The sequence below is a fragment of the Methylocaldum sp. GT1TLB genome (assembly GCF_051027445.1).
In the GTDB taxonomy this organism is placed as follows: Bacteria; Pseudomonadota; Gammaproteobacteria; order Methylococcales; family Methylococcaceae; genus Methylocaldum.
The window spans coordinates 4,896,070-4,953,418 of sequence record NZ_CP194898.1 but is presented as its reverse complement, the minus strand read 5'-3'; the positions used below and the strand labels follow the sequence as shown (position 1 = coordinate 4,953,418).

56 protein-coding genes (2 of these 56 running past the window's edge) are annotated in these 57,349 nt (G+C 57.6%); 25 read left to right on the top strand and 31 right to left on the bottom strand.

From position 1 onward, the window contains the following. Window positions 1–168 carry the 3' portion of a hypothetical protein gene (locus ACR2R1_RS21930; protein WP_077731198.1) on the top strand. It extends 195 nt beyond the left edge of the window, so only the last 168 of its 363 coding nucleotides appear in the window; its start codon lies beyond the left edge, outside the window; its stop codon occupies window positions 166–168. An 85-nt stretch (window positions 169–253) separates the two neighbouring features. Here ACR2R1_RS21930 and icd read toward each other — a convergent pair whose 3' ends face one another. The 3 genes from icd to ACR2R1_RS21915 form a co-directional block, all read right to left on the bottom strand. Next, window positions 254–1,498 (bottom strand): isocitrate dehydrogenase (NADP(+)), encoded by a 1,245-nt coding sequence (icd, locus tag ACR2R1_RS21925; protein WP_086135295.1) that lies wholly within the window; start codon window positions 1,496–1,498, stop codon window positions 254–256. Between the two features lie 399 nt (window positions 1,499–1,897). Then, window positions 1,898–3,475 carry a glutamate--cysteine ligase gene (gene gshA / locus ACR2R1_RS21920; RefSeq protein WP_156879573.1) on the bottom strand — a complete coding sequence of 526 codons (1,578 nt, stop codon included), beginning with the start codon at window positions 3,473–3,475 and terminating at the stop codon, window positions 1,898–1,900. Between the two features lie 164 nt (window positions 3,476–3,639). Beyond that, window positions 3,640–3,969, bottom strand: coding sequence for a DUF2782 domain-containing protein (locus tag ACR2R1_RS21915; RefSeq protein ID WP_077731195.1), 330 nt, complete (start codon window positions 3,967–3,969; stop codon window positions 3,640–3,642). Between the two features lie 295 nt (window positions 3,970–4,264). On the opposite strand from ACR2R1_RS21915, the gene ACR2R1_RS21910 reads away from it, so the two are divergent. The 7 genes from ACR2R1_RS21910 to pqqE all read left to right on the top strand — a co-directional run bounded on the left by ACR2R1_RS21910 (window position 4,265) and on the right by pqqE (window position 9,112). Continuing rightward, window positions 4,265–4,870 carry a TetR/AcrR family transcriptional regulator gene (locus ACR2R1_RS21910; protein WP_086135292.1) on the top strand — a complete coding sequence of 202 codons (606 nt, stop codon included), beginning with the start codon at window positions 4,265–4,267 and terminating at the stop codon, window positions 4,868–4,870. Between the two features lie 135 nt (window positions 4,871–5,005). Further along, window positions 5,006–5,755, top strand: coding sequence for a HesA/MoeB/ThiF family protein (locus ACR2R1_RS21905; RefSeq protein ID WP_077731193.1), 750 nt, complete (start codon window positions 5,006–5,008; stop codon window positions 5,753–5,755). A gap of 148 nt (window positions 5,756–5,903) precedes the next feature. Beyond that, window positions 5,904–5,978, top strand: a complete 75-nt coding sequence (gene pqqA / locus ACR2R1_RS21900; protein WP_077731218.1) for a pyrroloquinoline quinone precursor peptide PqqA — start codon at window positions 5,904–5,906, stop codon at window positions 5,976–5,978. Window positions 5,979–6,078: 100 nt separating this feature from the next. Continuing rightward, the gene (pqqB, locus tag ACR2R1_RS21895; protein ID WP_133716623.1) at window positions 6,079–6,993 is read left to right on the top strand and encodes a pyrroloquinoline quinone biosynthesis protein PqqB; all 915 of its coding nucleotides are present in this window, start codon (window positions 6,079–6,081) and stop codon (window positions 6,991–6,993) included. A gap of 8 nt (window positions 6,994–7,001) precedes the next feature. Continuing rightward, window positions 7,002–7,727 carry a pyrroloquinoline-quinone synthase PqqC gene (pqqC, locus tag ACR2R1_RS21890; RefSeq protein ID WP_077731191.1) on the top strand — a complete coding sequence of 242 codons (726 nt, stop codon included), beginning with the start codon at window positions 7,002–7,004 and terminating at the stop codon, window positions 7,725–7,727. Window positions 7,728–7,731: 4 nt separating this feature from the next. Next, entirely contained in the window at window positions 7,732–8,013 is a 282-nt protein-coding gene (pqqD, locus tag ACR2R1_RS21885) for a pyrroloquinoline quinone biosynthesis peptide chaperone PqqD (protein ID WP_133716621.1), read from the top strand. Further along, window positions 7,982–9,112: a pyrroloquinoline quinone biosynthesis protein PqqE gene (pqqE, locus tag ACR2R1_RS21880; RefSeq protein ID WP_156879572.1), complete on the top strand. Its 1,131-nt coding sequence runs from the start codon at window positions 7,982–7,984 to the stop codon at window positions 9,110–9,112. The genes pqqD and pqqE overlap by 32 nt, the downstream gene beginning before the upstream one ends. Before the next feature lie 70 nt (window positions 9,113–9,182). On the opposite strand, the gene ACR2R1_RS21875 is transcribed toward pqqE, so the two are convergent. The 5 genes from ACR2R1_RS21875 to ACR2R1_RS21855 form a co-directional block, all read right to left on the bottom strand. Next, window positions 9,183–9,542, bottom strand: a complete 360-nt coding sequence (locus tag ACR2R1_RS21875) for a hypothetical protein (RefSeq protein ID WP_077731188.1) — start codon at window positions 9,540–9,542, stop codon at window positions 9,183–9,185. Between the two features lie 141 nt (window positions 9,543–9,683). Further along, entirely contained in the window at window positions 9,684–10,382 is a 699-nt protein-coding gene (locus ACR2R1_RS21870) for a hypothetical protein (RefSeq protein ID WP_156879571.1), read from the bottom strand. A 129-nt stretch (window positions 10,383–10,511) separates the two neighbouring features. Continuing rightward, a complete protein-coding gene (locus ACR2R1_RS21865) occupies window positions 10,512–11,096 on the bottom strand; it encodes a UbiX family flavin prenyltransferase (protein WP_133716617.1) in 585 nt (194 codons plus the stop codon). Further along, a complete protein-coding gene (pip, locus tag ACR2R1_RS21860; protein WP_434111929.1) occupies window positions 11,093–12,043 on the bottom strand; it encodes a prolyl aminopeptidase in 951 nt (316 codons plus the stop codon). Before pip ends, ACR2R1_RS21865 begins: the two co-directional genes overlap by 4 nt. 254 nt (window positions 12,044–12,297) lie before the next feature. Further along, window positions 12,298–13,164 carry a hypothetical protein gene (locus ACR2R1_RS21855; RefSeq protein ID WP_434111927.1) on the bottom strand — a complete coding sequence of 289 codons (867 nt, stop codon included), beginning with the start codon at window positions 13,162–13,164 and terminating at the stop codon, window positions 12,298–12,300. A gap of 451 nt (window positions 13,165–13,615) precedes the next feature. On the opposite strand from ACR2R1_RS21855, the gene ACR2R1_RS21850 reads away from it, so the two are divergent. The 5 genes from ACR2R1_RS21850 to dtd all read left to right on the top strand — a co-directional run bounded on the left by ACR2R1_RS21850 (window position 13,616) and on the right by dtd (window position 17,670). Continuing rightward, on the top strand, window positions 13,616–14,581 hold the full coding sequence (locus ACR2R1_RS21850; protein WP_077731183.1) for an HpcH/HpaI aldolase/citrate lyase family protein: 966 nt from the start codon (window positions 13,616–13,618) through the stop codon (window positions 14,579–14,581). Window positions 14,582–14,686: 105 nt separating this feature from the next. Further along, the gene (sucC, locus tag ACR2R1_RS21845; protein WP_434111924.1) at window positions 14,687–15,856 is read left to right on the top strand and encodes an ADP-forming succinate--CoA ligase subunit beta; all 1,170 of its coding nucleotides are present in this window, start codon (window positions 14,687–14,689) and stop codon (window positions 15,854–15,856) included. Between the two features lie 6 nt (window positions 15,857–15,862). Then, window positions 15,863–16,753, top strand: a complete 891-nt coding sequence (sucD, locus tag ACR2R1_RS21840; protein ID WP_434111922.1) for a succinate--CoA ligase subunit alpha — start codon at window positions 15,863–15,865, stop codon at window positions 16,751–16,753. Window positions 16,754–16,888: 135 nt separating this feature from the next. After that, window positions 16,889–17,212: a rhodanese-like domain-containing protein gene (locus ACR2R1_RS21835; RefSeq protein ID WP_434111920.1), complete on the top strand. Its 324-nt coding sequence runs from the start codon at window positions 16,889–16,891 to the stop codon at window positions 17,210–17,212. A gap of 2 nt (window positions 17,213–17,214) precedes the next feature. Then, on the top strand, window positions 17,215–17,670 hold the full coding sequence (gene dtd / locus ACR2R1_RS21830; protein ID WP_434111918.1) for a D-aminoacyl-tRNA deacylase: 456 nt from the start codon (window positions 17,215–17,217) through the stop codon (window positions 17,668–17,670). 191 nt (window positions 17,671–17,861) lie between these two features. On the opposite strand, the gene ACR2R1_RS21825 is transcribed toward dtd, so the two are convergent. Genes ACR2R1_RS21825 through cysM form a run of 3 tightly spaced genes read right to left on the bottom strand, consistent with a single transcriptional unit; the run spans window position 17,862 to window position 20,600 of the window. Then, window positions 17,862–18,365, bottom strand: a complete 504-nt coding sequence (locus ACR2R1_RS21825) for a L,D-transpeptidase family protein (protein ID WP_434111915.1) — start codon at window positions 18,363–18,365, stop codon at window positions 17,862–17,864. A 7-nt stretch (window positions 18,366–18,372) separates the two neighbouring features. Further along, complete coding sequence (gene rlmD / locus ACR2R1_RS21820) at window positions 18,373–19,707, bottom strand: 23S rRNA (uracil(1939)-C(5))-methyltransferase RlmD (RefSeq protein ID WP_434111912.1); 1,335 nt, start codon at window positions 19,705–19,707, stop codon at window positions 18,373–18,375. Window positions 19,708–19,709: 2 nt separating this feature from the next. Continuing rightward, window positions 19,710–20,600 carry a cysteine synthase CysM gene (cysM, locus tag ACR2R1_RS21815; RefSeq protein WP_434111909.1) on the bottom strand — a complete coding sequence of 297 codons (891 nt, stop codon included), beginning with the start codon at window positions 20,598–20,600 and terminating at the stop codon, window positions 19,710–19,712. 92 nt (window positions 20,601–20,692) lie between these two features. On the opposite strand from cysM, the gene yegQ reads away from it, so the two are divergent. The 5 genes from yegQ (at window position 20,693) to ACR2R1_RS21790 (ending at window position 26,434) form a co-directional block, all read left to right on the top strand. Continuing rightward, window positions 20,693–22,039: a tRNA 5-hydroxyuridine modification protein YegQ gene (gene yegQ / locus ACR2R1_RS21810; protein WP_077731178.1), complete on the top strand. Its 1,347-nt coding sequence runs from the start codon at window positions 20,693–20,695 to the stop codon at window positions 22,037–22,039. A 103-nt stretch (window positions 22,040–22,142) separates the two neighbouring features. Next, entirely contained in the window at window positions 22,143–22,628 is a 486-nt protein-coding gene (gene rraA, locus ACR2R1_RS21805; protein WP_077731177.1) for a ribonuclease E activity regulator RraA, read from the top strand. A gap of 2 nt (window positions 22,629–22,630) precedes the next feature. Then, window positions 22,631–23,197 (top strand): cob(I)yrinic acid a,c-diamide adenosyltransferase, encoded by a 567-nt coding sequence (locus ACR2R1_RS21800; protein WP_434111907.1) that lies wholly within the window; start codon window positions 22,631–22,633, stop codon window positions 23,195–23,197. A 61-nt stretch (window positions 23,198–23,258) separates the two neighbouring features. After that, entirely contained in the window at window positions 23,259–24,197 is a 939-nt protein-coding gene (ispH, locus tag ACR2R1_RS21795) for a 4-hydroxy-3-methylbut-2-enyl diphosphate reductase (protein WP_077731175.1), read from the top strand. 335 nt (window positions 24,198–24,532) lie between these two features. Then, window positions 24,533–26,434, top strand: coding sequence for a GGDEF domain-containing response regulator (locus ACR2R1_RS21790; protein WP_434111904.1), 1,902 nt, complete (start codon window positions 24,533–24,535; stop codon window positions 26,432–26,434). A gap of 225 nt (window positions 26,435–26,659) precedes the next feature. On the opposite strand, the gene ACR2R1_RS21785 is transcribed toward ACR2R1_RS21790, so the two are convergent. From ACR2R1_RS21785 to ACR2R1_RS21760, 6 genes are all read right to left on the bottom strand, one after another. After that, window positions 26,660–27,934, bottom strand: a complete 1,275-nt coding sequence (locus ACR2R1_RS21785) for a sensor histidine kinase (protein WP_434111902.1) — start codon at window positions 27,932–27,934, stop codon at window positions 26,660–26,662. A gap of 8 nt (window positions 27,935–27,942) precedes the next feature. Beyond that, window positions 27,943–28,371: a response regulator gene (locus ACR2R1_RS21780; protein WP_434111900.1), complete on the bottom strand. Its 429-nt coding sequence runs from the start codon at window positions 28,369–28,371 to the stop codon at window positions 27,943–27,945. Continuing rightward, window positions 28,368–29,882, bottom strand: a complete 1,515-nt coding sequence (locus tag ACR2R1_RS21775) for a PAS domain S-box protein (RefSeq protein ID WP_434111898.1) — start codon at window positions 29,880–29,882, stop codon at window positions 28,368–28,370. The genes ACR2R1_RS21780 and ACR2R1_RS21775 overlap by 4 nt, the downstream gene beginning before the upstream one ends. A 619-nt stretch (window positions 29,883–30,501) precedes the next feature. Next, on the bottom strand, window positions 30,502–32,199 hold the full coding sequence (gene cysI / locus ACR2R1_RS21770; protein WP_434114298.1) for an assimilatory sulfite reductase (NADPH) hemoprotein subunit: 1,698 nt from the start codon (window positions 32,197–32,199) through the stop codon (window positions 30,502–30,504). Window positions 32,200–32,209: 10 nt separating this feature from the next. Further along, on the bottom strand, window positions 32,210–33,997 hold the full coding sequence (locus ACR2R1_RS21765) for an assimilatory sulfite reductase (NADPH) flavoprotein subunit (RefSeq protein WP_434111896.1): 1,788 nt from the start codon (window positions 33,995–33,997) through the stop codon (window positions 32,210–32,212). 372 nt (window positions 33,998–34,369) lie between these two features. After that, the gene (locus tag ACR2R1_RS21760) at window positions 34,370–36,451 is read right to left on the bottom strand and encodes a carbon starvation CstA family protein (protein WP_434111894.1); all 2,082 of its coding nucleotides are present in this window, start codon (window positions 36,449–36,451) and stop codon (window positions 34,370–34,372) included. Window positions 36,452–36,751: 300 nt separating this feature from the next. Here ACR2R1_RS21760 and ACR2R1_RS21755 point away from each other — a divergent pair, with 300 nt between their 5' ends. Continuing rightward, on the top strand, window positions 36,752–38,368 hold the full coding sequence (locus tag ACR2R1_RS21755) for a methyl-accepting chemotaxis protein (protein ID WP_166642488.1): 1,617 nt from the start codon (window positions 36,752–36,754) through the stop codon (window positions 38,366–38,368). Window positions 38,369–38,484: 116 nt separating this feature from the next. After that, window positions 38,485–40,305 (top strand): EAL domain-containing protein, encoded by a 1,821-nt coding sequence (locus ACR2R1_RS21750; RefSeq protein ID WP_434111892.1) that lies wholly within the window; start codon window positions 38,485–38,487, stop codon window positions 40,303–40,305. Between the two features lie 22 nt (window positions 40,306–40,327). On the opposite strand, the gene ACR2R1_RS21745 is transcribed toward ACR2R1_RS21750, so the two are convergent. Then, window positions 40,328–41,506, bottom strand: coding sequence for a pyridoxal phosphate-dependent aminotransferase (locus ACR2R1_RS21745; RefSeq protein WP_205781135.1), 1,179 nt, complete (start codon window positions 41,504–41,506; stop codon window positions 40,328–40,330). A 125-nt stretch (window positions 41,507–41,631) separates the two neighbouring features. On the opposite strand from ACR2R1_RS21745, the gene ACR2R1_RS21740 reads away from it, so the two are divergent. The 5 genes from ACR2R1_RS21740 to sufT are packed head-to-tail and all read left to right on the top strand — an operon-like array spanning window position 41,632 to window position 45,625. After that, window positions 41,632–42,957 (top strand): TRZ/ATZ family hydrolase, encoded by a 1,326-nt coding sequence (locus tag ACR2R1_RS21740; RefSeq protein WP_086135277.1) that lies wholly within the window; start codon window positions 41,632–41,634, stop codon window positions 42,955–42,957. Continuing rightward, the gene (ubiG, locus tag ACR2R1_RS21735) at window positions 42,954–43,664 is read left to right on the top strand and encodes a bifunctional 2-polyprenyl-6-hydroxyphenol methylase/3-demethylubiquinol 3-O-methyltransferase UbiG (protein ID WP_434111889.1); all 711 of its coding nucleotides are present in this window, start codon (window positions 42,954–42,956) and stop codon (window positions 43,662–43,664) included. Before ACR2R1_RS21740 ends, ubiG begins: the two co-directional genes overlap by 4 nt. Window positions 43,665–43,668: 4 nt before the next feature. Next, window positions 43,669–44,346 (top strand): HAD family hydrolase, encoded by a 678-nt coding sequence (locus tag ACR2R1_RS21730; protein ID WP_077731163.1) that lies wholly within the window; start codon window positions 43,669–43,671, stop codon window positions 44,344–44,346. Further along, a complete protein-coding gene (locus ACR2R1_RS21725; RefSeq protein WP_434111887.1) occupies window positions 44,343–45,065 on the top strand; it encodes an SDR family NAD(P)-dependent oxidoreductase in 723 nt (240 codons plus the stop codon). The genes ACR2R1_RS21730 and ACR2R1_RS21725 overlap by 4 nt, the downstream gene beginning before the upstream one ends. A 5-nt stretch (window positions 45,066–45,070) precedes the next feature. Next, entirely contained in the window at window positions 45,071–45,625 is a 555-nt protein-coding gene (gene sufT / locus ACR2R1_RS21720) for a putative Fe-S cluster assembly protein SufT (RefSeq protein ID WP_077731161.1), read from the top strand. Window positions 45,626–45,883: 258 nt separating this feature from the next. On the opposite strand, the gene ACR2R1_RS21715 is transcribed toward sufT, so the two are convergent. The 13 genes from ACR2R1_RS21715 to thrS all read right to left on the bottom strand — a co-directional run. Then, complete coding sequence (locus ACR2R1_RS21715; RefSeq protein WP_434111885.1) at window positions 45,884–46,423, bottom strand: DUF2058 domain-containing protein; 540 nt, start codon at window positions 46,421–46,423, stop codon at window positions 45,884–45,886. A 69-nt stretch (window positions 46,424–46,492) separates the two neighbouring features. Then, window positions 46,493–47,653 carry an MFS transporter gene (locus ACR2R1_RS21710; protein WP_434111883.1) on the bottom strand — a complete coding sequence of 387 codons (1,161 nt, stop codon included), beginning with the start codon at window positions 47,651–47,653 and terminating at the stop codon, window positions 46,493–46,495. Window positions 47,654–47,676: 23 nt separating this feature from the next. After that, window positions 47,677–48,777 carry a chorismate synthase gene (gene aroC, locus ACR2R1_RS21705; protein WP_077731159.1) on the bottom strand — a complete coding sequence of 367 codons (1,101 nt, stop codon included), beginning with the start codon at window positions 48,775–48,777 and terminating at the stop codon, window positions 47,677–47,679. 43 nt (window positions 48,778–48,820) lie between these two features. Then, window positions 48,821–49,432, bottom strand: a complete 612-nt coding sequence (locus tag ACR2R1_RS21700) for a GDSL-type esterase/lipase family protein (protein WP_086135274.1) — start codon at window positions 49,430–49,432, stop codon at window positions 48,821–48,823. Between the two features lie 225 nt (window positions 49,433–49,657). After that, window positions 49,658–50,581, bottom strand: coding sequence for a 50S ribosomal protein L3 N(5)-glutamine methyltransferase (gene prmB / locus ACR2R1_RS21695; RefSeq protein WP_434111881.1), 924 nt, complete (start codon window positions 50,579–50,581; stop codon window positions 49,658–49,660). A gap of 171 nt (window positions 50,582–50,752) precedes the next feature. Then, complete coding sequence (gene argC / locus ACR2R1_RS21690; RefSeq protein ID WP_086135272.1) at window positions 50,753–51,784, bottom strand: N-acetyl-gamma-glutamyl-phosphate reductase; 1,032 nt, start codon at window positions 51,782–51,784, stop codon at window positions 50,753–50,755. A gap of 64 nt (window positions 51,785–51,848) precedes the next feature. After that, window positions 51,849–52,202: an integration host factor subunit alpha gene (locus tag ACR2R1_RS21685; protein WP_077731155.1), complete on the bottom strand. Its 354-nt coding sequence runs from the start codon at window positions 52,200–52,202 to the stop codon at window positions 51,849–51,851. A 4-nt stretch (window positions 52,203–52,206) separates the two neighbouring features. Next, complete coding sequence (gene pheT, locus ACR2R1_RS21680) at window positions 52,207–54,585, bottom strand: phenylalanine--tRNA ligase subunit beta (RefSeq protein WP_434111878.1); 2,379 nt, start codon at window positions 54,583–54,585, stop codon at window positions 52,207–52,209. Window positions 54,586–54,606: 21 nt separating this feature from the next. Continuing rightward, a complete protein-coding gene (gene pheS / locus ACR2R1_RS21675) occupies window positions 54,607–55,632 on the bottom strand; it encodes a phenylalanine--tRNA ligase subunit alpha (protein ID WP_086135270.1) in 1,026 nt (341 codons plus the stop codon). A gap of 84 nt (window positions 55,633–55,716) precedes the next feature. Further along, window positions 55,717–56,064 (bottom strand): 50S ribosomal protein L20, encoded by a 348-nt coding sequence (gene rplT / locus ACR2R1_RS21670; protein WP_077731152.1) that lies wholly within the window; start codon window positions 56,062–56,064, stop codon window positions 55,717–55,719. Window positions 56,065–56,093: 29 nt separating this feature from the next. After that, window positions 56,094–56,282, bottom strand: coding sequence for a 50S ribosomal protein L35 (rpmI, locus tag ACR2R1_RS21665; protein ID WP_434114295.1), 189 nt, complete (start codon window positions 56,280–56,282; stop codon window positions 56,094–56,096). Between the two features lie 31 nt (window positions 56,283–56,313). Then, window positions 56,314–56,838, bottom strand: a complete 525-nt coding sequence (infC, locus tag ACR2R1_RS21660) for a translation initiation factor IF-3 (RefSeq protein WP_077731150.1) — start codon at window positions 56,836–56,838, stop codon at window positions 56,314–56,316. A 21-nt stretch (window positions 56,839–56,859) separates the two neighbouring features. Beyond that, window positions 56,860–57,349 carry the 3' portion of a threonine--tRNA ligase gene (gene thrS / locus ACR2R1_RS21655; RefSeq protein WP_434111876.1) on the bottom strand. The gene runs 1,427 nt beyond the window's last position, so the window shows 490 of its 1,917 coding nt (coding positions 1,428–1,917); its start codon lies off the right edge, out of view — the gene reads right to left on this strand; the stop codon is at window positions 56,860–56,862.

The following is a 57,349-nucleotide window of genomic DNA, read 5'->3' as shown; positions in this document are numbered from 1 at the left end:
AACTATAAGGAAATCACCGGCGACGCGGCTGGCAAGCCCTTGCAGGACGCCATGAAGAAGGTTCGGCAAGCCCAAGACCTTTGCGCAGCCGGAAACACGTCCGAAGCCGCACCGCTCTTGAGCGAAGCCGCCGCCGCCATGGAAAAGGTCAACGCCGGCATCAAATAAGATGCCTGCAACCTGTCTGTCTTGAGACAGGCTGGAAGTATAAAAGCAGGGCGGCAACCGCCCTGCTTTTTTTTGTGCCCGGCACTCAACCCATCGCCCCTACTAAGGCTTCGGCGAACTCGCTGGTTTTCACCTCGCGTGCGCCTTCCATCTGCCGTGCAAAGTCGTAAGTGACGATCTTCTGGCCGACAACGGCACTATAAGCGTTTTCTACCGTTTTCGCGGCTTCGTGCCATCCCAGGTATTCAAGCAACATTACCCCGCTGAAGAGCAGTGAGCCGGGATTAGCTTTGTCCTGGCCGGCGTATTTGGGCGCGGAACCATGGGTTGCTTCGAATACGGCGATGAAATCGCCGATGTTGCCTCCCGGCGCAATACCAACACCTCCTACTTCCGCCGCGACCGCATCCGAAAGATAATCGCCGTTCAAGTTGAGCGTAGCGATGACGTCAAACTCTTCGGGACGAAGCAGCATCTGCTGGAACATGATATCGGCGATGCGGTCCTTGATGACGATCTTGCCATCCGGCTGTTTGCCGCCATGGAATCTGTTCAATTCCTCTTCGGTGATGGTCTGACCGGCGAACTCCGTACGAGCGAGTTCGTAACCCCAGTTCCGGAACGCGCCCTCGGTGAATTTCATGATATTGCCTTTGTGCATCAAGGCAACGCTCTTCCGCCCGTGATCGAGCGCATAGCGGATGGCTTTGCGGATCAGCCGCTTGCTTCCGAATTCGCTCACCGGTTTCACCCCGAGAGCACTGCCCTCATGGAAATCTGCCTTGAGCTCTTGTTTCAGAAAACGCTCGAGTTTAAAGGCTTCGGGCGATCCCGCCGGATATTCGACGCCTGCGTAAACATCCTCGGTGTTTTCCCGAAAGATGACCACATCCACCGCTTCGGGATGACGCAGGGGCGACGGCACTCCCGGAAAATGGCGTACCGGGCGAACGCATGCGTAAAGATCAAGGGTTTGTCGAAGGGACACGTTGATGGACCGCATTCCCCCACCCACAGGGGTCGTCAAAGGACCTTTGATGGATACGACCAAGTCCTTTAGCGCGTGCACCGCTTCGTCGGGAAAAGCGTTGCCGTAGAGTGCAGCGGCTTTTTCTCCGAGAAAGAGCTCGCACCAATGGATTTTGCGCGCCCCGCCGTATGCTTTGGCGACCGCTGCGTTCCAAACGCGGAGGGATGCGCGCGTAATATCCGGGCCGATGCCGTCGCCTTCGACGTAGCCGACGACGGGCTCGTCAGGAACACGAAGCTTGCCGTCCCGAACGCTGATTTTTTCGCCGCCGGCAGGAAGCCGAATGTGCTGGTAATCCATGGCGACCTCCATGAAATAGCGTAGAGAACTGAGATACTGACCGACGCAGAAATCCGCGACGATCTAGCCCTTAGAAGCAGTCTTCAAACGTCACGAGCGACGTCAAGGAAAGGCGCGAAAGGGCGACCCGAAGCCGCCAGCAGGCCCGTGGAGGGAACAGCCGTTAGCCTGGCCCGCAGGGCGAACCGCAAGGATCGGGCGAGTCAAAACCGGAGTGTACCGAGGAGTACATGACCATTTCTCCGGGAGAGAAATGGGACGCACGATAGCGCGCCCGGTAGGGTGAAAAACAGAGATGTTTTTCATCAGCATCTTGAACCCTTGAACAACGCCGGCATGACGGCGCGCAGCAGTTTGAAGACAGCTTCTCAGGCGGAATAGGCTCCGATCTCGGGCCTATTATGCTTGGGCAAAATAGTGGTGTAAAAATTCGTCGAAAGAGAGTTTGTCGCCAGCTTCCATTTGCTGCTGTTCCTCGAGCGATTCGTCGGTCAGCCGGCGAAAGAATTCGGCTCGCTCGGCGGATAGGAAGCGATCACGGAACACCCTCGCATGCTCCTTCGATATCCGCAGCGCATATTCCTCGAACGATTCTCCACTCGCCCTCATTTCGGCCAGCATGCGGGCGGAAGGCGTCAGTTCGGGATCGAAAAACTTGGCGGCCTGTTCCTCCAGGCTTCGCGTGTAGGGTTTAGACACGTCTTCCGCATCGAGAATTTCTGCGATGCCGCGCATGGCCTCAAGTATTTCCGCCGCCCAGTCCTTCAACAAAACCTCTCGGCCTTTGCGCCGAAGCTTGAACCCGGGCGTACGGCCGCAACACGCGACCGCCATGCCGTTCTGGCTGACTTCTCTCTTCTCCGCGGAATCGAGTGGGGGACTTTGTTCCAAAAGGCAAAAAAGCAGAAAGATTTCCAGAAAGCGCAGCTGATCCAGGTTTGCCCCGGCAGGACTGAAGCACTCCAAGTCCAGCGATCTAAGCTCCAAATAACGCACTCCGCGCCGCTTTAGGGCAAGCGTAGGCTTTTCACCGGACTCGGCGATTTGTTTGGGACGGATGACGCTGTAATACTCGTTTTCGATCTGGAGAATGTTGCCGTTCAGCTGACGGTAATCTCCATTCACCTTCACGCCGATCTTCTCGTAAAGCGGATAAGGCGTCGCTATGGCCTTGCCGAGAGTCGCCACGTAGTCGTCGAGATTATTAAAAGAGATATCGAGCCCGGCCTGGCTGTCGTTCTTGTACCCGATATCGCTCATGCGCAGCGAAGTCGCATAGGGGCGAAAAAGCGTTCGGGCGTCGAACTCCGAAAATCTGGACGCAAGATGCTCTCGTCCGTTGAAAAACGACTTGGCGAATGCCGGAGAGGCGCCGAACAAATAGATTGTTAACCACCCGTAGCGATGAACGTTGCGCACCATGCCGAAATAGTTGCCTGCGATAAAGCTGGACAAGGAGTCCGCCCCGCCTTCCAACTCGCACAGGACCGGCCATAACGCTTCGTTGACCGAATAATTGAAATGAACGCCGGCAATGGCCTGCATCATCCGCCCGTAGCGATAGGCGAGTCCGCGCCGGTAAATGTGTTTCATCCGACCGATATTGGAGGTTCCGTATTCGGCAATGGGGATGCTTTCGTCACCGGTCACGCCGCAGGGCATGGAAGTCGCGAGTAAGATCTCGTCTCCCAGATTGCGGTATATGAAGGTATGCAGGTCTTTAAGAAACCGCAGCGCTTCCGCCGGGTCGGCATAGGGTGGCGTAATCAGCTCGATCAGCGCCTCGGAATAATCCGTGGTGACATAAGGATGAGTCAGCGCCGATCCTACTCCCATCGGATGCGGCGTATGCGCGATGACGCCGTCGGCCGCAAGCCGGAGGCTTTCCTTCTCCAGCCCTTTGAGGCCGTTCCTCAGCAGATGTTGTTGGCCGGTATGAATAAGCTGGTTAAGCCGGGAGTCTATGCTTTGGCTCAAGCGCGAATAATCCTTGGTGTTGTTCTTAAAGGCGGGATGACTCGTGAAATCGCGGAATGGAAATCCGGATTCGACGGACTACAAAACACCCGAATCCATTTTCATTCTATCAGAGAAGCGCGATCGGCCTGTACAGTAAACCGCTATCTCGGTTTAAAGGAGCCTCACCAACTGAACAGCACCCATTGCGGAATCCGCATGTCATCCTCCAAATCGCTGCGCCGTACGTCCATATTACCGTCGCCATCGGTGTCGAGCAGATAATAGGCCGGACCGATCGCTGGCTTGATCTTTACCATGTAAAGCCGATTATTGATCCGGTATTCTTCGATAGTGTCCTTGCCCCGCCGGATAATCGTGACATCCGGCTCCAAGGGCTCACCGCTCTCGACCTGCGGCGGAATATCCGGCGGCTCGGGCACCGGAGCGAGTTCACCCTGCGCTTGGGCGGAGGCTGCGACAACCAAAAGACAAAGCGAAATAATCCGTAGCATGATGAATCCTGCTGAAAGGACTGGGTTTTGAGATTTGCCAATGATAGTACATATCGGATCGAGAAATCCGATTACATGGCCAGACGTCCTGCCGATAATCGAACGATCGAGAGCTCGGTTAATCCCATGGCTCAAGAAACTACCTGGCACATCACATGTTCGCGATGATAATCGTCAACTCTGCATACCGTTCCATCCGCACCGAGTTAGGCTGGGATGGAGTCAATCAGCTGTCCTCATCTAAGGGACCGACGCGGTTTGGCTAAATTCCCGGAATCGAGCAAGGATATTCGCCATGGCCAGACGAAGCGATCATAGCCGCGACGAAATTCGCGAAATGGCTTTAAAAGCAGCGGAAGCCATCGTCGAGCGGGAAGGCGCGGCAGGTCTCAGCACACGCAAGATCGCGAACGAAATCGGCTATACCGCAGGCAGCCTCTATTTGATTTTCGAGAACCTGGACGACTTGATTTTCCGGGTGAACGCCCGGACCTTGGCCGAATTAGCCCTCGAACTCGACCAAGCTACGGCTGAGAAAAACGATACCGAAGCTGTACTGGTGGAACTGGGCCGCATTTATCTCCGCTTCGCCGCGTCACACAGGGGACGCTGGGACCTGATTTTCGGACGCGGATCGCCCACGGCAACCGCTTCGCCCGGCTGGTACCGCAACCATGTTCTCGCCCTGTTCGATCGGGTCGAAAAATGTCTCGCCCGACTCGGTCCGGCCCGAAATCCGACGGAAGTCGCACTGGCCGCTCGAGCGCTTTGGGGAGGCGTGCACGGCGTCTGCACCTTGGCGCTTACCGATAAGCTGGACATCGCCGGTCTTCCCGATGCCGAGAAACTGACGACTTCGCTGATCCGAAACTTTTTATCCGGCTGGATGCGGCAAAATTAGTTCACGGACTCTAGAACGCTGATCGGCAAGCCCCCCCCGATCGCAAGACTAATTCGTTTTATCCTCGCCCCATGCGGCGAAGGATTTTTGCCGGTAAACTGGTTTACTTTTCCGAATAGTCTCTACCGCCGAACGATGAACGACAATCAACTTTTGCGTTATAGCCGACAGATACTGCTGCCTCAGATCGACGTCGAGGGCCAGGAAAAGCTGCTGGATTCCAGGGCATTGATTATCGGTCTCGGCGGTCTCGGCTCGCCCGCCGCCATGTATTTGGCCGCCGCCGGGGTCGGCAGCCTGGCGCTGAACGACTACGATGTCGTGGAAATATCCAACCTTCAGCGCCAGATCGCGCACGGCACGGAGAACATCGGAGAACCTAAGGCGGTTTCGGCGCGTAAAGCCCTCGAACGGCTAAACCCCGATGTGAGAGTCACCGAACTCACATCCCGCTTGGAGGGGGCACAATTGGAGCAGGAAATCGCTCGGGCCGACGTGGTGCTGGATTGCTCGGATAACTTCACCACCCGTTTCGCCGTCAACGCCGCTTGCGTAAGAACGCGAACGCCGCTGGTTTCCGGAGCGGTGATCCGCTTCGAGGGACAACTGGCCGTATTCACTCCGGGCGTCGGAAACAACCCCTGTTACAACTGCTTGTACGCCGATCACGGCGAACTTGCGGAAAGCTGCGTGCAAACCGGCGTGCTTGCCCCTCTGCCCGGAATCATCGGCAGCCTCCAGGCCCTGGAGGCCATCAAGCTCCTCACGGGCGTCGGCGAACCCTTGGTGGGACGACTTTTATTGCTCGATGCGCTGAGCATGGAGTGGAATCAAATGATCTTGAAAAGAAATCCCAGATGCCCGACTTGCGCTGGATCGGCTTGAGCAATCCAGCGGGCTTCTACTGATTTCCCTTCGAGAAATAGGAATAACTCCCGTTGCTTTCCAAAAATCGGATACGTATACTTTGCCGCGAGCTTTACAAGCCATTCCAAACTAAAGCAATAAATCACTTTTTTGGAGGTAATCCGAAATGAGATGGGAAAAACCGAGCTACAAAGACCTGCGCTTTGGCTTCGAAGTCACGATGTACATCTACAACCGCTAATTCGCCGGTTGAATCCCTGAACGGGGCTCCGCAGCAATGTAGAGCCCCGTTTTTCATTTAAAGGGCTCATCGGAAGCTCTTTTGCTTAGCAAAGATCGAAATGAAAGTCCGAGTGTTGGGCGCCGGCGCGGGCGGCGGTTTCCCGCAGTGGAACTGTAACTGTCACAACTGCTCCAGGCTTCGCCAAGGCCAAGTCAAGGCCAAATCGCGCACTCAGTCGTCGATTGCCGTCAGCAGCGACAACGAGAATTGGGTGCTTTTCAATGCGTCGCCCGACATCCGCACTCAACTGGAAGCCTTTCAGGCCGTCCATCCAAGGCACGGCATCCGTGACAGCGGTATCAAGGCCATCGTCCTGATCGACAGCCAAATCGATCACACCACGGGACTGTTGATGCTGCGCGAGTCCACTCGACCTTTGGACATTTATTGCAGCGAGATGGTGAAACAGGACCTGTCGACGGGATTCCCTGTATTTAAGATGCTGGAGCACTACTGCGGAGTCAACCACCATAGCACGCCTCTGGACGGTAGCGGCTTCGCGATTCCCGGGATTCACGACCTGAAGTTCTACACCCATTCGCTGAAAAGCAAGGCACCGCCCTATTCGCCTCATCGGCACGATCCGCACGAAGGCGACAACATCGGGGTCATCATCGAGCAGATATCTTCGGGCAAGAAACTTTATTACGCGCCGGGACTCGGAGAAATAGAACCTCACGTGTTCGCGGCCATGCAGCAGGCCGACTGCATGCTGGTCGACGGCACGTTCTGGCAGGAGGATGAGATGGGCCGTGCCGGAATTTGCGATAAGCTTGCCCGCGACATGGGACATTTACCCCAATCAGGTTCGGACGGCATGATCGAAGTGCTGAAAAATGCACCCAAAGCACGGAAGATTTTGATTCACATCAATAATACCAACCCGATCTTGGACGAAGATTCGCCGGAGCGAAAAACCCTTACCGAAGCGGGCATCGAAGTTGCCTGCGACGGCATGGAAATCGACCTGTGAGAAACACCATGAGCGAACCGACACCTTGGACCCGAGAAGAATTCGAAGCCAAATTGCGCGAGAAAGAGGCGTATTATCATATTAACCATCCCTACCATGTGCTCATGGCTGACGGCAAGCTCAGCAAAGAGCAAATTCAAGGGTGGGTTGCGAATCGCTTCTATTACCAAATCAAGATCCCGGTCAAAGACTCCGCCATTCTGGCGAATTGCCCCGATCGCGAAACCCGACGCCAGTGGATTCAGCGGATACACGATCACGACGGCTGGGGCGACGATGCCGGCGGCATCGAAGCCTGGACGCGACTCGGTATTGCTGTAGGCATCCCCCGAGACGAACTCTGGTCGCTAAAGCACGTATTGCCCGGCGTCCGCTTTGCCGTGGACGCTTATGTCAATTTCGCCCGCCAGGCATCCTGGCAGGAAGCGGCCTGTTCGTCACTGACCGAGCTGTTCGCGCCGACCATTCACAAGCAGCGCTTGTCCGGCTGGCCCGACCTGTATCCGTGGATCGACCAGGATGGACTCGCCTATTTCCGGAAACGGGTGAGTCAGGCCAGCCGCGATGTGGAACACGGCCTCGCCATCACACTGGACTATTTCAAGACTCGCGAGCAACAGGAGCGCGCCCTGGAAATCCTCCAGCTCAAGCTGGACATTCTGTGGAGCATGCTTGACGCGATGTACTTGGCCTATATCGAAAACAAGCCGCCCTACTTCAATATCAAGCCTTGAAACCATGGCCTTAGACGCCCAAAGCCTTTTTGCCTTCTCGCCCCTGCATCGACTGCAATGGGAAGAAGCCCAACAGCGTTACGTGATCCTTTATCCCGAGGGCCTGGTCGAGTTAAACCTGCCCGCCGCCGAAATCCTCAAGCTGTGCGACGGCACACGCGATTTGGACGCAATCGTTTCCGAACTTGAGACGAAATTCGAAACCACCGGTCTAAGGGACGACATTTCCGAACTCCTGCAATCTGCCTTGGATAATGGTTGGATCAGACAAATTCCCCGTCAGTAGTCCGCGCTGGCTATTAGCCGAACTGACCTACACCTGCCCGCTACAGTGCCCGTATTGTTCCAATCCCGTCGACTTCGCGAGACATAAGGACGAACTCGACACCGAAGACTGGCTGAGAGTATTTTCCGAAGCCCGCGAAATGGGCGCGGTGCAACTCGGCTTGTCGGGTGGCGAACCGCTGGTGCGCCAGGACTTGCCTATCCTGGTCAGACACGCCCGAGAGCTGGGCTATTACGTCAACCTGATTACCTCCGGCTATAAGCTCAACGAGGACAGGATCGCCGAGCTGAAGAATGCCGGACTGGATCACGTTCAGGTCAGTATTCAGGCGCCCGAAAAGACGCTGAACAACTATCTGGCCGGCACCGAATCGTTCGAGCAAAAGAAAGAGGTGGCCCGACTGGTCAAGAAGCACGGCTACCCCATGGTTCTGTGCGTCGTGATCCACCGCCAGAACATCCACCTGATGCGCGAAATTCTCGAGATGGCCGTCGAACTGGAAGCCGATTATCTTGAACTGGCCAATACCCAGTATTACGGCTGGGCGCATCTCAATCGCGATCAGCTGCTGCCGACCCGCGAGCAGTTCCAGGAAGCCGAGGCCATTGCCCAGGACTATAAGGAAAAGCTCAAGGGAAAGATGAAGATTTACTACGTGGTGCCGGACTACTACGAAGATCGGCCGAAGGCCTGCATGAACGGCTGGGGGACGACGTTTCTGACCATCGCTCCGGACGGTCTTGCCCTCCCCTGCCACGAAGCCCGGTCGCTGCCGGGACTCGACTGCCCCAACGTACGCGATATGAGCGTACGCGACATTTGGCTACACTCCGATGCCTTCAACAAATTTCGCGGATACGATTGGATGAAGGAGCCTTGCCGGTCTTGCCCGGAAAAGACCCGAGACTTCGGCGGCTGTCGCTGCCAGGCCTATCTTTTCACCGGCGATATGACCGCCGCCGATCCGGTGTGCAGCAAATCTCCCCATAGGCATGCCGTATTCGAAGCGATCGCCAGTGCGCGCTCGGCAGCGGAAACCGGCGAAACGAAACCGATGGTGTTCCGCAACACCAAGAACTCTAAGTCTTTTAGCGGCTAAGTCTGATTACTCTCAAACGGGCGGACCGCCACGCTCGTTCGAATCCGAGCACATAAACCGTCCGGAAGCATTATCGGCTTTCCGCCGCCAACTGGCGATGATATTCGGCCAAACGACGGCTTTCTTGGGCTGCCATTTCCAGATCCCGGATCATGGCTTCGGCACGCGCTTTCAAATCCAGAATCTGCTTGCCGTACTTGTGTGGATTAGCCTGATACTGGATCAGCATCTCGCGCTCTTCATCCGCATCGGCCTGCATCGTCTGCGCGATTTCATCATAGTGATTCGCGAGCCGTTCGTGCGCTTCCCGTGTGTCCGCCGTCTGCACGGCATACGCCCAATTGGGCGGACGTGGCCCTTCCTGCGTCGCGCATCCCCCTAGCACGACCAGCAGCGCGGGAACAATGACCTGGACAATCCTTATCCTCATAACACCTCCTTCCGGTCAAGATCGTTAATCCATCAAGACTCCGATAGCAGACCAGTACCGGCAATACCTATCCGTGCAGAATCGCCTTGCGGATACGTTGAAACCACTTTTCACGGCCGTCTCGACGTTTTTGCCGATTCGTCAGGATACCTCGTAGAGGCGATTCATTTCCGGGATTTTCAGCACCCCGCCCGATCCGAAATCCCGGTGATCGAACCTGGCCGAATCCTCCGCCGACCGTCGCGCCGCCAGAAGGGCTTCCAGAGTACCGAACCATATGAGGTAATAGCCGAACAATTCCAGGCTTTCCTCGATGATTTGCTTATATCCGGTCTTAAAATCGCTTCCCATGACCAGTTTCAGCAGCTCGGCGTGACCTACCAACTGGGCCAGCACCGCCACGGCCAGAAATCCTGACCAAAGAAAACCGAAAGGCGCCGAGTGAATCAAAGTACAAATCTGTTCCGGTAAGACTTTTCGGTTACGCCAGCCAATCATTAGCAACACGAAAAGCGAAATGCCTGCCGGCAATTGCCTATCCCACCAATAGTCCCACTCACGTATCGAAGCGATCACGGCGAACATTCCGAGCATCAGAAACAAAGGCCGACGGTGCTTCAAGCGCCAAGCACCGAAAAAATAGAGAGACATGATCACCATGATCAGGCCATATTGCAGCCACTCGACAAAATACCCTTCGCTGAAAACGTTTTCCGCATCGGCTCGGCTCGACCTCGCCAGGTAATCGTAAGTAACGAAAATTGCGAGGAAATAAAAAATCAACCTTATCGAGCCGAATACGATAGCAGTTCTATTTTTATGATCGATTTTTTCCGCCATTGGTTGCATACCCCTTCAAATGCCTCATCCATCAACCCGCGGCAATGGAGGAACCGATTGGAATCTCGTTTAGTCGTTCATTTTTATTTCCTTCCCTGAACATGCTAGCCGTAGGCGTGCGGTCACACACTATGATTTGCCCAGACCTTCCCACGGCTCATACAGAGCATCGGTTTCGATCTCGAACAACCCGAGAATCCGTCCCACTGTCTCGTCGATAAGCGCCGCCAACGTTTTCGCCCTGCCGTAAAACGCCGGCAACGGGGGGAAGATGATGCCCCCCATTTCCGTAACGGCGGCCATGTTGCGGATGTGCGCCAAATTCAACGGCGTTTCGCGCGGCACCACGACCAATCGACGACGCTCCTTAAGTGTTACGTCGGCCGCGCGCGAGATCAGGTTGTCGGAAAATCCGTGCGCCACTGCCGCCAAGGTTTTCATCGAGCACGGCGCGATAATCATGCCGTGGGTCTTGAACGCACCACTCGCGATGCTGGCTCCGACATCGTTGACATCGTGAACGACATCGGCAAACGCGCACACCTCGGCGCGCTTCATGCCCAATTCATGATGGATATTGAGCACACCCGCCGAGGAAACGATCAGGTGCGTTTCCCATCCCCCGATGTCGCGCAGCACCTGAAGCAGGCGCAAGCCGTATACGGCACCGGTCGCGCCGGTCATTGCAATGATCAGGCGTTTATTTCCGTTCATGACCCGAACCGCTCGGCCATTTCATCCGCGGCCGTAACCAAGGCATCGATCATTTCATCGCCGGCAGCGATATGGCCGGCATTCGGCAAAACGCGCAGTTCGGAGTTCGGCAGGCGCTTGTAAAGACTGAACGACGATTCGACGGGGCAAACCAAATCCCGACGGCCATGGATCAAAATTACCGGCAAATGACGAATCCTGTCACATTGCTCCAAAATCGCATTCTCCGGGATGAAATATCTGTTCACGGCATAATGGAGTTCGATCCGAGCTTGGTTGACCGCCTCGGACGATACATGCTCGTTCAACTCCGATGAGTCGAACTCGTTGCCGACAATGACCTGGCCGCTCCACAGCGCCCATGCGCGGGCGGCACGCCGCTGGGCCAATTCATCATCGCCGGTCAGGCATGAATACAAGTAAGACAAAGAATGAGGCCGCTCAGGCTCCGGGATATTTTCCATAAATCGTTCCCATGCCTCCGGATAAACTCGGTCCGCGCCCGAACCGATGAACCATTCGATATCGCGCTGGCGGGCCAGAAACGCCGCCCTAAGCACCAGTCCGGCGATCCTGGACGAATGGCGCTGCGCATAAACGAGCGCCAGGGTCGCGCCCCAGGAGCCCCCGAAAACCGACCAGCGATCGATTCGAAGCGCATGGCGGATATACTCCAAATCACGGATCAAGTCGGACGTAGTGTTGCCGTGGAGCTCTCCATGGGGAAGCGAACGCCCAGCGCCTCGCTGATCTATAAGAATAATCCGGTACTTGTTGGGATTGAAAAAAGAGCGGTGATAAGCCCTGCAGCCGGAACCCGGTCCACCGTGCAAGAACACGACGGGCATTCCGGAGGGATTCCCGCATTCTTCCACATAGATCTGATGCTTATTCCGTTTGAATTGATGGACCGCGTAGGGTTCGATTTCGGGGTAGAGAATTCTCATGACAGGCTCAGGTCGGGCAGGAATTTGGACCTGGCGTAACGGAATAATGAACCAGCGGAGAACCTAACTGCCAATCCGGAACGCAGACAAAACCGCCATCGATTGATGGCAGCATTTCAGAGCAATATTCATATCGTGTTTCGATGCGGACGATGTCGAAAAATTCTACACCTGCATCGGACAATCGGACGTATTTTCTCGGCAAGAAAAAAGGGGGATCCTCATCCCCCTTTTCTTTTCGGCTTGAAAGGCTCTTAGAAGCCGAAACCGAGATAAGCGCCGGCGGTAAGGCCGTCGGTGTCTACGCCCTTGAGCACACCACTGTCGCTTTTGATGTCCAAGTCATCGCCAGTGAAGTGATAACGGAAATCGAGACCGGCCCACAGGTCGCCCCAGATCTTGTATTCGGCACCGGCGCCCAGCATCAGGCCGGGATTGAGCACGGTTACGCCGCTGGACGGCGGGCTGATGACGTGGATGCCCAGACCGAACGGAATGATCCACGGCCTGAAGTTGCCCATATTGTTGAACTTGATTTTCGGCGCGGCCGTCAGAGTGAACTGGGTGATCTTGTTTTCGATACGGCCTAAATTACCGAGATCGGTCTGTGCTATGGCAACTAGAGTGTTCGTACCGGTGCCGAAGTTCTTGTATTCGAACATGACCTCGCCGTCTAGCGAGGCGATATCGGTCAGACCCCAGAAATCGTCGGTCAACTGATGGTCGAAACCGGCGCCGACGTACCAGCCATCATTGTCGTTCGGCTCCGTATTAACTAGCAGCGTTTCCGGAGAGCTGGTCTTATAGCCACGGCCATGCTCCATCTTGGCATAACCGCCGCGGAAGAAGAGCAGATCATGATGCTCTTTCTCATGCTCCTCGGCTTCGGCAAGTTGCTGTTCGACCTTCTGCTGCTGCGCGTCCATCCGTTCCGCATTGGCCTTGGCATCGGAACGCGCCTTCGCCAATTCCGAACGCAACGCGCGCATCTCGTCTTCCATCATCTGCAAACGTCTTTCGATATCGGCCTGAGCAGACGTACCTTTGTAGTGGCTCTCCGCCATAGCCTGCTGCGGCGCCAAGCCGGCCACCGCGACAGCGGCAGTAACCATTGCTGCCATACCAGTCGATTTCTTGATCATTCTTATTCCCCCTCGTGCGAGTTGAACCTAAATCCGTTGCATGCCAGCAACAAAAAGTTGCATGTCGGCACGATCCTAACAAAAAAATCTCCATACAACAATTAGTCTATTTCATTATTTTTGCTAATTGTGGCTATTTGGACCGTTGCTTTTCTTGGGCTAGCCGAAACATACAGCCTTGCGGTTATAATGGCGAGTTAGGCTGCAACAGACAGTTTGTGGGGCCACGGCTCAGGCTATCGCCGCGTGATATCGCTGAGCACGAGGACGACCGCCTGAATACCAAGCGAATGCCTGGCCCTCCCTTGCTCCTTGCCCGCGGCGAATCAATCCATAAGAATTTAAGACATTGCCTGTTTTAATCGGGATATGACGGATATTCGCCCGGATGCAACATTCACTGGTCCAAAATAAAATACAGAGACACGACATGGCCGTAAAAAATCGATTACACCGTAGCGAGTTGGCTGTTCCGGGCAGCAACAAGCGTATGTTGGAAAAAGCGCCCGAATCCGGCGCCGACGTAGTCTTTCTCGACCTGGAAGATGCAGTCGCTCCGGACGATAAAGAGCAGGCGCGGGCCAACATCATCGAGGCCTTGAATACCTATGACTGGTCGAAATGCGCCGTTTCCATCCGAATCAACGGACTCGACACCCATTACGCCTACCGCGATCTCGTAGAAGTGGCCGAAGCTTGCGGCGACAAGCTCGACACCATTCTGATCCCCAAAGTGGGCAGCGCCGCCGACGTGTATTTCGTCGCCACCATGCTGTCCCAAATCGAGGCTTATAAAGGCTTCAAGCCCATCAACATCCACGTATTGATCGAAACCGCAATGGGCATGGCGAACGTGGAAGAGATCGCGAAAAGCTGCCCCGAGCGTATGGAAGCCATGGTGTTCGGCGTGGCCGACTACGCCGCGTCGGTGCGCGCCCGCACCACGCAGATTGGCGGAGCCAATCCCGAGTATGGCATGCTCACCGATCCCGACGAAAACGGCCAGCGTTATTTCCATTGGGGCGATCAGTGGCATTTCGGCATTTCCCGCATGGTCGCCGCCTGCCGCGCTTACGGGCTGCGGCCCATCGACGGTCCGTTCGGCGATTTCGGCGATCCTGAAGGCTACAAGGTCGCCGCGCGCCGTGCCGCCGCTCTCGGTTGCGAAGGCAAGTGGGCCATTCACCCGTCCCAGATCGCCCTGGCGAACGAAGTCTTTACCCCTACCGAAAAGGAAGTGAATCGCGCCCGCCGCATCTTGGTCGAAATGGAAAAGGCGGCGAAGGAAGGCAAGGGCGCCGTGTCCCTGGACGGCCGCCTGATCGATGCTGCTTCGATCCGCATGGCCGAAAATGTGGTCAGACAGATTGAACAAATAGAGGCCCGCCAGTCGTAGGGGATTTCCGTCGGTCGGGTTACCGAATCGTAACCCGACATTCCTATCGTCGGGTTACGGTCTGCCGGCCCAGCCTGACCTACATTGAAGAGAGGAAAGCAATCAGTGAACATCCATGAATATCAAGCGAAGGAACTGCTGAAATCATACGGTGTGCCGGTTCCGGTTGGCGGCGTCGCCTACTCCGACCAGCAGGCGGCTCAGGTGGCCGAGGAAATCGGCGGCAATAAGTGGGTCGTCAAAGCACAGATTCATGCCGGCGGCCGCGGCAAGGCGGGCGGCGTGAAGGTCGTCGACTCCATCGCCGAGGTGCAAAAAACCGCCGATGCCATGATCGGCACCCACCTGGTCACCCATCAGACCGGCTCCGAAGGCTCCATCGTCCAGCGTGTCTGGATCGAGCAAGCCAGCGACATCAAAAAGGAATTCTACCTAGGCTTCGTGATCGACCGCGGCTCTCAGCGCATCACCATCATCGCGTCCAGCGAAGGCGGCATGGAAATCGAAGAGGTCGCCAAAGCGACCCCCGAAAAGATCGTCAAGGAAGTCATCGACCCCGCAATCGGCCTTCTGGACTTTCAGTGCCGTAAAGTCGCCACCGCCATCGGCCTCAAGGGCAAGCTGATGCCGCAAGCCGTCAAGCTGATGAAATCCATCTACCGCTGCATGCGCGACAAGGACGCCCTGCAGGCCGAAATCAATCCCCTAGCCATCGTCGGGAACGGCGATGACAAACTGATGGTGCTCGACGCCAAGTTCAGCTTCGACGACAACGCCCTCTACCGCCAGAAAGCCGTCACGGAAATGCGCGACCTGGCCGAGGAAGACCCGAAAGAGGTCGAAGCCTCCGGTCACGGCCTCAACTACATCGCGCTCGACGGCAACATCGGCTGCATCGTCAATGGTGCCGGTCTCGCCATGGCTTCTTTGGACGCCATCACCCTGCACGGCGGACGTCCGGCCAATTTCCTCGATGTCGGCGGCGGCGCCTCTCCCGAAAAAGTCACCAACGCTTGCCGTATCGTGCTGGAAGATCCCAACGTCAAGTGTATCCTGGTGAACATTTTCGCCGGCATCAACCGCTGCGACTGGATCGCCAAAGGTTTGATCCAAGCCTGCAACAGCCTCCAGATCAAGGTTCCGCTGATCGTGCGCCTGGCCGGCACCAATGTGGAAGAAGGCCGCAAGATCCTGGCGGAATCCGGCCTCTCCTTCATTACCGCCGAAAATCTGGACGACGCAGCGGCCAAAGCGGTCGAAACGGTGAGAGGGTAAGCATCAATGAGCGTATTCGTTAACAAAAACTCCAAGGTCATCTTCCAAGGCTTCACCGGCGAACACGCCACCTTCCATGCCGAAGACGCGATGAAAATCGGCACCAATGTCGTCGGCGGCGTTACGCCCGGCAAGGGCGGCACCACTCATTTGGGTCTACCGGTATTCGACACCGTGGCGGAAGCCGTGGCCGCCACCGGCGCCGATGTTTCCGCCGTATTCGTGCCCCCGCCGTTCAGCGCCGACGCCTTGATGGAAGCCGTCGATGCAGGAATCAAAGTAGCGGTGACCATCGCCGACGGCGTTCCGGTGCACGACATGATCCGACTCCAGCGCTACCGCACCGGCAAGAATACGATCATCGTCGGCCCCAACACTCCCGGCATCATCACGCCGGGCGAATGCAAGGTAGGCATCATGCCCTCGCACATCTACAAAAAGGGCAACATCGGCATCGTCTCCCGCTCGGGAACGCTCAACTACGAAGCCACCGAGCAAATGGCAGCCCTGGGACTCGGCATCACCACTTCCGTGGGCATCGGCGGCGACCCCATCAACGGCACTGACTTCATGACCGTGCTGCGCGCCTTCGAAGCCGATCCCGAAACCGAAATCGTGGTCATGATCGGCGAGATTGGCGGCCCCCAGGAAGTGGCGGCAGCTCGTTGGGCGAAGGAAAATATGAAAAAGCCCGTCGTCGGCTTCGTAGCCGGCATCGCCGCCCCCACCGGCCGGCGCATGGGGCATGCCGGCGCCATCATTTCCAACGAAGACGACACGGCCAGCGCCAAAATGGACGCCATGGAAGCCTTAGGGCTGTATGTCTCGCGAAACCCGGCCCACATCGGCCGAACCGTGCTGCGGGCGATGAAGAAAAATGGCATCGCCGTTAAATAATCGGATCGTGACCTAGTGCAGGCCGGGAATCCTTTCCCGACACAGCGGGTCGGCAAGGGATTGCCGACCTACGAGACATAGGGTGCGGCGAGGCAAGAACCGCACCGATTCGCTTTTTTCATACGTATGGAAATCATGATGCGCGATATCTCGCCCTTGGAACTTAGAAGCTATCTCGAGACCGCCGAGCCTAAACCTCTCCTGCTCGACGTGCGCGAACCACAGGAATACGCCCACTGCCATATCGAAAGCAGCATACACATTCCCATGAACGATATTCCCTACCGGCTCGCCGAACTCGATCCGGCGCAGGAAATTGTCGTCATCTGCCATCACGGCATGCGCAGCCGCATGGTGGGCGATTATCTGGAGCGCCAAGGATTCAGCGATATCGTCAACCTACGGGGCGGCATCGATGCCTGGGCTAGGGAAGTCGCACCCGATATGCCGCGGTATTGATCGTGATCGCCGTCATTCAGCGGGTGACGCGGGCCGAAGTGACCGTGGCCGGCGAAAGCGTCGGAAAAATAGACCGGGGGATACTCGCTTTGATCGCCGTCGAACGGGGCGATACGGAAGCTCAAGCGGACCGTCTGGCCGAGCGGATTCTGGGTTACCGGATTTTCGGAGATGCCGAGGACAAGATGAATCTCAACGTGACGGACGTGAGCGGCGGGGTCTTGCTGGTCTCCCAGTTCACTCTGGCAGCCGATACCCGAAAGGGGATGCGCCCGAGCTTCACTCCCGCCGCCGATCCTGAGACCGGAAAACGTCTGTTCGACTATTTCGTGGAAAAGGTGCGGGCCCGGCACTCGCCCGTAGAAACCGGACGGTTCGGCGCCAATATGCAGATCGAACTCGTCAATGACGGACCGGTAACTTTCACTCTAAACGTACCACCGGCCGCAGCCGAGTGATGGCCGCTTTGTAGCTTCGTAGGGTGGGTTAGACGCGCATACCCGTCGTGCCATCAACCTGCTCCAAGCTTGACGCGCGTCGTAACCCACCGGAGCGGCATTGACGTCCCATTTCGGTGGGTTACGGTGCGCTTCCAACTCAGCGGTAAATGGAAAAGTGCTCCTCATGCGCACCTAACCCACCCTACCTTCTACGGTTCAATCAACACCCGCGTTCCCACTTCCACCCGCTCGAATAAATCGGCCACGTCCGAACTCTTCATGCGGATGCAACCGTGGGAGGCCGGGGTTCCGTTGACGCCTTCGTCGGGGCTGCCGTGGATATAGATGTAGCGCCAGGTCGTATCCACTTCCCCGTAGCGGTTGAAGCCGGGTTCCAGACCGCCGAGCCAGAGAATGCGGGTCAAAATCCAGTCCCTTTCAGGAAATTGAGCAGCGAGGTTCGAATCGAAAATTTCTCCGGTCGGCCGGCGTCCGACGAATACGGTATTGGGCGGCAAACCGGTTCCGATCTTGGCCCGGATACAATGCCAGCCGCGCGGAGTGCAGCCGCTGCCCATGCGTTCGCCGGGACCGTTCTTGGCGGTGGAAACGGGCCAGGTGCGGATCACCTCGCCGTTCTCGACAAGATCGAGCTCCTGGCGGGGAATACTGACCCGAAGGTAGAACGGCGGGTCAGGCCGGTCGTCGCCCACGGTGCCTCTACGCCTTCTCGAAGAGCGCGATGGATTCCACGTGTGCCGTCTGCGGAAACATATCCATAACGCCCGCGCGAATCAGACGGTAGCCGTGCTGGTGAACCAGGATGCCGGCATCCCTCGCCAACGTGGAGGGATTGCACGAAACGTAGACGATACGGCGCGCGCCCCAGCGCGGCACATAGGACAAAACCTCTTCGGCACCCGCTCGGGAGGGATCGAGCAATATCTTGTCGTAACGCCGAGTCGCCCATTCGGCATCGTTCAGGGCTTGGCTCAGATCGGCGACATGAAACTCGACATTGCCGAGACCATTGGCTTCCGCATTCTGGCGGGCGCGTTTCACCGATTCGGAACTGCCTTCGACACCGACGACCCGGCTCGCACGCTTGGCGATCGGCAAGGTGAAGTTGCCGATTCCGCAAAAAAGGTCGAGCACCGATTCGCCGGGCGCCGGATCGAGCACTGCCATCACGCGATCGACCATCTTGCGGTTGATGTCGATGTTGACCTGGGTGAACTCGGTGGGCTTGAACCGGAACTCAATGCCCTGATTCAGCAGCGAATAGCTCAGCATCGGCGGATGCTCCGGATAAAGCGGGACGATCGAATCGGGACCCTGCCGCTGCACATAAACGTCGAACTCGAAGCGCGCGCCGAACGCCTTCAGCCGCTCCAGATCGTCCGGGGACGCATCATCGAGGATACGAAACACCAGCGCGGTGCGTTCATCGCCCACGGCGACCTCGATCTGCGGAAGCCTATCCTTGATACTCAGCGAACCGATCAATTCCGACAAATCGCGGAGCCGCTCGCCCACTTTCGGATGCAGAACGGGGCAGAACTCCAGATCGGCGATGTAGGGGCTGGAGCGTTCGCGAAATCCGACCAGCACCCGCCCTTTCTTCGGCACGTATTTCACGCCGAGACGGGCCTTGTGGCGATAACCCCAGTGGGGGCCGGTCAACGGCGGCCACAGCGGCACCTCGTCGATTTTGCCGATGCGCCGGAACTGATCCGCCAAAAGCTTTTGCTTTTCTTCGATCTGCGCCGCGTCGGTCAGATGTTGAAAGCTACAACCGCCGCAGACGCCAAAGCTAGGACAACGGGGTTGAACCCGTCCCGGTGCCGGCGTTATGACCTCCTCGACCTTGCCTTCGGCATAATCGCGGCGAACGGACGTATAGACGAAGGTCACGTCCTCGCCCGGCAGCGCGCCGTCGATGAAAACGGCCTTGCCTTCGACGCGGGCGACGCCCCGTCCGTCATGAGCGAAGGAATCGATGTGTGCCCGGAAAGCTTCCTGGGGAAGGTTTTTCTTGCGTGCTCGTGCGGCCATGGTCAGTCCGGAAATACGCCGGTGGACAGATAGCGGTCGCCGCGGTCGCAGATGATGACGACGATCACCGCGTTCTCGACCTCTTTCGACAGGCGCAGGGCCGCCGACACCGCGCCGCCGGACGAGATGCCGGCAAAAATGCCTTCGCGCGCCGCCAATTGGCGAGTCGTTTCCTCCGCCTCTTCTTGCGTTACGTCCATGATGCGATCGACCCGGCTGAAATCGCAGATTTTCGGCAGGTACTCCTTGGGCCAGCGACGTATGCCGGGAATCTTGGCTTCGTCCTTGGGCTGTACACCGATAATCTGGACGGACGGATTTTTCTCTTTCAAAAACGTCGACGTACCCATGATGGTGCCGGTGGTTCCCATCGAGCTGACGAAGTGGGTCACCGTGCCCTGCGTGTCGCGCCAGATCTCCGGGCCGGTGCCTTCGTAATGGGCGCGCGGATTATCCGGATTGGAGAACTGATCGAGGATTCGACCTTCACCCTTTCGCTCCATGTCCCGCGCCAGATCGATGGCCGCTTCCATGCTGCCTTCGGCGGGCGTCAGGATGATTTCGGCGCCGAATGCTTTCATCACGGCGCGCCGCTCTACGCTCATGTTTTCCGGCATGATCAGGGTCATCCGATAACCTTTGATGGCCGCCGCCATCGCCAGGGCGATGCCGGTGTTGCCGCTTGTGGCTTCGATCAGCCGATCGCCCGGCTTGATCTCGCCGCGCTCTTCGGCGCGCTTGATCATGCTGATCGCCGGCCGGTCCTTCACCGATCCCGCGGGATTATCGCCTTCCAGCTTCGCCAGAATGGTATTGCTCGTCTCGCCCGGAAGACGCTGCAATCTGACCAATGGCGTATTTCCGACAAAGGATTCGATGGTGGGAAAAATCATGTCCGTTCTCGAGAGGTTGATATTCCTGAGCGATACGCTCAACTATGGGATAATAGGAAAAGTTCAAATTTTACCATTTCACGTTTTGTGCCATGCAAAAAGTCGAATTGCTGTCTCCGGCAGGCACCCTCAAGAACATGCATTATGCCTTCGCCTACGGCGCCGATGCGGTCTACGCCGGCCTGCCGCGCTACAGCCTGCGGGTTCGGAACAACGATTTCCTGGAAAGGAATCTCGCAATGGGCATATCCGAGGCTCATGAACAGGGCAAATCCTTCTATCTCGCGACCAACGTCCTCCCGCACAACGCCAAGGTCAAGACCTTCATCAAGGATTTGGCGCCGATCGTCGCCATGGGGCCGGATGCCCTCATCATGGCCGATCCCGGCTTGATCATGCTGGCCCGGGAGGCATGGCCGGACATGCCTATCCATCTCTCGGTCCAGGCCAATACGCTCAACTACGCGGCGGTGCGCTTCTGGAAATCGGTCGGGATCGAGCGGATCATTCTGTCGCGCGAGCTTTCCCTGGATGAAATCGGAGAAATCCGGCAACAGTGCCCGGACATGGAGCTCGAAGTGTTCGTGCACGGCGCCCTATGTATTGCCTACTCGGGACGCTGCCTGCTGTCCGGTTATTTCAATCACCGCGACCCGAACCAGGGCACCTGCACCAACGCCTGCCGCTGGAAGTACGATTTGGCGCCGGCGGAAGAAAACGCCGAAGGCGATTACATTCCCGGACAGCTCCGCCTGTCGCTGTCCGACCTCAATCAAAATCTCTCCGCTTGCGGCGATCAGGCCCGCCATCCCTTGGCCGACCAGGTCTATTTTCTCGAAGAAGAAACGCGGCCGGGCGAGCTCATGCCGGTCATGGAGGACGAGCACGGCACCTATATTCTGAACTCGAAGGACCTGCGCGCCGTGGAGCACGTGCAGCGCCTGGTGGCGTTGGGCGTCGACAGCTTCAAGATCGAAGGGCGCACCAAATCCTACTATTACGTGGCGCGCACCGCGCAGGTCTACCGGCAAGCGATCGACGACGCCCTGGCCGGGCGGAAATTCGATCCCACGCTGCTAGGCGTGCTGGAAAACCTGGCACAGCGCGGCTATACCGACGGCTTTTACGTGCGCCACCACACCCAAGACTATCAAAACTACATCCGCGGCCATTCGGAAAGCCACCGCCAGCAATTCGTGGGGGAAATCGCCGATTTCGACGAGAACTCCGGACTCGCGGCCGTCTTGGTGAAAAACAAATTTGCCGTGGGCGACCGGCTCGAACTGATTCTGCCGCAGGGCAACCGCGACATCGTGTTGCAGCACATGGAAGACGAACGCGGCAACCCCATGCAGGAAGCACCGGGCGGCGGCTATAACGTCAGGATACCGGTGCCGGTCGGCGATTGCCGTAACGGATTGATCGCCCGGTATCTGTAAGCTTCCTGTAAGCTTCGGAAAGGCGGCCTCCTCTAATGGTCCACCCGCAAAGCTCGGTCGGGTATCATAACGCCTCCTGAATCTTACCGTGCGGAGACTGCTTATGACGTTTACCACCCCCGATCTTTGCGATCGATACTCCGGCACTCATCATTTGCAGATCGCCGAACCGATGTTTCGCCCTTTCGGCGGCAAAAGCGCCTTCAGCGGTCGCGTCACGACGCTCAAGATCTTCGAGGATAATATCCTGCTTCGAGCGGTGCTCGAAGAGAAGGTCGAGGACCGGGTTCTCGTCGTCGACGGAGGCGGTTCCCACCGCTGCGCCTTGCTTGGGAGCAATCTAGCCAGGCTCGCCTGCGACAACGGCTGGCAGGGCATCATCGTCTACGGCTGTATCCGGGACTCGGTGGAAGTCAACCGGCTACCCATCGGCATCCGGGCGCTGCATACCCATCCTTTGAAAAGCCACAAAAAAGGCGGCGGTGATCGGGACATCCTCGTCACTTTTGCCGGCATCAATTTCAGGACCGGTTATTACGTCTACGCCGACGAAGACGGCATCGTCGTGACCGAGGATCAGTTGGCCTGACCATGGGACACCGACTCACCAAGATCTATACGCGGACCGGCGACAAGGGCACTACCGGGCTCGGCGACGGAACCCGCGTCGACAAGGATGCCCCGCGCGTCGAGGCCTATGGCGCGCTCGACGAACTCAACAGTCATATCGGATTGGTCCTAGCTTATACCGCACCGCCCAAGGTGGCGGACTGCCTGACCGAAGTTCAACAAGTTCTATTCGACCTTGGCGGAGACTTGTGCATTCCCGGACGCCGCTCCATCGACCAAAGTCATATCGACTGGCTGGAACAGTGGTTGGATCATTTCAATAACCAACTGCCTTGGTTGCAGAATTTCATATTGCCCGGCGGAAATCCGCCCGCGGCACATTGCCATGTCGCCCGTGCCGTCTGCCGCCGGGCCGAACGGGTGCTGGTTTCGCTGGGAAAAGCAGAGCCTGTAGATACGTTTGCCCTCGCCTATCTCAACCGTCTATCGGACTTCTTGTTCGTGGTCGCGCGTATCTTGGCTCGGCAGGGCGACGGAACGGAAACGCTGTGGCAGCCTCGTCGTCCCGCTCCGCAGCCGCCACATTGATTCGGCTTGCCTAAAATGTAAGAATCTCCCACCCTCTTAGTCAGAAATTACCCACACGCCTATGGAAATCATACTCGCCAATCCCCGCGGTTTTTGCGCTGGCGTCGACCGCGCCATCGAAATCGTCGAACGCGCCATCGAGGTTTTCGGAGCTCCGATTTACGTACGGCACGAAGTGGTCCATAACCGCTATGTCGTCGACGGCTTGCGCGATCGGGGAGCGGTATTCGTGGAAGAGCTTTCGGAAGTTCCGGAAAACTCCACCGTGATTTTCAGCGCACATGGAGTTTCCAAGGCCATTCAGGAGGAAGCTCAGGAACGCGGTCTCCAGGTGTTCGACGCCACCTGCCCCTTGGTCACCAAAGTGCATATCGAAGTACATCAACACGCGAACGAAGGGCGGGAAATCATATTCATCGGCCACGCCGGACACCCCGAAGTGGAAGGCACCATGGGACAGTACGTCAATCCGAACGGCGGGATTTATCTCGTGGAATCGCCGGAAGATGTCGACACGCTTCAAGTCACGAATCCGGACAATCTGGCCTATGTTACCCAAACCACCCTCTCCATTGACGACACTCAAGCCGTCGTGGATACCTTGAAAAAGCGCTTCCCGAATATCATCGGCCCAAGAAAAGACGATATCTGCTACGCCACGCAAAACCGCCAGGATGCGGTGAAGAAGCTCGCCACCCATTGCGACGTCATTCTAGTGGTCGGCTCCCCGAATAGCTCCAATTCCAACAGGCTGAGAGAAATCGCCGAGAAGCTCGGGCGTGCGGCCTACTTGATCGATGATGCCGATCAGCTTCAACGAAATTGGATAGACGGCGCTCAGAAAATCGGCGTTACAGCCGGCGCTTCGGCTCCTGAAATTCTCGTAACCAAAGTCATCTCCAAGCTTAAGGAATGGGGCGGACGGACGGTAATGGAGACCCGAGGCATCGAGGAAAAAGTCGTATTTTCCCTGCCCAAAGATCTTCGGCGCACGGCCTAAGAATCGTTATCCGCCGGTAAATCGCGTCGCAAGACCGGCGGATAAAACTCCTTTAGCACCTTCTGATCCGCGGCGGACCAGAAGGTGCACCTCCTCTCCCCGCGTCCCGCCTGACTCGTACCTCACTCTAACAATCGAGTTGGCACCGCCTCAGCAATCTATTCACTGCAATTCAACACTGGGAAGCTAGACTTACTTCTAGAGTGCCTCCATCTTGGTGTAGAGTCGCTCATTCGACCGGATTCCGGTCGAGACCGTTGAGACTACAGGAAGTCGGAACCGAAAATGCTCTTTTTGGAGCTTTTCAAGCATGCGGAATCGGGATTGAGCGCCAGATGTTAAGAGCCCAGGAAAATCGTTTCGAAGAACTGAAGACCACAGGGAAGCTGCCTTCCCCTTTCGGCGTCGCACTCGAAATCATGCGCCTGACCCACAAGAAAGACGCAACCGCACAGGAAATCGCCCAACTCGTGCAAATCGATCCGGCCTTGACGGGCAGAGTGATCCAATTTGCGAACTCGGCACACATCGGTGCACGTCGGCCGGTTGTAGCGGTCGTCGATGCCATTGGGCTTTTGGGCACGAATACCGTACGTCAGTTCGCGCTTAGCCTTTCAGTAATCCAAGGGAATCTGAGAGGGGCCTGCGGATCGTTCGATTACCGGGTTTTCTGGTCCGATTCTTTAGCCCGGGCCCTATCCATCCAAGCCATAGCGACACGTGATCGTACTTTCGCTCCGGAAGAAGCGTTTACTTGCGCTCTTTTGTCCGAGATCGGCCAACTGGCATTGGCCAGCGTGTACCCGGATGAATACGCTCAGTGCCTAGCCGCATGCAGGCCCGGAGATGACGATGGGTTAATCGAGTCGGAACAGGAACGATTTTCCATAGACCATCGCCAAATCACGCTCGGTTTATTGAAAGAGTGGGGCTTCCCTGCCGTTATGCTCGAAGCGTTAGCGCTTAGTAATACCGACGCGGGGCCATTGACATCAGAGAGCACCAGAGCCGAGCGCTTTGCCGCGCAATTGCGGCTGGCGACTTTGCTCGGCCGCTGTTGCGATGTGGATGCGGACGCTAGAAACGCGCTGCTCCCGCAAATCATCGCCATGGCACAGACACTCGGCCTGGACGAATCCGATTTGGAGGAGCTTTGGGATCAAGTCACTCAACAGTGGCAGATAACGAGCCGTTTCCTGAGCATTCCGGTCGGCGAACTGCCGCTGATAAAACCGCCCGACACCGATCAAATCGGCATCGATCCAAAACCGGCTGGCCTCAAAATTCTCTTGCTGGATAGCGGTTACGAGCGCATATCCGATCTTGAAAAGCTATTAGACGCCGATGGCCACGAAGTGCTCACGACGAGCAACGCCGATGAAGGCATACAGATCACTGTCACGGAAAAGCCGCAGCTTATAATTGCAGCCTCCGACAAATGCCCCCTCGACAGCATACAGTTCTGCAAAGCACTTCGCGCCTCCGAGCTCGGACGCCAAATCTATTTGATCGTTCTGACGTCCGCGCCGGACAACGAGTTCTTGGTGCAAGCTTTCGACGCGGGAGCCGACGATTTCATCGTAACCCCGGTCCACGACAGGGTGCTTATCGCTCGAGTGCGCGGCGGACAACGCATCATACAAATGCAGGAAGAAATGGCCCGCGAGCAGCAGGAAATCAGCCGATATGCCCGCGAACTGGCGATCGCAAAGCGAAAAATGGAAGTCATGGCGATGACGGACTCATTGACCAAGGTTCCTAACCGCCGCTACGCATTCGCCAGGCTCGACGAAGAATGGTCTGTTTGGCGCCGCACTGGCAGGCCCTTAACCATCATGCTCCTGGACCTTGACCATTTTAAGCAGATCAACGATATCTTCGGGCATCAAGCCGGCGACCAAGTATTGGTACACACAGCCAAAATCATACGCTCCATGCTGCGTTCCACCGATGTCGTGTGTCGATTGGGCGGGGAAGAATTTATCGTAATAGCGCCGAACACCGATGTAGCCGTTGCGAAAACCTTAAGCGAAAGGCTGCGAAGCGATGTCGAAAAGCATCAGATTCAGACGGTAAAGTTGACCAGACTGGTGACAATAAGTATCGGTGTCGCGGTTTCGACGGACCAGACGGTCAATGAGAACGACTTGCTTCACCGCGCGGATCAGGCCCTCTATCGCGCGAAGCACGCCGGACGCAACGCCGTTCGGTTCTACTCGCCGCAGCGAGCCGCTTAGAGATGCCGTAGCAAATCAGGAATTCATTTTCGTAGGGTGGGTTAGGCGCACATCAGCACTGACCAACCGCCGATCACTGCGCTTCGCGTGCGCCGTAACCCACCGAACGACCTAACTCACTCTACATAATGTTCACTCGAATGCCGAACGGAATTAGACTCGGCTTCAAAGAGGGTGAACGGAGGATAATACTTGCACCAGCCTGTCTGGCGCTTCCGCGAGCGATCAGCGAGAAGTACCGGCAATCTTTAATCGACGGACTCGTTTGGAATACTTCGAAAACGGTTTGAGCGCCTTGCGATCTGATGGCATGGAAAAATGATGATCGAACCTCGTTTCACGTGTCTTCCCGTGTTCGTTTGTATCTTCAGCCCCCTGCGACGGCGGAATTTCTTCAGATGAATTCGTATCCACCAAGGGCAACCGCACCACGAATTCGCTGCCCGCGCCAGTGCCGGCGCTGTAGGCTTCCACTTCTCCGCCATGCATCTCTACCAATCGTTTGACCAGGCTCAAACCGATGCCAAGACCGCCTTGTGCCCGATCGAGGGATCGCGGCTCCTGGGTAAACAAGTCGAAGATGTGCGGGAGACTCGAAGGCGATATGCCCATCCCGTTATCCTGCACCCGTATCACCGCCTTTTGCTCCTCCGCCTCGACCAGCAACTGGATAACACCGCCCTCGTCCGTATATTTCGCCGCATTATCCAAAAGATTGGAAAATACCTGAGTCAATCGAGCGAAATCGGCTTCCACCCAAAGCGGCGCGGACGGTAATTGTATGCACAACTCATGCTGACTGGCCTCGATAAGCGGACGACTTGCTTCGACGGCTTGCAGAACAGGCGTCGTGAGCTCCAGGACTTGAGGCTTGAGCGTTACCTTGCCACAAGTGAGGCGCGACATGTCCAGCAGATCGTCGACCAAGCGTGTAAGCTGGCTCAACTGGCGATCGATGATGCCTTGCGCCCAATCCACGTGAAACGGCGTAACATTCGGTTGTTTCAAGACTTCGACCGCATTGCGGATGGGTGCGAGCGGATTGCGCAACTCGTGGGACAGCATGGCGAGAAATTCATCCTTGCGGCGGTCGGCCTCTTTCAGCGCCTCCTCGATTCGCTTGCGCTCTATGGCATAACGAATGGACCGGATGAGCAAGTTACCCTGAAACTGCCCCTTAATGACAAAATCCTGAGCCCCTTCCTGGATCAGGCGAAATCCGACAGCCTCATTGTCCAGACCGGTGAAGACGACGATGGGAACCGAACCCGCCATATCGCGGATCTTCAACAGCGTATCGACGCCCTCGGCATCGGGTAGATTGAGATCCAAAAGGATCACATCGAACCGCTGCCGCCTTAGGATTTCCTTCGCTTCGCTGAGCCGAGCCGCCCGTTCCAAATCGAAACACACCATGCCGACCTGGCCTAACGCATCTTCGACCAGGAAGGCATCGCTCGGGCTGTCCTCCACCAGGAGAACGTGGTAGTGCTGCTGCATAGGCTAAACTACCGGGTAGGAAGGCTCACCACCGTAAACCAGAAACTCTCGATGGCCTGAACCACTTTAACAAAACTGTCGAAATGGACCGGCTTGGTGATGTAGCAGTTGGCATGCAATCCGTACGCCCGAAGAATGTCCTCCTCCGCCTTGGATACCGTCATCACCACTACCGGAATCATTTTTAGATTCGCATCGCTCTTGATTTCGGCGAGAACCTCGCGGCCGTCCTTCTTCGGCAGATTAAGATCGAGAAGAATTAGGTCCGGACGTGGCGCATCAGCGTATTTACCCTCCCGCCGGAGAAACGAGGTGGCTTCCACGCCGTCCTCCACGATAAACAGCGCGGTGAGCAGCTTTGCAGATTCGAGCGCTTCTTGGGTGAGAAGCACATCGGTGGGGCTATCTTCAACCAGCAGGATATTGACGGGTCTCATCGGATCGCTCTGAGCTTGGTAGGAAAAGTAAAAAAGAAGGTCGTACCGCGGCCGGGCTCGGATTCCACCCAAATCCGCCCGCCATGTCGCTCCACGACTCTCTTACAAATCGCGAGTCCGATCCCGGTGCCGGGATAGTCGTTCCGCGCGTGCAATCGCTGAAAAATCCTGAATATCCGTTCGAAATAAGGGGATTCTATACCGATGCCATTGTCGGCGACCGCAAATACCCACTCGTTGTTTTGTTTTTTTACGCCGATATGAATCTGTGGTGTTCGGTCACCGCGGAATTTGACGGCGTTGCTGATCAAATTCTGAAACAGTTGGATGAGTTGGCCGGAATCCGCGGAAATCGTGGGCAGGTGGTCATGGGTTATCTTGGCTCCGCTTTCGCTGATGGGGACTTCGAGATTGGCCAAGACTGTGTTTAAGATCGCTTGACAGTCCGTCGGTTCAAAAGGTTGATCCCGTGAGCCGATACGCGAATATGCCAATAGATCATTGATGAGGTTTTGCATGCGTGCGGCGCCGTCCACCGCATGCGAAATCACCTCATCCGCCCGCACGTCCAGCTTTTCCTGGTATCGCCGCCGAATGATTTCCACGCAACCCGCCACTGCCCGTAACGGCTCCTGTAGATCATGGGAAGCCACATAAGCGAATTCCTGCAATTCGGCATTGGAGCGCGCCAGCTCCTGCGCTTGCGCGGCAAGTTGCTCCTCCGCCGTCTTGCGTTCGGTCACATCGAGCATGATACCGATCATGCGGACGGGACGACCGTACCGACCGTACAAGACTTGGCCTCGATCGTTGACCCACCGAATGCTGCCGTCGGTGTGCAAGACGCGATATTCCAGATTGAACGCATCCTGCTTCCTTTGCGTCATAAACCGTTTGATCACCGAATCCACAGCCTCTTTTACGACGGCTCGATCATCGGGATGCACTCTTTCGAGCCAATTCTTGGCGGACGCCTCGCACTCTCCCGGCTTGAGCCCAAGCAGATGATAAGAGCCATCCGACCACATCACTTTGTCCTGAAGTATGTCCCAGTCCCAGGTTCCCGCCCTTGCAGCGCTCAAAGCCAAATTCAAACGCGCTTCGCTTTGCCGCACAATCTCTTCGGCCTGCTTGCGCTGAGTGATGTCGGCTATGGCTGCCAACACATAGTTTTTCTTATCGACATGTATCGGATTCAGAGCGATTTCGACGGGAATTTCCTCGCCGTTCTTGCACAAACCGTAAAGGTCCCGCCCCATGCCCATGGGTTTTCGCTCGGGATCCTTGTTAAAGCTTTGGCGATATGCCTCGTGCCCGATTCTAAACCGCTCGGGAATGAAAACGTCGATCGAGCATCCAAGCAATTCGTCTCTTGAATAACCGAACAACTGCTCCAAATACGCATTGACTAAAACGATCCTGCCGTCATGGTCGACCAGCACCAGCGCATATGGCGCACTCTCCGTAATCACACGGAAGAAGGATTCTGGTCTGTTGCCTGCTTCATCCATGAGGAGAAACGAGAAGTGAGAATTTAAAGAGTCACAGTTTCCGGGACTTACGTTGTCCCAAGCCCGGTCGAAAGCGCATCGACCATCAATAACAAGTGACCTGTTAGGGAATCAAATTTTTGCCCAAAGGTCAACCAGATGTTACGAATGATAGAAAACAAATTTGCATGCGTTTCTGATCATTATGCGCTGACAATTTATTTTCATTCGCGTTCCGGGAACGCATGGAAAATCTCGAGCCAGCGCTCTTTCAATTCGGGTGTAAAGGCAATCGAGTCGTCCCTGTACGTGCATTTAATTCCAAATCGCTTTCAATCAGGAATTAATTTTTGTAGGGTGGGTTAGGCGCACATCAGCACTGATCGACCGCCAATCACTGCGCTTCGCGTGCGCCGTAACCCACCGAGCGACCTCGGACCGGTGGGTTACGCTGCGCTAACCCACCCTACGATTAACGTGCATTCGAATGCCGAATGGAATAACACCGAATGTTGTTAACGCGGAATGAAAATGGTTTAGCGGGGCTGTTGCCCCGGCGTGGTCATAGTTGCAGGATTGTGGGCGCGATTGTGCACGCCGGTTGAAGATTGCAATGATGGCAGCAGCGGAATTCAGCCGTCTAGGTCCGCTGAAATTCGCGTCCTGCCTTGACTTCGAGTACATAGCCCGCCCGGATAACGAAATCGCCGAAAGACTCTCCCGTCCGGCGCTCGCGCGCATAGTGCGCGATGATAGGACCCAGTGCATCCACAATTTCGTCTTCCGAAAGCCCTTCCCGGTACAGGGAGTTCAAGCGGCTGCCGTCGGAGCCCGCCCCCAGATAAAGGTTGTACTTTCCCAAACTCTTGCCGACCAGTCCGATTTCGCCGAGATACGGACGCGCGCAGCCGTTGGGACAGCCGGTGACCCGGAGAGTAATGGCGTCTCTTTCCAATCCGGCCTTTTTCAGCAGCGGCTCGAGCCGCGCGAGAAGCGCCGGCAACCAGCGTTCGCTCTCGGCCATGGCCAATCCACAGGTGGGCAAGGCCACGCACGACAAGGCTTGCCGCCGCAAGCCGCTCCAGCGCTCGGCGTCCGGAATTCGATACCGGTCGAGCAAGGCTTCGATCTTAGGTCTAGCGGATTCGCCGATCTTGGCGATAATCAGATTCTGGTTGGCGGTCAAGCGGAAGTCGCCCTCATGGAACTCGGCGATTTCGCGCAGACCCGTCAGCCAGGCGGCCTCGGGCGTATCTCTCAGACGCCCGCTGAGGATGCCGAGCGTCAGGTGCCACTGCCCCCGGTCGTCCCGCACCCAGCCGAAGCGGTCGCCGGTGCTTTCGAAACGGAACGGCCGCGCCGATTCGAGCCGCCAGCCGAGCCGCGTTTCCAGCTCGGCCTTGAACCATTCCGTGCCTCGGTCGTCCAGGGTGTACTTCAGCCGGGCATGTTTGCGGCTGCTCCGGTCGCCGAAGTCGCGTTGCACCTTGAGTACGTTTTCGGCGACTTCGATGAGACGATCGGGCCGGCAAAAACCGATGCCTTCGGCGAGACGCGGGTAAGTCAAAGGCTCGTTATGGCTCATGCCCATGCCGCCGCCCACAGCGACATTGAAACCGAGCAACTCTCCGCGTTCGGCGATGGCAATGAATCCCAAGTCCTGGGCAAAGACATCGATATCGTTGTGGGGAGGCAACGCAATGCCGATCTTGAACTTCCGCGGCAGATAATGCTTGCCGTACAAGGGCTCTTCCTCGGCCGGCGTCCCGGCGACGCGCTCGCCGTCCAGCCAGATTTCGTGGTAGACCCGCATCTTCGGGAGCAGGTGCGCGCCAAGGCGTTTGCTCCAGTCGTAAAGTTCTTCGTGCAGCGGGGAAAGATAGGGGTTGTTGTGGCAAACCACGTTGCGGTTAACATCCCCGCAGGCGGCGATGGTATCCAGCAAGGCGTGATTGATGCCGGCGATAGTCGCCTTGAGGTGCCGTTTCAAGACGCCATGAAACTGGAAGGTCTGGCGGGTCGTGATGCGCAGCGAACCGTAGCCGTAACGGCGCGCCAGTTCGTCCAGTTGCAGCCATTGCCGAGGCGTGCACACGCCGCCCGGCATCCGCACCCGGACCATGAAGCCGTAGGCCGGCTCCAGCTTCTGCCGCTGGCGCTCGTTGCGGAGATCCCGGTCGTCCTGCTGATAGGTGCCGTGGAACTTGAGCAGCTTGGCGTCTTCCGGGGATACGGCGCCGGTCGCCCGATCGGCCAGGCTTTCCTCGATTGTTCCCCGCAAATAGAGGCTGCGCGCCTTGATGTCTTCGTCTTCGCTGGCTTGCATGCGTTCTTCCATCATCGCCTCCTCAATACACGTCACGCTGGTAGCGCTTCGAGGACTGCAAGTTCCGGACATATTGCTCAGCCCGTTCACGGTCGATGCCCCCTTCTTTTGCCACGACGGCGATCAAAGCCTCGTGAACGTCGGGGGCCATACGCTTAGCGTCGCCGCAGACATAGAAATACGCCCCCTCTTCCAGCCACGCATACAGTTGACGGCTTTGTTCGAGCATCCTGTGCTGCACATAGACCTTATTGTCGTCATCACGCGAAAACGCCACATCGATCCGGCTCAAAAAACCGTTCCTCCGATGAGCTAACCACTCCCGCTGATACAGAAAATCGGTGTGGAAATTTCGGTCGCCGAAAAACAGCCAGCTCTTGCCCCTGGTCCCAGCGATCTCGCGCTCCGCCAGAAAGGCGCGAAAAGGCGCCACGCCCGTTCCGGGTCCGACCATGATGATCGGAGCGCCAGGGTCCTCGGGCAGCCGGAAATTGGTGTTGCTATCGACGTATACCGGCACCTGCCTCTCCTCGGCCACCCGATCGGCGAGAAATGTCGACGCGACGCCATGACGCTCCATCCCGTGACTTTCGTAGCGCACGACACCGACGGTGAGATGCACTTCGTCGGGATTGGCATTAAGGCTCGATGCGATGGAATAAAGCCGGGGCGGAAGTTTGCGCAGCATGGCGACGAACCGATCGGCGCTGATGCCGGGCACCGGATACCGCCGCACCACATCGATGATTTCCCGACCGCCGAGAAAGTCCCGAAAACGCGACCGGTTTTCGTCCTTGAGCAATTCGGCCAATTCGGCGGAACCGGACAGCTCTGCATACTTCTCCAAAAACGGACGGGTAAGCGTCGTAATTTCAAAATGATGCAGAAGCGCGTCTTCCAGCGTGGTTTCGACGCCGTCGGAGCCGGGAACGGCTGCGCTTGAATCGAGCCCGATGCTCTCCATAAGATCGGCCGCCCGCTCCGGCCGGTTCGAGGGAACCACGCCCAAAGCATCGCCCGGCTCGTAGCGCAGACCGGAACCCTCGATGGAAAGTTCGATATGCCGCACGTCCTTGGTGGAGCCTCGTCCCGTCAATCGGACGTTTTCCAGCAGGGTAGCCGGGAACGGCTGTTTCTTAGAGTACGCGGATACCTGATCCGACGCGGCCGGGGTCGATACCTCCACCCGCGGCTCCCGAGACCGGGCCAAGGCCGCCAGTACGCCCTCCATCCAGCCTTCCGCCGTTTCCTCGTAATCGACGTCGCAATCCGCACGGGGATGAAGGCGGGTCGCGCCCAAGTCTTCCAACCGGCTGTCGAAATCGCGCCCGGTTTTGCAGAAATATTCGTAGCCGGTATCGCCAAGGGCCAGGACGGAAAACCGCAAACCCTCCAGCTTGGGCGCTTTCTTCCCGTGCAGGAACTCATAAAACGGGCGGGCATTGTCCGGCGGCTCGCCCTCGCCGTGGGTGCTCGCGATCACGAGGAGGCAACGGTCGCGTCTGAGTTGGGCGCTCTGGTAGCTGCCCATGTCCTCCAGCCGCGCCGCGATGCCGCTTTGCTGCAATCGAGCATGCAGCGCTTTGGCGATCTTTTCGGCGTTTCCGGTTTGCGAGCCGAAAAGCACGGTTACCCCCGCGGACGCCTCCGAAGATCGAAGCGGAGGTGATGGAATGCGTTTCTGCTCGGCATCGCCGAATCCCGCCAGATAACCGCTGGCCCAAACTCTCTGCTCGTGGGAAAGCCCTTCTGCCAAGCGTCTCAAGATATCCCACTGTTGTGGGTTCAAGGGGCCGCTGAGTGTGCTCACTGAATAGTCTCTTGAAGAAGTTGCTGCCGAACAGGCGATTAGACCGGTCCACATGGCCTGCTACGCCACGATCATGGACCTAAAGCCGGCGGCCTTGCCGCATCGCGGTCGGATTCGAATCGCCACTAAACGCCATGCCACAGGAAGCCCGGGGATCCAACGCCCTACAAGACAAACGAAAGCCAGTGACCCGCACGGACGCACTGGCTTTCGGCCACCCTGTCGGCATGGCTTGAATACATTGGGAAAAAATATATCAAAAATGCATGAATAACGATAAAGAATATTAATTCATTTCATTAAACCATTTCGGAATAAAAAGATGCCGCAGAACCCGGGGGTGCGCTCTAATCCTTCCCGGCAGACCGAGTATCAATCCCTCACCCAATCCTCGATCAGCCGGCTCGGTATGTGAGGCGATTCGCTGAGCGGCGGATGGGGTTTCCGGGCCAGAATCAGCCCGCACACCCGCAAGGTGTCACCGGCCAGGATCCAGGAAACGGCCAGGAACAGCGCAGTCAACCCGGCGTCGAGATAATCGTTGAAGATGAGCTGTGACGCCTTGGCGGCTTGATCCTCGGGCAGCAGCCCCGCCGCCAGCTTGTCGCTTAAATCCCGTGCATGCGCCAGAAACCCGATGCGAAGCTCCGGGCTGAACAGCTTTTCCCATGCCGCCGAAGTGGTGATGATCAGAAGCCACGCGAGCGGCACGCCGGTTACCCAAGCGAAACGAAGCTTCCCCGTTTTGACCAGGATGGTGGTGGCCACGCAGAGAGCAATTCCCGCCAGCATCTGGTTGGCGATACCGAACAAAGGCCACAGGCTGTTGATACCGCCCAAGGGATCTATGGTGCCGATGTAGAGGAGATACCCCCAGCCGGCCACCACTAATCCGGACGTCAGAATCACGCCGGGATACCAGGAGGTCCGCCCAAGCGCGGGCATCCAGTTACCCAACACGTCCTGTAGCATGAAGCGGGCAACGCGGGTACCGGCATCCAGGGTGGTCAAAATGAACAGCGCTTCGAACATGATGGCGAAGTGATACCAGAGCGAGAGCAAGCCCTGCCCGAAAGCGCCGGCAAAAAGAGATGCCATGCCCACCGCCAGCGATGGCGCTCCGCCGGTGCGGGCGAACAGGGTAGATTCGCCCATTTGCTGAGCCAGCGCATACATCTGCCCGACGGTTACCGGAAATCCCCAGGCGGAAATCTTCGCTACCGCTTCCGCCGCATCTTTGCCCACCACGCCCGCGGGGCTGTTGATGGCGAAATAAACACCCGGATCAAGGACGGTCGCCGCCACCATGGCCATGATGGCTACGAACGACTCCATCATCATCGCGCCGTAGCCGATGAATCGGGCGTCGGCTTCATTGGCCAAAAGCTTGGGCGTAGTCCCCGACGAAATCAGGGAATGGAAGCCGGAGATGGCGCCGCAGGCGATGGTGATAAAGACGAACGGAAACAGCTTGCCGCCGAAAATGGGTCCGCTGCCGTCGACGAACCGGGTCAGGGCCGGCATCTTCACTTCAGGGTGAAGGATGACGATGGCCACCGCCAAGGCTGCTATCGTTCCCAGTTTCATGAATGTGGACAGGTAATCGCGCGGAGCCAGAAGCAGCCATACCGGCAGCACGGCCGCTGCAAAGCCGTAAGCGATAACCATGAGCGCCAACTGCGGTCCCTCGTAGTCGAACCAGCCACGGAGGCCCGCCACCTCGTCGATGGCGCCGCCGCCCCAAACCGCCAGCAGCAGCAGGCTAACGCCAAGCACCGTCGCTTCGATCACTCGTCCCGGCCTGAGATGCCGCATGTAGATACCGACCACCATGGCGATGGGAATGGTTGCCGCCACCGTGGATGTAGCCCAGGGGCTGTGTTTCATGGCGTTCACCACCACCAGGCCCAGCACCGCGATAAGGATGATCATGATGCACATGACGCCCAGCAACGCCGCGTTACCGCCGATGGGACCGAGCTCGTCGCGCGCCATCTGGCCTAAGGAGCGCCCGTCGCGCCGGATCGAACAGAACAGGATCACGAAGTCCTGCACGCAGCCGCCGATGACGGCTCCGATCAGTATCCACAAGGTGCCGGGCAGATAGCCGAACTGCGCCGCGAGGGTCGGACCGATCAAAGGTCCTGGGCCGGCGATGGCGGCAAAATGATGGCCGAATACTACCCAGCGATTGGTCGGCACGAAATCGCGCCCGTCGTTGAAACGCTCAGCCGGCGTCGCCCGCGTGCCGTCCAGACCCAGAACCTTGGCCGCAACGAAGGCGCTGTAGAAACGGTAGCCCAGAGCGTAGACACAAACCGCCGCGGTCACGAACCAAAGGCTGTTGACGCTCTCCCCCCGATTCAAGGCGATCCCGCCGAACGCCGCCGCTCCGATCAGAGCCACCAAGAACCAAATCGCCAATTTTTGAATACTCGAACCCTGTTCTCTCATTTCTTGCGCTCTTTTCCGAAATAGCCGAGGCAAACGTCGTCAAAATGCGCCATAGGATAAAGCCAAATCCAGCCAAAGCGTGAATTTGGGATATGCCTGTTCCTGAAAGCTTTCCACTATCTTCGAATCCGGCGCTCATTTCCTAGCACTCATACAACCCATCGGCACCTGACAAAATTTGCAATCAACATGATCAGAACGCCGTGCTCGGCCTTGCCCTCAAAACTGTCATATTTCTGTGACATCTTCGTCACAAAATTCTTGGCTCTAGCAACACTGTTTCAAGCAGACGTCTCACTCATGACTTTCAAACAAAAAATTTTTCTCTCTGCCGTAATTGGCTTTTCCTGTGTCGGTCTGATTACCGGGCTCGCCTGCTGGGGGCTGTTTGCGCAGTCCGAAAGCGTCACCAAGTTGCACTTGAAAGTTCAAGCGCTGAAAAGCAGCGCCGAAGCGGATCGGTTGCATCACGGCTTGTTCGGCGCAGTCAGCCGCGCGTTGTTGCTGCACCCGGACGCTGCTTCGGAAGAACGTGAGGAAATTCGAGGCGTGTTGCGGGACACCAGCGAACGACTGCGGCAATCCATCTCATCGCTCAGCACCTACAATCTTCCCGAAGCGGCATTGCACGAACTGGACGCGGTCAAGCCGCTGATCGAGATCTACGAGTTCGACGCCAATGTACTGGTTTCGAGGGCCTTGTCGGACGGAGAAACGTCCCGTGATCTTCCTCCCGATTTCCTGGGCACGTTCCGGGACATCGAGACCAAGCTCTCGTCCTTGTCCAGCATGATCGAAAATACCGCCGACGAGGCCAGTGCCGAAGCCGACCGTTCCAAGGAAAAAGCGCTGGCGATGCTACTCTCCTTCGGACTCGTGACCTTGACCTTATCAATGCTTTCCTGTGTTTACCTGTACCAAGGTGTTTATCTTCCCCTACGGAAGGTCGCCGACCATTTCTCGACCATCAGCCAAGGTACCAGCGACTTGACGATTCGCCTGAACGATCAAGGCCGCAACGAAGTCGCGTCGATTGCCGGCAGCTTCAACCGCTTCGCGGCCAAACTCCAGGACACCTTGCATCAGCTGCTGGCCTGCAGCGAAAGGATCAACCAGGAATCAAAACACTTGCTGAACGTCAGCGATTCCGCAAGTCAGGGCGTCCAGCAGCAGCAAAACGGAATACACCAACTGGTTGCGGCCGTGGAGCAGATGACGGTCGCGATTCAAGACGTTGCCCGTACGGCACATGCCACAGCCGAAGCGGTTCAGGCGACTAATCGGGAAACGCAGAACGCCAAACGGATCGTAGACAAGGCAACGGAAGCTATCGACGTCTTGGCGATCGATATGGGCAAAGCCACCGAGGTCGTCGGCATTCTGGAAAAGCAGACCGAACGCATCGGCGCTGTCTTGGATGTGATACGCAATATCGCCGACCAAACCAACTTGCTGGCCTTGAACGCCGCCATCGAGGCCGCGCGGGCCGGCGAATCGGGACGCGGCTTCGCGGTCGTCGCCGAAGAAGTCCGCAGTCTGGCGAGCAAGACCCAGCAATCGACCGCCGAGATTCAAGCCACTATCGAACAGCTTCAAGCGGAAGCGAAATCCGCGGTCCAAGCTATGGAAGACGGCCGCAATCAAATGAAAGCGACCATAACCGAGGCCGGCAAAGCGGGCGAAGCCCTTGCGCGCATCACCCAGATGATCGGCCAGCTCACCGACATGAACACGCAAGTCGCAAGCGCCGCCGAGCAGCAAACGGCGGTCGTGGGCGACATCAATCGCAACATCGTTGCCATCGGACGCATCTGCAATTCGACCGCAGACGGCGCGACCCAGTCCGCCCAGGCCGCCCGCGATTTATCGCTGACCGCCGATTCGATGAACCGCGTGACGGCGTTGTTCAAGGTCTAAAACTTCCGACGGATGCTCAGCTTCGGAGTCGCCACCCAGAATGCTCCAAAGTTGTAAGCCTTTGGCAGCTTCTCGGGGCAACTGAGATCCGAAGCCATCTTCAGCGAGATAATCCCATGCGTCCAATGCATCCCTTTCCGGCAGTACACAAATATTTGGAGCAGAAATTTCCGGACATGGACGTCTCTGAGGTCATTCACCAAGGGACGGTGGCGCGCCTCTTGAAATACGTACCTCCTCTTTCGCGGAATACCGGCTGCCTTGATGTTTTGAGCTTGTTCATCAAGGATCAGGAGCTTTATTCGGCTGCCATAACGGACGAAAACCTCGTGCCGATCGGCATCGTCGATCGCCATTCCCTGGTCGAAATCTTTATTCAGCCCTTTGCACGCGACCTGAACTACAAGAAAACGATCGACGAGTTCATGGACCCCAGCCCCATCGTCGTCGAAGCGCATACTGGCGTCGACGATCTGGCCAGCATCATCGTCGACGCTGGAATGCGGCACATGGTTAACGGCTATATCGTTACCAAAAACGGCATCTATGCCGGCATGGGCACCGGACACGACCTGCTCGACGAGATTACTCGAAGAAAACAGGCTCACCTCTATTATCTCGCCCACTTCGATCAACTCACCGGACTTCCGAATCGCTTGCTCTTCGAAGATCGACTGCAACGGGCATGTCTCAATGCGCAAAGACACGGCAGCAAGGTTGCGCTGCTCTTCATCGATCTGGACCGGTTCAAATTCATCAATGACACCTTCGGACACGCCAGCGGAGACTTGCTGTTAAAGGGCGTGGCCGAACGGCTCGTTGCCTGCGTCAGAAAAAGCGACACAGTGGCCCGGCTGAGCGGCGACGAATTCACCGTCATCCTCGAGAACCTTCACAACGCCTCCGATGCCGTCTTGGTGGCCGAATCGATAACGGCTGCCTTGGCCAGGCCTTTTTCCGTATTGACCAATGACTTGCATATCACTTCCAGCATCGGCGTCTCGCTTTTCCCCGACCATGATCTAACCACCGACGGATTGATGCGCAAGTCGGATGCCGCCATGTATAAGGCGAAGGAAAACTACGGAGGACAGTGCCTTGTTTATGACGAGCGCATGGAGAACGGGGTGCTGGAACGGTTGACCATCGAAAAAGGGCTGCGCACGGCACTCGACGACAAGGAATTCAGACTCCATTACCAGCCTCAATGCAATGCAGTCACGGGCGAAGTCTTGGGGGTGGAAGTCCTCCTCCGCTGGCATCACCCGCGGTTAGGGCTGGTCTCCCCAGCCAAATTCATCCCGATTGCCGAGGAAACCGGACTCATTGTCCCCATCGGCGAATGGGTGCTGCGTGAAGCGTGCCGACAGCATATGGCCTGGCAAGGCGAGGGACTGCCCCCAATCCGCATAGCGGTTAACATTTCGGCCGTGCAGTTCCGCCAGAGGGATTTTCATGGCCTGGTGAAAGGCATCATCGAGGAGAGCGGCATCAAGCCCGAATACCTCGAACTTGAACTTACCGAAGGCGTGGTCATGGGCGATGCGCCAACTACGATCGATTCTCTGGCCCAACTCAGGCAGTTGGGAGTGAGGCTTGCCATCGACGATTTCGGTACGGGGTATTCGAGTCTTAGTTACTTGCGGGAGTTTCCTCTGGATCGACTCAAGATCGACCAGTCGTTCATCCGCAATATCGACAAGGTTCCGGCGAACCTTGCCATCGTGCGCGCCATCGTGGCGCTCGGAAAAAATCTGGGGCTGGAAATCATCGCCGAAGGCATCGAAACCAACTCAGAGTTGGCCTTGGTTGCGGCGAACGATTGTGCCGAGGTGCAGGGTTACCACATTTCCAAACCCGTGCCGCCCGATCATTTCGCCGCATGGTTCCTAAGCCGCCCCGATTGCCGAATGAACTTCGAATCCGGCATCGTCTAGCCCAGATGCTGCTCACCCAGACTCACGCATCGACAACGGCGCGCAATCCCCCCACGAGCCGCCGAGTTCCCTCGGCGGCCGTCTCGGGCTCCAGAGCACCGTAGGCAACCCGCAGATAACAGCCTGTTTCCAGCCCGAAAGCCTTGCCCGGAATGACGGCCACCTTGTGCTCCCGGATCAGGCGTTCCGCGACCATCATTGAGTCGAGCTCGGTATCGAGCTTTAGCAGAAGATAGAAAGCGCCCTGGGCTTCCGGAACCCGGCAGATATCGGCCAGATTCCGCAGTCCGTCCAAAACGATCTCGCGAACCCGGCCGATGGTCTCCAGTTTCTCGCGGCAATAGCCGGAACCTGTCTCGAGCGCTCCGACCGCTGCGTGCTGCGAAATCGAGGGCGCGCAGATGAGATTGGTGTCCTGGGCTTTCAGCACCGCCTCGTACAAATGCTCCGGAATCACCATGTAACCAATGCGCCAGCTCGCGAAACCGTAAGCCTTGGAAAGCGAGAACAGCGAGATGGTGTGCGGCTCGGAATTTTGCACTGAGGCCGGCGAAAAATGCTTCGCGCCGTAGGTGAAATATTCGTAAGCCTCGTCGCTGATATGGTATATCCCGTGTTCTCGGCAAATCGCGTTGACCGCCCGCAAGGCGTCTTCCGAATAAACCGCTCCGCTGGGATTGTTCGGCGAGATGGTGACGATTGCCCGGGTCCGATCGTTAACGGCGGCCCGGATGAGATCGGTCCGAAGTTGATAGTTCTCGTCCGTCGGCACGAACACCGGCGTGCAGTTGAGCATCCGGATCGCCATTTCCTGGTTGAAATAGTACGGAAGCGGCAGGATGATTTCGTCGCCCGGATCGGCGATGGCGAACAGGGCATTGAGAAAACCCATGTTTCCGCCGGCCGTTACTACGATGCGTCGCTCTGCGCCAACGCGGATACCGTTCTCTGCCGCCAGTTTTCGCTCGATCAACTCGAGCAGCCGAGACATGCCCTGGACGGGGCCGTACTTCTGATTTTCCGGTTTCGCGAAGAAACCGCGGATCGCTTCGTGGGCAGCCGCTGGCGGACCGTAGAACACCACGCCCTGCCCCAGCGAAACCGTTCCGGGATGGCTTCGGATCAACTCGGCAATTACCGGAATGATGGGGGCTTGCACGGCGCTCATGCGCCGGCTGACCTTCGGTCGATGCTTCGTCATGTCACACTGCCAAAAACGCGAATTGTAAGGCGCTTTCCCGCATCGGTTAAAATGCCTCTCGCTCGGCGCAGGATGCACAAGCCGGACGCCCCATGATAAAGTTTAGTGAAACACTAGGTTATCGAATGCAAATCGACACTCTGCTAAAGGCGCGCTGGATCATCCCGGTGGAGCCCGATCGTATTGTTCTGGAACATCATGCTCTCGCCATAGACGGCGGGCGGATCGTGGACATCCTGCCGATTTCCGAGGCCGAACTTAAATATCAAGCCGCGTCGGTGGAGTCGCTCGATCGTCATGCTCTGATCCCAGGCTTCGTCAACGCCCATACCCATGCCGCCATGACCTTGTTGCGCGGCGTGGCCGACGACCGGCCGCTGATGGAATGGCTGCTCGACCATATTTGGCCCTTGGAACAGAAATGGGTCGGCGAGAACTTCGTGCGCGACGGCACCGATCTGGCGATGGCGGAAATGATTCGCGGGGGCGTCACTTGCTTCAACGACATGTATTTCTTTCCCGAGGTTACTGCCCGCCAGGCGGCACGTTGCGGCATGCGCGCCGTGGTCGGCCTGATCCTTATCGATTTTCCGAGCGCATGGGCGAGCGGCCCCGACGAGTATTTATCCAAGGGACTGGCGCTGTACGACGAACTTCGCCACAACCCTTTGATCACCACGGCGTTCGCCCCGCATGCGCCCTATTCCGTTTCGGACGAGCCCTTGCTGAAGGTTCGTACCTTGGCTGCGGAACTCGACCGCCCGATCCACATGCATCTGCACGAAACCCGGGACGAAATCGATCAGGGCCGCCAGCGTTACGGCATGCGCCCCATGAAGCGGCTTCAGCAGCTGGATCTTTTGGGCCCGTCCTTCGTTGCGGTACATATGACCCAGCTCACGGATGAAGAAATCGGCCAATTCGCCGAATCCGGCGGCAGCGTCGTGCACTGTCCCGAATCGAATCTGAAGCTGGCCAGCGGCTTTTGTCCCGTCGCCAAGCTCGTTAAGGCGGGTATCAACGTCGCCATCGGCACGGACGGCGCGGCCAGCAACAACGATCTCGACCTGATGGGTGAAATGCGTGCCGCGGCCTTGCTCGCCAAGGCGGTATCGGGAGATGCCGCCGCGGTTCCGGCCCATACCGCATTGCGGATGGCGACGCTCAACGGGGCCAAGGCCTTGGGACTCGAGGCGGAGATCGGTTCGCTGGAAATCGGAAAGTCTGCCGATATCACGGCTATCCATCTCGACGAACTCGAAACCCAACCCTTGTACGACCCGATTTCGAATGTCGTCTATGCGGCCGGACGCCATCAGATCACTGACGTCTGGGTGGCGGGACGCCAGCTTCTGAAAAACCGCGAGCTCACGACTCTGAACACCGAAGAACTTTTCCAGAAAGCCGCCGCCTGGCGGGAGAAATTAATCAGCGTACAGGAACGGCCATGACGAGCACCGAAAACGTCCACGAACACGAAATCCACAAATTCGGCGTGCTGGCCGATCGCTGGTGGGACCTCGACGGGGAATTCAAGACCTTGCATGCGGTCAACCCTTTGCGCATTCAGTTCATTCGCTCCTTCGCGGAACTCGAAGGCAAGCGTGTCGTCGATGTCGGTTGCGGCGGTGGAATACTGAGCGAGGGACTGGCGCGGGCCGGCGCCCAGGTAGTCGGCATCGACCTAGCCGAAGAGCTTTTGGATATCGCGAAATCCCATGCGGACGAATCGGGGATCGGCGTGGATTATCGACGGGTCAGCGCCGAGGCGCTTGCCGAAGCGGAATCCGACAGCTTCGACATCGTGACCTGCATGGAAATGCTGGAACACGTGCCGGACCCCGCTTCGGTAGTCAGAGCCTGCGCCAAACTGGTCAAGCCGGGCGGCCGAGTCTTTTTCTCGACGCTGAACCGGAAGCTCAAAGCCTATCTCCTCGCGATCGTCGGTGCAGAATACCTCTTGAACATGATTCCCAAGGGAACCCACGACTACGCGACCTTCATCAAACCGTCCGAGCTCAGCCGATGGGCGCGGGAATCGGGACTCGAGCTTCTCGGCATGGAGGGCATCGCCTACAACCCGATCACCGGGCAGTTCACCCTGAGCCGCGATTTGGATGTCAATTACCTGGCGGCATTCGCCAGACCCGAGGAATAAACGCATGGCCGCAAACCCGACAGTTTCCGCCGTGCTGTTCGATCTGGACGGAACTCTGCTCGACACCGCGCCCGATCTGGTCTTTGCCGCCAACGCCGCGCTCGCCGAGGCCGATATTCCGCCGCGTTCCGTGGACGAACTCAAGCCCTGCATCTCGGGCGGCGCCACCGTCATGCTGCGCTGCGCGTTCAACGGGGATTACGAGCCGGCGCTCTTCGGCCGAGTGCTGCAACGGATGCTGGAGCTTTACCACGCCCATGTCGCCGATCGCACCCGCTTCTTCGACGGTACCGAATCCGTGCTCGGCGAGCTCGAACGGCGCGGCATTCCCTGGGGCATCGTCACCAACAAGATGAGCAGGTTCACCGATCCCTTGCTGAAAAAACTAAATCTGGCCGACCGTGCCGGATGCGTCATCAGTGGCGACACCACCGCCGAAAAAAAGCCGCATCCCCTTCCCCTTCTGGAAGCCAGCCGGCGTTTGAATCACCCCCCGGAAGAGTGCGTCTACATCGGCGATGCTCCCGGCGACGTGGAAGCCGGCCGCCGAGCCGGCATGACGACCCTCACGGCGCTGTACGGTTATATCGCGGCGGAGCATGCGCCTCATGACTGGGGCGCCGACGGCCTCCTTGCGACACCTCGGGATCTGCTGCCCTGGCTGGACGGAGCGCTGTCATGAGCGGCTCGATGCTTGCTGACCGCGTCATTCTCGTTACCGGTGCCGGCGGCGGGCTCGGCTCGGCGGTTTCGAAGACTTGCGCCGCCGAGGGCGCGACGGTCATCCTGCTCGGAAAGACCATACCGAAGCTGGAGAAGGTCTACGACGCCATCGTAGCTGCCGGAGGACCGCAACCGGCGATTTATCCACTCGATTTGGCCGGCGCTACCGAGGACGATTACCGCGATCTCGCAGCCTCGGTCGAGCGGGAATTCGGCGCGCTGCGCGGACTGGTGCATTGCGCTGCCGAGCTCGGCGCACTCGGACCGGTAAGCGATATCAGCGGCGGATTGTGGCAACGTCTGCTTCACGTCAACCTGACCGCGCCGTTCCTGCTGACCCGGGAACTCCTGCCATTGATAGCGAAATCTCCCGATTCGGGCATCGTATTCATCACCGACTCGGTGGCCCGAACCGGAAAAGCCTATTGGGGTGCTTACGGGGTAGCCAAGATCGGCCTGGAAGGCTTCGGGCGAATCCTTTCGGACGAGCTGGAAAGCCGCAAGGTTCGCGTTCACCTGTATTCGCCGGGTCCCATGCAGTCCCCGCTTCGCCGGCGCGCCTATCCGGCCGAGAACCCGGCGGGGCTGCCTTTGCCGGACATCCATGCGGAGCAAATCGCCCGCCTGCTGAGTCCAAACGAAACACCTTCAAACGCTTATCTGATTAACAACGCATAACACTTATGTACGGTTACGGTCGCGAAAGCATCGTCCTTCAGCGGGATGTCAACGTCGTCCAGATCCCCGACGGCACGCCCGGTTCACTGCCGAAAGGCCACGTAGTAAGTCTGTATCAGTCTTTGGGCGGCAACTTCACCGTGGTCACCGAAATGGGCCAGATGGTGCGCATCGCCGGAAACGACGCCGATGCCCTCGGGAAAGAACCGCCGATCATGGGCAATCTCGTGAGCGGCACGGACCCGGAATCGGTCGAAAAAAACGTCTGGGAAGTGCTGAGGACCATTTTCGACCCGGAAATACCGGTCAACATCGTCGACTTGGGGCTGGTCTACCACTGCAAGGTGACTCCCGTCGAAGAGGGCAAGAACGATGTCGACATCATCATGACCCTGACCGCACCCGGCTGCGGCATGGGCCCTGTCCTGCAATACGACGCCGAAGCGGCGGTAAGAAATCTCCCGGGCGTGAACAGGGTGAACGTCGAAGTGGTCTTCGATCCGCCCTGGTCGCGCGACATGATGTCCGAGGTGGCGAAACTTCAGCTGGGAATGATCTAGAGCATTTTCCGGTTTGGTACGGTCCCCCAGGCTGCCCGTAAGTCGGCCATCCTTTGCCAACAAAACCTCTGGCCGATCTGTAAACGTCGGGAAAGGATTCCCGACCTACTCGGCCGCCCAGGCGCATCGTTGTAGGTCGGCAATCCCTTGCCGACAACCCGCTGTGTTGAGAACCGACGTCCTGGCGCTCGCGGAGCGTCCGTTTGCGATTGGGGTGGGATTCCCGACCTACAACTGATCACACGTCGCCAGACGCGCCTACCACATCAAATCGTCGGGGATCTTGTAATCGGCATATTCGTCGTCGGCATCTTGCGCTTGATCGGGCTGATTGAGCAGAACGATTCGGGTTTCATCGCGCTGCTTGATTTTTTCGGCCACCGGCAGCGGGACGATCTCATACCGAGACTCCAGGCTGGCTATTGCAAGCGTGCCCGCCACCAGACTTTGATGGACCGCCTTGGACACATAGATGGTCTTGACCTTGTTGTCGTGCGCGAACCGGTAGGCGATCTCGTCCTCCCCCGGCGAAACGCGGTTCGCCTCGATCAGCTGCTTGATTTGCGCGGCAAGCGCTTTTCTTTCCGCTTCTTTGGCTTTTTCCAGATTGAGCTGGCGGTCACGCTCGACTTTTGCCGCCATAGCGTCCTGAGCCGCGCGCTTGCTCTCGTCCTTTGCGGCGGCATTTCCGTGGCGATTCTGCTTTTCTTGTTTCCGCGCTTCCTTGCTGGCCTGTTTGGCTTGCTTGTCGTTGACCAAGCCCGCCTTTAGAAGCTGATCTCTCAGGGAGTTACTCATGCCCATGGCTCCTGTTTCGTCTCATATTCAATGCCACACCCACATCTTTCAATACCGACGGCAGAACGGTCAATCCACATCCCGTTTCCCAACGGACGGCCAGGCGACCAGTAAGGCCAATAAGCTGGAGCCCGCCGCCGCCGTATAAACCCAGTGAGGCCCCCACGCCGTCCAGAAGTATCCGCTGTATAGACTACCCAGCGCGCCGCCCAAACCGAAACTGAGGGCACTGTAAAGGGCTTGTCCTTTGCCGTGATGCGGACCGCGGAAATGGCGATGCACCAGATGGATGGCGGCCACGTGAGCCGAGCCGAAACTCGCCGCGTGAAGCAGTTGACCGGAGAAAACCGCCGCAAGGCTGTCGACACCCCAGGCAATCAATAGCCAGCGCACAACGCTCAGGGCGAGGCTCGCCAGAAAGATCCGGCGCAGGCTGTAGCGCGCCAGTAAACGGTGCAAGAACGCGAACAGCACGATTTCCGCCAGGACGCCGAGTGCCCATAACTGACCGGTCTCGCCGCTGCTGAAGCCGTGATCCCGAAGATATACCGAGAAAAAGACGTAATAAGGACCGTGTGCGAGTTGTTGCAGCATGCACGCCAGGAAAAAAGCAATGACGTCGCCCCGCTTCAAGATATTCGACAAAAAGCTCGGTTCCGGGCCATGAATTTCCTTCGGACCTCTCGGCACAGCCAGGCTGACCAGCCACAGCCCGCCGAACAGCAGCACGATCAACTGCGGTAGACAACCGATCGAAAGGACGCGCTCCAAAGCCTTGCCGATCGACACGACCGCCGCGATGAAGCCAATCGAGCCCCATACCCGCACCCAACTGTAGCGATACGTATCATGGCGCAGGTGATTGAGCGTGACGGTTTCGAAAAGCGGCAGCATGGCATTCCAGAAGAAACTGAATACCAGCATGACCAGGGCGAATCCTGCGAATCCTTGCAGTCTTAAAACCAGGCTGAAAGCGACTAGGGTGAAAAATCCGGCGAGCCGGACGACGGACAGGGTCCGCCCCGTTCGATCCGCCAGCCACCCCCAAAGATTCGGCGCGACGACTCGGGTCGCAGCGGTAATGGCGATCAACTGGCCGATCTCCGCCGCAGAGAATCCCGTGTCCTGGAGATAAAGCGCCCAGTACGGCAAAAAGGCGCCCAGCGCCGCGAAATAGAAAAAATAAAAGCCGGACAACCGGCCGTAAGGCACTTTACGCGCCGAGAGCATGGCTGGCGGAAGATCGTTCGGGGCTACGGAGCCCTGGATGGAATCGGCGCCAATTCCGTCTTCACGTCCGGATTCTGGGCGCGATGCCGCAGGTAATGATCCATCAGCACTAGGGCCGTCATCGCTTCGGCGATGGGGGTGGCCCGGATGCCGACGCAGGGGTCGTGCCGACCCGTGGTGATCACCTCCACGGGCTCGCCCCTGACGTTCACGGAACGGCCCGGCAGGCGCAAGCTGGAGGTCGGCTTCAGTGCGATGCTGGCAACGATATCCTGTCCCGAGGAAATGCCGCCCAATACTCCGCCGGCATGATTGCTCAGGAAACCTTGCGGACTCATCTCGTCGCGGAACTCGGTGCCTTTCGCCTCGACGCAGGCGAAACCGTCGCCGATCTCCACCCCTTTGACGGCGTTGATGCTCATCAAGGCATAAGCCAGCTCGGCATCCAGCCGGTCGAAAATCGGTTCGCCCCAGCCCGGCGGCACGCCGGTCGCGACGACGTTGATGCGCGCGCCGATGGACTCCCCTTCTTTGCGCAGAGCGTCCATATAGGCTTCCAGTTCCGCGACCTTCTCGGGGTCTGGGCAGAAGAACGGGTTGTTGTCCACCTCCTCCCAAACCACCCGATCGATCTTGATCGGGCCGAGTTGGGCCAGATAAGCGCGGATCGTCACGCCGACCCGTTCTTTCAGATATTTCTTGGCGATGGCGCCGGCAGCCACCCGCATGGCGGTTTCGCGAGCGGACGAGCGCCCGCCGCCGCGGTAATCCCGGAAGCCGTATTTCATATGGTAGGTGTAATCGGCATGACCCGGCCGAAAGGAGTCGGCGATCGTGGAGTAATCCTTGGAACGCTGATCCACGTTTTCGATCAGCAAACCGATCGGGGTGCCCGTGGTACGCCCGTCGAACACCCCGGACAAAATCTTCACTTCGTCGGGCTCGCGGCGTTGCGTGGTATGCCGGGATTTGCCGGGGCGCCGCCGTTCCAGCTCCCCCTGAATGTCGGCCTCGGACAACTCCAGGCCCGGCGGGCAGCCGTCCACGATGCAGCCGATGGCGGGACCGTGGCTCTCGCCGAAGGAAGTGACGGTAAAGAGTTTGCCTAGGGTGTTTCCGGACATGGTAAAGATTTCAAACGTTCCTAAACGACGGAGCTATTAAGGTTCAAATCGCCCCCGCCACCTTGAGCCGATCCGCCACTGCCTCGGCCAGCATCCGATAGCCCGGCCCATTCGGGTGTACCCCATCGGATTTGAGCGAATTGTCCCGGATGATTTTGCTCAGCGTCCCGGTTTCGAAGGGAATCGCGAACTCTTCGGCGATCTTTGCATAAAACTCGGGCGGCGAGAACATCAGCCCGAACTTGGGCACGGCGATCAAAACCACGCTGATGCCGCGGTCCCTGGCCAATTTGACCATGGCCCGGACGTTGTCGGCCGCCTGCTGCTCGCCCAAGTTGCGCAGAAAATCGTTACCGCCGTGGCATAGAATCAACAGCGTGGGCTGATGCTCGTCCAGCAGTGCCGGCAGGCGCTCCAGACCTTCCGCACTGGTTTCGCCCGGCACGCCGGCGTTGATGACCTCTCGCCCGATCAAGCCTTGCAATACGGATGGATAACTCTGCTCGGAACCGGCGCCGGTTCCGAAAGTCAGACTGTCGCCAAACGCGAGCACCTTCGCCTCCGTCGGAAGCTTCGGCAGTTTCGCGCTAGAGCCACAGGCCACCAGCCATAACAGCAGAACAGACATACCGGCGAATTTTAACTGAACTCTCATTGTTTCCCTCTGCTTGATCTTGTTCGTTAGTAACGGGTCGATCACGTTGAATCAACGTGCAACAAATCCTGGGCTGTGGTTACGAGGAACCGCGTAGTGAACGAAGCATACGGTTCGCGTACTCATCGCCCCCGACAAGAATAGTCGTGCCTCGGATTGCTGCTAGCAGAGATTCCATGAGAGATTGCAATATTGTCCCAGCGCTGGCGGACTTGTCAGCTTCTTCTAACTCTTCTGAAAAAGCTTGCTACACCGGTCGACCTGTTCGGCAGTCAGCAGGAACACACCCTCGCCGCCCCGCTCGAAATCCAGCCAGTAGAAGGGAACTTCCGGGTAGGCGGTTTCCAGGGCTTCGGCGCTGCTGCCGACTTCGACGACAAGAACGCCCTCCGGTTTAAGGTGGCGATGGGCGTCCCGGAGGATGCGGCGCACGCAATCGAGGCCGTCTTCGCCCGCTTCCAGGCCCAGCCTCGGCTCGGCGTGATATTCCGGCGCCAAGCCGCGCCACTCGTCGAGGTTTACGTAAGGAGGATTGCTGACGATCAGATCGTAACGCCGGTCGCCCAACTCGGAGTAAACGTCCGATTTGATGGCGTTCACCCGGTCTTCCAGGTGGTGCTTCTTGATATTGATACGCGCCACTTCCAGCGCGTCCGACGAGATATCGACGGCGTCGACCCGTGCCTCCGGAAAGGCGTAAGCGCAAGCGATGGCAATGCACGCGCTGCCGGTGCAAAGATCGAGCACGTCGTGCACCCGGTCCGCCTCGATCCAGGGAGCGAAATGGTTTTCGATCAGTTCGGCGATGGGCGAACGCGGCACCAGTACCCGTTCGTCAACATAGAAGGGCAAACCGGCAAAAGAAGCCTCGTGAATGAGATACGCCAGAGGCTTGCGCTCGACGATGCGGCGCTGGATGAGTGCGAGGACACGCTCGCGCTCGTCCATGGTCAACGTGGCCGCGAAATAGCCGCCCGGGAGATCGTAAGGCATATGCAAGGTATGAAGCACCAAGGCGGCGGCTTCGTCCAGTGCGCTGGCGGTACCGTGGCCGAAAAACAACTCCGCTTGCACGAAACGGCTGGCGGCCCAACGGATGTAATCGCGGATGGTGGTTAAGGTTACGGACGGATGGGGTGATGTCGACATGGCCGAAGATTCCGGTAGACCCGGTATTGTAATGGAAAATCGCCCCGTACCGACGAGGCTTATGGAAAATCCGCCGACGGACGCACTAGAACCAACGGGTACGTTACCACCAGAGCTACGGTTTACGCGAACGGTCTACTTGAGTCTCTGCCCGTCACCATTGAAACCGCTTTAGGGATAAAGCCCGATATTTCTGAGCCCTTTCGTTTCCTCCAGGCCAAACATCAGGTTCATGTTTTGCACCGCTTGGCCGGCTGCACCTTTCACCAAATTGTCTATGACCGACAAAATTACCACCGTATTGCCGTCCATAGGCCTATGGACGGCAATCTGGCATCGGTTTACGCCGCGCACGTTGCGAGTGTCGGGATGGGAACCCGCCGGCAGAACGTCGACGAAAGGTTCGGCTCGATAGCGCTCCTCGAATAGCGCCTGCAAGTCGCCGTGCGCGGCGCTCAGTTCGGCATAAACCGTGGCGTGAATACCCCGAATCATGGGGATCAAATGGGGCACGAAGGTGAGGCCCACGTCCTGTCCTGCGGCTTGGTCCAATCCCTGCTTGATTTCCGGCCAATGACGATGGCCTTTGACGCTATAAGCTTTGAGGCTCTCGCCCGTTTCGCTCATAAGCATGGGAATTTCTGCTTTGCGCCCGGCGCCGCTAACACCCGATTTCACGTCGGCGATGATGCGGTCCAAGCGAATCGCCCTCGCCTCAATCAATGGCAATAATGCCAGTTGAACCGAAGTCGGATAACAACCGGGGCATGCGATCAGCCGCGCCGACCGAATCAGTGCCCGATTCACTTCGGGCAGCCCGTAAACGGCTTCTTCCAACAGCTGGGGAGAAACGTGCGGCTCTCCGTACCAATGAGCCCATACATCCGGGTTTTTGAGGCGGAAATCGGCGGACAGGTCGATAACTTTGACGCCCCGCGCCAACAAGGCTTCGGCCGTCCGCATCGCAGTACCGTTGGGCGTCGCAAAAAACACCACGTCGCATCCGGCTAGCGCATCCGCCGAGGGCTCGACGAAGATCGCATCGACGAAACCCCGCAGGTTCGGATACAACTCGTCGACTCGTTTTCCGGCATCGGCCCGCGAGGTGACGATGGTTATGGCGACGTCAGGATGAAGCGCGAGAATCCGCAGCAACTCCACACCGGTATAGCCGGTACCGCCTACAATGCCGACTCGGATCATTCTCGGCTCTCTCGTTCGAAACGAATTAGGGACGATTTCCGCGAAGGAAGCAGGTCAAGAAAACTCAAGACCCTCGAGATTTTTTCGCACTCGGCGCTTCGCTTTCTAGCCGAACGTTCTCGGCGTTTTGTCTCGAATACGCTTCCACGCTGACCTTCAATTTCTGTCCCGGCTTGAACGTCACCACACGGCGCGCGGTGATCGGAATCTCTTCACCGGTTTTCGGATTTCTGCCCGGCCGCTGATTTTTGTCGCGAAGATCGAAATTGCCGAACCCGGACAATTTCACTGAATTTCCTTGCGCCAGCGCGGCCTTGATCTCTTCGAAAAACTGGTCGACCAACTCCTTGGCATCCCGCTTGTTAATGCCGTGGTTCTCGAAAAGCCTCTCAACCATGTCTGCTTTGGTCAGTGCCATCTTTTCAATCTCTCAACCTAGCATTGAATTCTCTGCTCAGACGTTCCAAAACGCGTCCTACCGTTTCATCGACCCTGGCGTCGGTCAAGGTTTCGGCCTCATCCTGCAACACCAAACCGAGAGCGACGCTCTTCCGACCGGTCTCGACACCCTGCCCCCGGTAAACGTCGAACACCACGACCTGGCGCAAGATAGAGCTATCCGCTTCTTTCACGCACTCGATCAAACGATCGATCGTGACGGATTCGTCAACGATGACCGCGATATCCCGGCGCACCTGCGGGAACTTCGATATTCCGTGGAATACCGGAATATGCCTTCCGAGCAGCACGTCTTGATCGAGCTCGAACAGAAACACGCTCTGTTCGAGGCTTAGTTGCTTTTCCAGGCGAGGATGCAGCATTCCGATCCAACCAAGCCGTTCGCCCTCGAGCCGGATTTCCGCCGATTGCCCAGGATGAAGCGCCGGATGAGCAGCGGCGACAAATTCCAAACCAGCCTCCCGGCCGGTCAGTTTGACGATGCCCTCGACATCGGCCTTCACGTCGTAAAAATCCACGGAGCGAGCCGCTTCTCCCCACTGCTCTTCATGTACCGCCCCTATCGCCAGGCCAGCGATAGATTTCCGCTGTTCGATGCCGCTGCCCCGCCTCGCGAAACGCAGACCTGCTTCGAATAGGCGCACCCGGTTCTGCTGGCGGAACGTGTTCTTGAGAGCCGCGTCCAGCAAACCGCACCAAAGGCCGGTGCGCATGACGGCCAAGTCGGAGGAAATCGGATTCTTCAAGGCCAGATAGGGAATTTCCGGCTCGATCAGCGCCTGCCGAGCTTCGTCCACGAAACTGTAGGTAATCGCCTCCTGGTAACCGCGATCGACCAGGAGGTTCTTAACCCGGTCCAGATCGAGTATTCGTTCGGACACCGGACGCATCGCCGTCGCCATGACCGGATGGCGGCGCGGCAACGATTCGTAGCCGTAGACCCTTCCGAGTTCCTCGATGAGATCGGCCTCTATGGCGATATCGAAACGAAATCCGGGCGGCGTCACGGTCCATCCCTCCGGATGGTCCGCGAGAGTCATTCCCAGCCGTTTGAGAATTTCGGCGACCTTCGGTTGCTCGATGCTCATGCCGAGCAGACGGGTAATCCTCTCGTAACGCAGCAGAATCGGTGCGCGTCGCGGCAAATGCGGGGGGCTGGCTGCTTCGACGATGGGTCCCGCTTCTCCGCCAGCAATGGATAATATAAGTTCGCTGGCCCGCTCGATGGCACGAGTCTGCAACTCGGGATCAACGCCTCTCTCGAAGCGATGGGACGATTCGGTATTCAGCCCGTAGCGCCTAGCCTTGCCCATGATCACGCTCGGCGTGAAAAAAGCGCATTCGACGAAAATATCGGCAGTGCCATCGCCCACCGCGGAGTCGCTGCCGCCCATGATGCCCGCCAATGCCAAGGCTTTTCGTTGATCGGCGATCACTAAAATATCGGAGTCCAGCGCGATTTCCTCGCCGTTCAAGAGGCGCAGCTTCTCGCCCGGCGCCGCATAGCGAACGTGGATGCCGCCCTCCAGCTTGGCCGCGTCGAAGGCGTGCAAGGGTTGTCCCATTTCCAAGAGCACATAATTGGTAACGTCCACTACCGCATCCAGGGATCGGATACCGGCGCGCCGCAAACGTTCGCGCATCCATAGCGGCGTCTGAACGGTACGCGATACGCCTTTGATCAGCCGCCCCAAATAGCGCGGGCACGCTTCGGGTGCGGAAACGCTCACCGGGTGCTCTTCTCGAATCGTTGTAGGAACGGCAGGAACGTCCGGTACTGCCCAATCCAGAGCGTTGAGCGAGGCCACTTCGCGCGCAATGCCTTCTACGCTTAGACAATCTGCGCGGTTCGGTGTCAGATCGACCTCGATGATGCAATCGTCCAGTTTCAGATAATCCCGAACATCGGTCCCCACTGGAGCATCCGAGGGCAATTCCATCAGCCCTGTTTGGGGATCGTCTATTCCCAACTCCTTGGCCGAACACAGCATGCCAAACGAGGCGATGCCGCGAAGCTCCGATTTCCGAATGGAAACATCCCCCGGCAGACGTGCCCCTTCGATGGCGAGCGGCACACGCATCCCGACCCGGACGTTGGGCGCTCCGCATACGATTTGAAGAGGCTCACCGGAACCGCCGGACACCAGACAGACTCGCAGCCGGTCGGCCTGTGGATGGGGCGAGACCTCGAGGACTTCGGCCACGATAACGCCGCTGAACGATGCAGCGGCGGGTTCGGCGCTATCGACCTCAAGACCCGCCATCGTCAACTGATGAACCAGTCTTTGCGTGTCTATCGATGGATTGACGTATTCTCGTAGCCAGGCCTCGCTGAAGCGCATGGGAAGGACCGTATGTTGTTCTTAAAATGCCGCGAATTGTGAAAGAAATCTAAGGTCGTTCTCGAAAAACAGCCTGAGGTCGTTGATGCCGTAGCGCAGCATCGCGAGCCGTTCCACGCCCAAACCGAAGGCGAAACCGGTATAGCGTTCCGGATCGATTTTGACGAATTCGAAAACCCGCGGATGGATCATCCCGCAGCCCATTACCTCCAGCCAACCGGTCTGCTTGCAAACGCGGCAACCTTCGCCTCCGCACATGACACACTCGATATCGACTTCGGCGGACGGTTCGGTAAACGGGAAATAAGACGGGCGGAAACGTACCTGCATGTCCTTTTCGAAGAACAAGGTCAGGAACTCGTAGAGAATACCCTTGAGGTCGGCAAAGCTGACGTCCCGATCGACGACGAATCCTTCCACTTGATGAAACATCGGGGTGTGGGTCAAATCGGAATCGCAGCGATAGACGCGGCCCGGCGCGATGACCCTAAGCGGCGGGCTCTGGGTCTCCATGATCCGCACCTGCACCGGTGAGGTATGGGTACGCAGGAGGGTGTGCTCGTCGAAATAAAAAGTGTCGTGCATCGCCCGCGCGGGATGATGGGCGGGTATGTTCAACGCTTCGAAGTTATGGTAATCGTCCTCGACTTCGGGGCCTTCGACGATGTCGAATCCAACGTTCTTGAAGAGTTGGCTAATGCGCCGCAACGTCAGAGTGACCGGATGGAGCCCTCCCGTACGCTGCCCGCGCCCCGGCAGGGTAACGTCGATGGTTTCCCGCTTGAGACGTTCTTCCAGCTCGCTCGCCTCCAGAACACTCTTTCGGGCCTCCAAATCGGCTATAAACTGGTCTTTGGCCCGATTAACCCGGCCTCCGGCCTCCCGTCGCTGTTCCGCCGGAAGCGTACCGAGTTCTTTCATGCGCTCGGTAAATACACCTTTCTTGCCGAGATAATGTACTCGCACTTGATCGAGTTTTCCGAGCGTATCGGCCTCGGCCACTTGCTTTCTGGCCTGCACGAGAAGCTCTTCAAGGGGTGTACTCACAGCCTTGCTCGCTTGGACAACGGTTTTGAAATGAAGAACGGGAAAAACTCGGGGCGAGTCTTTCCCGTGAAGATCAGGCGCGGGCTAACCCTGGGCGATCTTGGCCAATTCAGCGAACGCATCTTTGTCGCGAACAGCCAAATCCGCCAGAACTTTACGGTCGATTTCGACGGACGCCTTTTTTAGGCCATCCATAAAACGGCTATAAGACAGTCCGAATTCCCGCGCCGCGGCATTGATTCTCACGATCCAAAGCGCACGGAATTGGCGTTTTCTCTGTCTGCGATCCCGATAAGCATATTGGCCGGCTTTGATAACCGCCTGCTTGGCAACGCGATAAACTCGGCTACGGGCGCCGTAATAACCTTTCGCCTGCTTGAGAACCTTTTTGTGCCGGGCTCTCGCAGTGACGCCTCGTTTTACTCTAGGCATGGGCTTCTCTCTCGATGGGCAAGAAAAAATCAGCTATAAGGCAACAAGCGAGTCGCGCTCCGCACATCCGAAGGGTGTAAGGCAGCGGGATTGCGCAGTTGGCGCTTCCTCTTGGTGCTCTTCTTCGTCAGAATGTGACGACGATGCGAATGATTGCATTTGAAACCGCCGGACGCAGTACGCTTGAAGCGTTTCGCTGCGCCGCGATTGGTCTTCATCTTAGGCATATAAATCTCCAACAACTCAAGATTATTTTTTTCTCTTCGGCGCAAGCGTCATGCTTAACTGCTTACCTTCCATTTTCGGAAACTGCTCTACGACGGCGTGCTCCACGAGGTCCGTCTCGATCCGCTTCAGAAGGTCAATGCCCAATTCGCGATGACTCAATTCTCGACCGCGAAACCGAACAGTGACCTTTGCCTTATCGCCGTCCGATAGAAAGCGAATGAGATTGCGCAGCTTGACCTGGTAATCGCCCTCGTCCGTACCCGGCCGGAATTTGATTTCCTTAACCTGAATCTGCTTTTGCTTTTTCTTGGCCGCTTGCAGCTTCTTATTCTGCTCAAAACGGAATTTACCGTAATCCATTACCCGGCAAACGGGAGGATCGGCTGCCGGCGAAATCTCGACCAGATCCAGATTCGCATCATAAGCAATTTGCCTGGCTTCTCTGGTCGACACGACTCCTACTTGATTACCGTCGGGTCCGATCAACCTGACAGTGGGCGCCGTGATCTCTTCATTCAGGCGCGGCTCTTTTCTTTCAGCAGTGATATCCTATTCCTCCGAACGCAATTATTGAAACGCAGCGCGACTCGCCACCTCGTCGGTAAACTTGCCGATCAAATCCGGCAAGCTGAAACCGCCTAGATCCTGGCCTTTCTGTGTACGAACAGAAACGGTACGGGAATCCAGTTCTTTATCGCCGACGATTAATAAATAAGGCACACGCTGCACGGTATGCTCGCGGATTTTAAAGCCGATCTTCTCATTTCTCAAGTCGGACTTTACCCGAAAGCCTTGTTTTACAAGCTCCGCAGCCAATTCGGCGGCATATTCGGCTTGATTTCCGGTAATGTTGAGCACCACCGCCTGAACCGGCGCCAGCCAAAGCGGAAAATACCCTGCGTAATGCTCGATGAGAATGCCGATGAAGCGTTCCATCGATCCTATGATCGCCCTATGCAGCATGACCGGCGTATGGCGGGCATTGTCTTCGCCCACGTATTCGGCACCGAGACGCCCCGGCATCATGAAATCCACCTGAATCGTCCCGCACTGCCAT

Coding starts and splice junctions, on each gene's coding strand:
- ACR2R1_RS21725 (WP_434111887.1), top strand. CDS start 44,343: ATGAGCGGCTCGATGCTTGCTGACCGCGTCATTCTCGTTACCGGTGCC.
- cysM (WP_434111909.1), bottom strand. CDS start 20,600: ATGATTTTTCCCACCATCGAATCCTTTGTCGGAAATACGCCATTGGTC.
- pqqC (WP_077731191.1), top strand. CDS start 7,002: ATGAGCGAACCGACACCTTGGACCCGAGAAGAATTCGAAGCCAAATTG.
- ACR2R1_RS21910 (WP_086135292.1), top strand. CDS start 4,265: ATGGCCAGACGAAGCGATCATAGCCGCGACGAAATTCGCGAAATGGCT.
- prmB (WP_434111881.1), bottom strand. CDS start 50,581: ATGTCGACATCACCCCATCCGTCCGTAACCTTAACCACCATCCGCGAT.
- ACR2R1_RS21700 (WP_086135274.1), bottom strand. CDS start 49,432: ATGAGAGTTCAGTTAAAATTCGCCGGTATGTCTGTTCTGCTGTTATGG.
- ACR2R1_RS21875 (WP_077731188.1), bottom strand. CDS start 9,542: ATGAGGATAAGGATTGTCCAGGTCATTGTTCCCGCGCTGCTGGTCGTG.
- ACR2R1_RS21715 (WP_434111885.1), bottom strand. CDS start 46,423: ATGAGTAACTCCCTGAGAGATCAGCTTCTAAAGGCGGGCTTGGTCAAC.
- ACR2R1_RS21685 (WP_077731155.1), bottom strand. CDS start 52,202: ATGGCACTGACCAAAGCAGACATGGTTGAGAGGCTTTTCGAGAACCAC.
- ACR2R1_RS21835 (WP_434111920.1), top strand. CDS start 16,889: ATGATGCGCGATATCTCGCCCTTGGAACTTAGAAGCTATCTCGAGACC.
- pheT (WP_434111878.1), bottom strand. CDS start 54,585: ATGCGCTTCAGCGAGGCCTGGCTACGAGAATACGTCAATCCATCGATA.
- rlmD (WP_434111912.1), bottom strand. CDS start 19,707: ATGGCCGCACGAGCACGCAAGAAAAACCTTCCCCAGGAAGCTTTCCGG.
- rplT (WP_077731152.1), bottom strand. CDS start 56,064: ATGCCTAGAGTAAAACGAGGCGTCACTGCGAGAGCCCGGCACAAAAAG.
- argC (WP_086135272.1), bottom strand. CDS start 51,784: ATGATCCGAGTCGGCATTGTAGGCGGTACCGGCTATACCGGTGTGGAG.
- sucD (WP_434111922.1), top strand. CDS start 15,863: ATGAGCGTATTCGTTAACAAAAACTCCAAGGTCATCTTCCAAGGCTTC.
- rraA (WP_077731177.1), top strand. CDS start 22,143: ATGACGTTTACCACCCCCGATCTTTGCGATCGATACTCCGGCACTCAT.
- ACR2R1_RS21865 (WP_133716617.1), bottom strand. CDS start 11,096: ATGAACGGAAATAAACGCCTGATCATTGCAATGACCGGCGCGACCGGT.
- ACR2R1_RS21870 (WP_156879571.1), bottom strand. CDS start 10,382: ATGGCGGAAAAAATCGATCATAAAAATAGAACTGCTATCGTATTCGGC.
- ACR2R1_RS21730 (WP_077731163.1), top strand. CDS start 43,669: ATGGCCGCAAACCCGACAGTTTCCGCCGTGCTGTTCGATCTGGACGGA.
- pqqB (WP_133716623.1), top strand. CDS start 6,079: ATGAAAGTCCGAGTGTTGGGCGCCGGCGCGGGCGGCGGTTTCCCGCAG.
- ACR2R1_RS21780 (WP_434111900.1), bottom strand. CDS start 28,371: ATGAGACCCGTCAATATCCTGCTGGTTGAAGATAGCCCCACCGATGTG.
- aroC (WP_077731159.1), bottom strand. CDS start 48,777: ATGTCCGGAAACACCCTAGGCAAACTCTTTACCGTCACTTCCTTCGGC.
- ACR2R1_RS21800 (WP_434111907.1), top strand. CDS start 22,631: ATGGGACACCGACTCACCAAGATCTATACGCGGACCGGCGACAAGGGC.
- ACR2R1_RS21790 (WP_434111904.1), top strand. CDS start 24,533: ATGTTAAGAGCCCAGGAAAATCGTTTCGAAGAACTGAAGACCACAGGG.
- cysI (WP_434114298.1), bottom strand. CDS start 32,199: ATGGAAGAACGCATGCAAGCCAGCGAAGACGAAGACATCAAGGCGCGC.
- ACR2R1_RS21775 (WP_434111898.1), bottom strand. CDS start 29,882: ATGGATGAAGCAGGCAACAGACCAGAATCCTTCTTCCGTGTGATTACG.
- ispH (WP_077731175.1), top strand. CDS start 23,259: ATGGAAATCATACTCGCCAATCCCCGCGGTTTTTGCGCTGGCGTCGAC.
- ACR2R1_RS21905 (WP_077731193.1), top strand. CDS start 5,006: ATGAACGACAATCAACTTTTGCGTTATAGCCGACAGATACTGCTGCCT.
- ACR2R1_RS21785 (WP_434111902.1), bottom strand. CDS start 27,934: ATGCAGCAGCACTACCACGTTCTCCTGGTGGAGGACAGCCCGAGCGAT.
- ACR2R1_RS21755 (WP_166642488.1), top strand. CDS start 36,752: ATGACTTTCAAACAAAAAATTTTTCTCTCTGCCGTAATTGGCTTTTCC.
- icd (WP_086135295.1), bottom strand. CDS start 1,498: ATGGATTACCAGCACATTCGGCTTCCTGCCGGCGGCGAAAAAATCAGC.
- sufT (WP_077731161.1), top strand. CDS start 45,071: ATGTACGGTTACGGTCGCGAAAGCATCGTCCTTCAGCGGGATGTCAAC.
- ACR2R1_RS21740 (WP_086135277.1), top strand. CDS start 41,632: ATGCAAATCGACACTCTGCTAAAGGCGCGCTGGATCATCCCGGTGGAG.
- ACR2R1_RS21850 (WP_077731183.1), top strand. CDS start 13,616: ATGGCCGTAAAAAATCGATTACACCGTAGCGAGTTGGCTGTTCCGGGC.
- ACR2R1_RS21745 (WP_205781135.1), bottom strand. CDS start 41,506: ATGACGAAGCATCGACCGAAGGTCAGCCGGCGCATGAGCGCCGTGCAA.
- ACR2R1_RS21710 (WP_434111883.1), bottom strand. CDS start 47,653: ATGCTCTCGGCGCGTAAAGTGCCTTACGGCCGGTTGTCCGGCTTTTAT.
- ACR2R1_RS21760 (WP_434111894.1), bottom strand. CDS start 36,451: ATGAGAGAACAGGGTTCGAGTATTCAAAAATTGGCGATTTGGTTCTTG.
- pqqE (WP_156879572.1), top strand. CDS start 7,982: ATGGTTGGATCAGACAAATTCCCCGTCAGTAGTCCGCGCTGGCTATTA.
- yegQ (WP_077731178.1), top strand. CDS start 20,693: ATGCAAAAAGTCGAATTGCTGTCTCCGGCAGGCACCCTCAAGAACATG.
- pqqD (WP_133716621.1), top strand. CDS start 7,732: ATGGCCTTAGACGCCCAAAGCCTTTTTGCCTTCTCGCCCCTGCATCGA.
- ACR2R1_RS21915 (WP_077731195.1), bottom strand. CDS start 3,969: ATGCTACGGATTATTTCGCTTTGTCTTTTGGTTGTCGCAGCCTCCGCC.
- ACR2R1_RS21750 (WP_434111892.1), top strand. CDS start 38,485: ATGCGTCCAATGCATCCCTTTCCGGCAGTACACAAATATTTGGAGCAG.
- rpmI (WP_434114295.1), bottom strand. CDS start 56,282: ATGAAGACCAATCGCGGCGCAGCGAAACGCTTCAAGCGTACTGCGTCC.
- ACR2R1_RS21855 (WP_434111927.1), bottom strand. CDS start 13,164: ATGGCAGCAATGGTTACTGCCGCTGTCGCGGTGGCCGGCTTGGCGCCG.
- pip (WP_434111929.1), bottom strand. CDS start 12,043: ATGAGAATTCTCTACCCCGAAATCGAACCCTACGCGGTCCATCAATTC.
- ubiG (WP_434111889.1), top strand. CDS start 42,954: ATGACGAGCACCGAAAACGTCCACGAACACGAAATCCACAAATTCGGC.